General features: G+C 49.2%; 34 protein-coding genes and 1 pseudogene (1 of these 35 running past the window's edge). 21 read left to right on the top strand and 14 right to left on the bottom strand.

Annotated elements, in window-relative coordinates:
• From J7439_RS10470 to J7439_RS10435, 8 genes and pseudogenes are all read left to right on the top strand, one after another.
• A pseudogene (locus J7439_RS10470) lies at positions 1-125 on the top strand (IS1595-like element ISEnu2 family transposase); the annotation flags it as partial.
• A gap of 61 nt (positions 126-186) precedes the next feature.
• Entirely contained in the window at positions 187-336 is a 150-nt protein-coding gene (locus J7439_RS10465) for a hypothetical protein (protein ID WP_209201761.1), read from the top strand.
• 117 nt (positions 337-453) lie between these two features.
• The gene (locus tag J7439_RS10460; RefSeq protein ID WP_209201760.1) at positions 454-1,527 is read left to right on the top strand and encodes a hypothetical protein; all 1,074 of its coding nucleotides are present in this window, start codon (positions 454-456) and stop codon (positions 1,525-1,527) included.
• A gap of 229 nt (positions 1,528-1,756) precedes the next feature.
• The gene (locus tag J7439_RS10455) at positions 1,757-2,839 is read left to right on the top strand and encodes a hypothetical protein (protein WP_209201759.1); all 1,083 of its coding nucleotides are present in this window, start codon (positions 1,757-1,759) and stop codon (positions 2,837-2,839) included.
• A gap of 558 nt (positions 2,840-3,397) precedes the next feature.
• Positions 3,398-4,516: a hypothetical protein gene (locus J7439_RS10450; RefSeq protein ID WP_209201758.1), complete on the top strand. Its 1,119-nt coding sequence runs from the start codon at positions 3,398-3,400 to the stop codon at positions 4,514-4,516.
• 222 nt (positions 4,517-4,738) lie between these two features.
• A complete protein-coding gene (locus J7439_RS10445) occupies positions 4,739-5,800 on the top strand; it encodes a hypothetical protein (RefSeq protein ID WP_209201757.1) in 1,062 nt (353 codons plus the stop codon).
• 351 nt (positions 5,801-6,151) lie between these two features.
• On the top strand, positions 6,152-6,586 hold the full coding sequence (locus J7439_RS10440; RefSeq protein WP_209201756.1) for a hypothetical protein: 435 nt from the start codon (positions 6,152-6,154) through the stop codon (positions 6,584-6,586).
• A 122-nt stretch (positions 6,587-6,708) separates the two neighbouring features.
• A complete protein-coding gene (locus J7439_RS10435; protein WP_209201755.1) occupies positions 6,709-7,167 on the top strand; it encodes a hypothetical protein in 459 nt (152 codons plus the stop codon).
• 68 nt (positions 7,168-7,235) lie between these two features.
• Here the strand turns inward: J7439_RS10435 and J7439_RS10430 are convergent, their stop codons facing one another.
• From J7439_RS10430 to tkt, 5 genes are all read right to left on the bottom strand, one after another.
• Positions 7,236-8,471, bottom strand: coding sequence for a Bcr/CflA family multidrug efflux MFS transporter (locus J7439_RS10430; RefSeq protein ID WP_209201754.1), 1,236 nt, complete (start codon positions 8,469-8,471; stop codon positions 7,236-7,238).
• Between the two features lie 293 nt (positions 8,472-8,764).
• A complete protein-coding gene (locus tag J7439_RS10425) occupies positions 8,765-9,730 on the bottom strand; it encodes an adenosylmethionine decarboxylase (RefSeq protein WP_286198289.1) in 966 nt (321 codons plus the stop codon).
• Positions 9,730-11,817 (bottom strand): biosynthetic arginine decarboxylase, encoded by a 2,088-nt coding sequence (speA, locus tag J7439_RS10420; RefSeq protein WP_209201752.1) that lies wholly within the window; start codon positions 11,815-11,817, stop codon positions 9,730-9,732. The genes J7439_RS10425 and speA overlap by 1 nt, the downstream gene beginning before the upstream one ends.
• The gene (gene speE, locus J7439_RS10415; protein WP_209201751.1) at positions 11,786-12,661 is read right to left on the bottom strand and encodes a polyamine aminopropyltransferase; all 876 of its coding nucleotides are present in this window, start codon (positions 12,659-12,661) and stop codon (positions 11,786-11,788) included. The genes speA and speE overlap by 32 nt, the downstream gene beginning before the upstream one ends.
• 540 nt (positions 12,662-13,201) lie before the next feature.
• Positions 13,202-15,202, bottom strand: a complete 2,001-nt coding sequence (gene tkt / locus J7439_RS10410; protein ID WP_209201750.1) for a transketolase — start codon at positions 15,200-15,202, stop codon at positions 13,202-13,204.
• Between the two features lie 270 nt (positions 15,203-15,472).
• On the opposite strand from tkt, the gene J7439_RS10405 reads away from it, so the two are divergent.
• Positions 15,473-15,901 (top strand): hypothetical protein, encoded by a 429-nt coding sequence (locus J7439_RS10405; RefSeq protein WP_209201749.1) that lies wholly within the window; start codon positions 15,473-15,475, stop codon positions 15,899-15,901.
• A 37-nt stretch (positions 15,902-15,938) separates the two neighbouring features.
• Here J7439_RS10405 and J7439_RS10400 read toward each other — a convergent pair whose 3' ends face one another.
• A complete protein-coding gene (locus J7439_RS10400; protein ID WP_209201748.1) occupies positions 15,939-17,333 on the bottom strand; it encodes an Npt1/Npt2 family nucleotide transporter in 1,395 nt (464 codons plus the stop codon).
• A gap of 491 nt (positions 17,334-17,824) precedes the next feature.
• Between J7439_RS10400 and J7439_RS10395 the strand changes: the two genes are divergently transcribed.
• Both J7439_RS10395 and metK read left to right on the top strand, forming a co-directional pair.
• On the top strand, positions 17,825-18,787 hold the full coding sequence (locus J7439_RS10395) for an ArsR/SmtB family transcription factor (protein ID WP_353623038.1): 963 nt from the start codon (positions 17,825-17,827) through the stop codon (positions 18,785-18,787).
• Positions 18,788-18,888: 101 nt separating this feature from the next.
• Complete coding sequence (gene metK / locus J7439_RS10390) at positions 18,889-20,052, top strand: methionine adenosyltransferase (protein ID WP_209201746.1); 1,164 nt, start codon at positions 18,889-18,891, stop codon at positions 20,050-20,052.
• An 80-nt stretch (positions 20,053-20,132) separates the two neighbouring features.
• Here the strand turns inward: metK and J7439_RS10385 are convergent, their stop codons facing one another.
• Positions 20,133-21,011 carry a hypothetical protein gene (locus J7439_RS10385; RefSeq protein ID WP_209201745.1) on the bottom strand — a complete coding sequence of 293 codons (879 nt, stop codon included), beginning with the start codon at positions 21,009-21,011 and terminating at the stop codon, positions 20,133-20,135.
• 178 nt (positions 21,012-21,189) lie between these two features.
• On the opposite strand from J7439_RS10385, the gene ahcY reads away from it, so the two are divergent.
• The 8 genes from ahcY to J7439_RS10345 all read left to right on the top strand — a co-directional run bounded on the left by ahcY (position 21,190) and on the right by J7439_RS10345 (position 31,760).
• Positions 21,190-22,605: an adenosylhomocysteinase gene (gene ahcY, locus J7439_RS10380; protein ID WP_209201744.1), complete on the top strand. Its 1,416-nt coding sequence runs from the start codon at positions 21,190-21,192 to the stop codon at positions 22,603-22,605.
• Positions 22,606-22,758: 153 nt separating this feature from the next.
• On the top strand, positions 22,759-22,911 hold the full coding sequence (locus J7439_RS10375) for a hypothetical protein (RefSeq protein ID WP_209201743.1): 153 nt from the start codon (positions 22,759-22,761) through the stop codon (positions 22,909-22,911).
• Complete coding sequence (metF, locus tag J7439_RS10370) at positions 22,889-23,749, top strand: methylenetetrahydrofolate reductase [NAD(P)H] (RefSeq protein ID WP_209201742.1); 861 nt, start codon at positions 22,889-22,891, stop codon at positions 23,747-23,749. Before J7439_RS10375 ends, metF begins: the two co-directional genes overlap by 23 nt.
• 97 nt (positions 23,750-23,846) lie before the next feature.
• Positions 23,847-24,572 carry a 16S rRNA (uracil(1498)-N(3))-methyltransferase gene (locus J7439_RS10365; protein WP_209201741.1) on the top strand — a complete coding sequence of 242 codons (726 nt, stop codon included), beginning with the start codon at positions 23,847-23,849 and terminating at the stop codon, positions 24,570-24,572.
• A gap of 188 nt (positions 24,573-24,760) precedes the next feature.
• Positions 24,761-25,288, top strand: a complete 528-nt coding sequence (locus J7439_RS10360; protein ID WP_209276920.1) for a DUF3332 domain-containing protein — start codon at positions 24,761-24,763, stop codon at positions 25,286-25,288.
• Between the two features lie 114 nt (positions 25,289-25,402).
• Entirely contained in the window at positions 25,403-27,004 is a 1,602-nt protein-coding gene (locus tag J7439_RS10355; protein WP_209201739.1) for a YopJ family acetyltransferase, read from the top strand.
• A 729-nt stretch (positions 27,005-27,733) separates the two neighbouring features.
• Complete coding sequence (locus tag J7439_RS10350) at positions 27,734-30,748, top strand: NADH-dependent flavin oxidoreductase (RefSeq protein WP_209201738.1); 3,015 nt, start codon at positions 27,734-27,736, stop codon at positions 30,746-30,748.
• Positions 30,749-30,815: 67 nt separating this feature from the next.
• The gene (locus J7439_RS10345) at positions 30,816-31,760 is read left to right on the top strand and encodes an FAD:protein FMN transferase (protein WP_353623040.1); all 945 of its coding nucleotides are present in this window, start codon (positions 30,816-30,818) and stop codon (positions 31,758-31,760) included.
• Between the two features lie 180 nt (positions 31,761-31,940).
• Here J7439_RS10345 and J7439_RS10340 read toward each other — a convergent pair whose 3' ends face one another.
• From J7439_RS10340 to J7439_RS10330, 3 genes are all read right to left on the bottom strand, one after another.
• The gene (locus J7439_RS10340) at positions 31,941-32,291 is read right to left on the bottom strand and encodes a hypothetical protein (RefSeq protein WP_209201736.1); all 351 of its coding nucleotides are present in this window, start codon (positions 32,289-32,291) and stop codon (positions 31,941-31,943) included.
• 129 nt (positions 32,292-32,420) lie between these two features.
• Entirely contained in the window at positions 32,421-32,786 is a 366-nt protein-coding gene (locus J7439_RS10335) for a hypothetical protein (protein WP_209201735.1), read from the bottom strand.
• Between the two features lie 258 nt (positions 32,787-33,044).
• Positions 33,045-33,260, bottom strand: a complete 216-nt coding sequence (locus J7439_RS10330; protein ID WP_353623037.1) for a ChuX/HutX family heme-like substrate-binding protein — start codon at positions 33,258-33,260, stop codon at positions 33,045-33,047.
• 796 nt (positions 33,261-34,056) lie between these two features.
• Here J7439_RS10330 and J7439_RS10325 point away from each other — a divergent pair.
• Positions 34,057-34,878 (top strand): hypothetical protein, encoded by an 822-nt coding sequence (locus tag J7439_RS10325; RefSeq protein ID WP_209201733.1) that lies wholly within the window; start codon positions 34,057-34,059, stop codon positions 34,876-34,878.
• Positions 34,879-35,395: 517 nt separating this feature from the next.
• Here the strand turns inward: J7439_RS10325 and J7439_RS10320 are convergent.
• A complete protein-coding gene (locus J7439_RS10320) occupies positions 35,396-35,653 on the bottom strand; it encodes a hypothetical protein (protein WP_209201732.1) in 258 nt (85 codons plus the stop codon).
• A 21-nt stretch (positions 35,654-35,674) separates the two neighbouring features.
• Here J7439_RS10320 and J7439_RS10315 point away from each other — a divergent pair, with 21 nt between their 5' ends.
• The gene (locus tag J7439_RS10315) at positions 35,675-36,328 is read left to right on the top strand and encodes a hypothetical protein (protein WP_209201731.1); all 654 of its coding nucleotides are present in this window, start codon (positions 35,675-35,677) and stop codon (positions 36,326-36,328) included.
• 129 nt (positions 36,329-36,457) lie between these two features.
• Here the strand turns inward: J7439_RS10315 and J7439_RS10310 are convergent, their stop codons facing one another.
• From J7439_RS10310 to J7439_RS10300, 3 genes are all read right to left on the bottom strand, one after another.
• Positions 36,458-36,934 carry a chemotaxis protein CheW gene (locus J7439_RS10310; RefSeq protein WP_209201730.1) on the bottom strand — a complete coding sequence of 159 codons (477 nt, stop codon included), beginning with the start codon at positions 36,932-36,934 and terminating at the stop codon, positions 36,458-36,460.
• A gap of 76 nt (positions 36,935-37,010) precedes the next feature.
• Positions 37,011-43,352 carry a hybrid sensor histidine kinase/response regulator gene (locus J7439_RS10305; protein ID WP_209201729.1) on the bottom strand — a complete coding sequence of 2,114 codons (6,342 nt, stop codon included), beginning with the start codon at positions 43,350-43,352 and terminating at the stop codon, positions 37,011-37,013.
• A 127-nt stretch (positions 43,353-43,479) separates the two neighbouring features.
• A protein-coding gene (locus tag J7439_RS10300; RefSeq protein ID WP_209201728.1) for a methyl-accepting chemotaxis protein crosses the window boundary here: on the bottom strand, positions 43,480-45,112 show its 3' portion. Its footprint extends 437 nt past the window's final position; only the last 1,633 of its 2,070 coding nucleotides appear in the window; its start codon lies off the right edge, out of view — the gene reads right to left on this strand; its stop codon occupies positions 43,480-43,482.

Genomic DNA, 45,112 nt, shown 5'->3' with positions numbered 1-45,112 from the left:
CAAAATATCTGGCACATTACCTGGGCTGGCGAAGGGCTCTAACGAGCATTAATACTTTGACAGCTGATCGACTGGCCAACAAAATTTTGGAATTTATTCACTTTCAACCCTTAAAGGCAACATAGCCGGTTTTGTTGTTTACCTGATCCTGTTCCAGAGCATGAGGCAGCGCAAATGAAGGGTTATATGGATGCTTTGGATACGCTGTTATCCGACATTGACGAAAGTGCTCTTGGTCTATTGGTAAAAGACGATGTCTCACTGCAAGAAAAGCTGTCAAACGCGGCTGAAGCTGTTCAGACATGTAAATATATTTTCAACAGAACCAATCTGTAAATAAGGGGTGAAGTTTAAAACCAGTCGTTTAGGAATTATTCTTTATTCATAAATGAAACTTTTTAACATTCACTCAATCTAATGGAGCATTATTAATAGAATTAAGGAATATATCTTATGATCTCCGGTAACCCAATACCGGCTCAAAATGGCTTGGGCACTGCTCAAGATGATCCGGCATCTACTGGTTCTGGCATATGGCTTGGCCGCGCTATAAAGGCGCTTAAAGGGGTGACCTGTTTTGTCTCGGGAGTTGCCGCCATCGCTGCTCTGGCAGCAGGCTTTTATGTTGCGGCTGCGTTATGTGGAGCGGTTTTCGCTGTGTCCGGATTATCCCTGCTGTTTGGCAATAGTCATAATAACATTGAGCCATCAGGGGCAAGTCCACAGTCACCTTCAGATGATCCTGATGATACAGGCGCAGTGGAACTGTGTAGCACTGACCAGTCAGAACCGGTCAGTCATTTGGCCACCCACAATACGCATACTCCTGCCGATTATACGACAAGCACGGTATACAGGGGCGCGCCGACACCGGTTAAGACAATGAGTCCGCCGACGGTTAATGTCAGCACCAATAATGGCAGGGGCCTCCTGCCCAAGGCTGAACTGCTGAGGTGTCACAGTTCACTGGACGATGGGATAAGAAATGTCTATGTGGCTCTTGATGCCATGAGGCTGTACAGCTTATCAGCCGACAGCCCGTCATTTTACAGGAAGCACATAGGTACTCTTAGAAGCAGTGAACCATTTGATGAAGATTTATTTCTGCTTCTGGCAAAACGTTTAAAGGTGGATCAATCGGTTATTGATGGTCACCAGCAACTGGATAAGGCTGTCAAGATTGATTTGCTGGAGAAACTGGTTGAACAGCATAAGGATGTGCCCCAAGTGCAGTTGGGGCATGTTAAAACTCAAATGGTCAATCTGGAAAACCTTAAAGAAGACCTGCAGCGCCACTCCCCGTTACTCAACATTAGTTCAATACCTGATCCGGTACCAGAAAGTAACGTGTCACATATGAAGCGTCATGTGGATGCCCTGGATACAGTGTTGGCCAACATTAGAAAGCGCTCGCTTGCTGACCTTATCGACGCTGATGACTCATTGCATGAACGGTTGTCAGAAGCGGATGCAGCGATTAAAAAATGTCGAAATATTTTAAATGGGACTGATCGTAAATATTATTGAAGTGGGCCATTTCAGGGACCCTGAAATAGCCTGTTTGAACAAAAGTCACGGCTTTCATGGGCAAGGCCGTGCTACACCGAAAAATACACCAATGAGGTCAATCCCTTGGCATTCCTATTCCTCCAACCGGGGCGGTTCAGGCAAACAATTATTTTTTTTCATAAATGAAACTTTTTAACAGCTGCACACTCTAACTAGGTAATTCTAATGCAATAAAGGAATATAATTTATGATCTCCGGTAACCCTACAACCCCCCCCCCAAATAGCTTGGGAGCTGCTCAAAATGATCCGGTAACTTCTGATTCTGGCTCTTGGAAGGGGCGAGCGATCAAAGTACTTAAGGCAGTGGGTCTTTTTGTTTCGGGAGTAGTCGCTTTGCCTGTCGTGATTCTGGCTACAGGCGTTTATCTTGTGGCAACGTTATTGGGGGCAATTTTCGTTGTGCCAGCAACCTCGCTGTTTGACAACATTAATCAAGCTGAGGAAGCTTCAGAGTCCGATTCACAATCACCGACAGATGATTGTGATAAAGAAGAAGCTCTCGGCTATATAGGTACTTGTCCGATAACACGTAACTCTAATTTCGAAAGCATCTCTGGTCATTTTAGGGAGCAGATGTTTTACCAGAGCCCTTCGGATCCGGTTAATACAACGAGGTCAGAGAGGGGCAATGAAAGCCCTGCAGTAAGCCCCGGTGAAAGCCCCGGTAATGGCTTTAGACCTGATTTAGCTGGCTTGGAGATGTGTAAGATTGAATTGAGCTATGGGCAAGGAGAAGTTGGTATAGTTCTAAATCAAATAATGCTCCATTTCTTAACAGACTGTCGCGATCTGACTCATCCCAGGGAACAATTGGATATTCTAAAAACTAAAGAACCATTTGATGACAGGCTCTTTCTGGAATTGGCTCAACTTTTACGCGTAAACCAATCGATTATTAATGGTCACCAGAGTATTGATGAATCTGAAAAGATTGCGTTGTTAGAAAGGGAGTATAAAAAGCTGGAGGACAAGCATAAGGTGCAAAAGAATCATGCTGTTAAACTAAAGGCGGATCTCCAGAACATTAAACAGAACCTGAAAGCCTATGTTCTACCAGACAGGTTAATTGGCGAACCTGATCCGGTTTCAGACATTGTTATAGCAACAATGAAGGAGCATGTGGATGCTTTTGATTCGCTGTTATCCCGCATTAACAAAAGTGTCATTGCTGAACTGATCCTGGCGGATGAAAAACTGCAACGCGGGATGTCAAAAGCAGCGAAAGCTGTTCAGAAATATAGAAATATTTTTGCACAAACCACACCGTAAATGTGGGTGAGTGGGCTATTTCAGCGTCCCTGAACCAGATAAAGTTCAGGGACCAATTCTCGGTCAGCCTTAACCTACCGTTACAGTCGCTTCCATTTCTCCTTCTTTCTTTACCAGCATTGACAAAAGTGCTCTTGGTCTATTGATACAAACCGATGACTTACTGCAAGACAGAATGTCAAAAGCGGCTGAAGCTGTACAGAAATGTAAAGATATTTTGAACGGAACAAATCAGTAAATCAGGGGGGGGAGTTTACAACCACTCGTTTAAGAATCAATTGGGGTATCAAGAGATCCCATGAATTCACTGGAGCCAATTGATCAACGTAAAGAGCTCAAGGCTCTTAAATGAGTGGTATCAGGGTGAAGTGGGTTTCGACAACGCTGCCATGGGGATGGTTGTAATATACCGAAAAATAACAGAAGTGTGATCAACCCCGTGAGCATCCTGCCAACCAGGGTTCCGGTAAAGAATTATTCTTTCTTTTCATAAATGAAATTTTTTAACATTCGCATAATCTAAGTCAGCATTATCATTAGAATAAAAGGATATGACTCATGATCTCTGGTAACCCGATACCTGTCCAAAGTGGCTTGGGCGCTGCTCAAGATGATCCTGCACCTTCTGGTTCTGGCAGCTGGCTTGGTCGCACTATTAAGGTACTTAAAGGGGTGACTTGTTTTGTCTCGGGAGTTGCCGCTGTGGCTGCCCTGGCTACTGGCTTTTATGTTGCGGCTGCGGTATTTGGGGCGGTTTTCGCTGTGTCCGGGTTATCCCTGCTGTTTGGCAAAAGTCATAATGACGTGGAACCATCAGGGGCAAGCCCACAGTCACCGTCAGAAGATCCTGATGATTCAGCCGCGGTCGAACTGTGTAGCACTGATCAGTCAGAACCGGTCAGTCAGGTTGAACTGTGTAGCACTGACCAGTCAGAACCGGCCAGTCAGGTGGCCACCGACATGGCGCATACTCCTGCCGATCCTTTGACAAGCCCGGTTTACAGGGGCTCGTCGGCACCGTTGCAGGCAGTGAATCCGCCGACGGTTAATGTCAGCACCAATAATGGCATGGGCCTACTGCCCATAGCTGAACTGTTAAGGTGTGACAGTGAACTGGAGGATTTGATCCGTAATGTCGGTTTTGTTCTTAATGCCATGAGGATGAACAGCTTAGCAGGACTCGGTGAGTCTGTTTACAGGCAACCAATAGCTGCTCTTAGGGCTAATGAACCATTTGATGATAAATTATTTCTACTTCTGGCAAAAAATTTAAATGTAGAGAAATCGGTTATTGATGGTCACCAGCAAATGGATAAGGCTGTCAAGATTGAGTTGCTGGAGAAACAGGTTGAACAGCAGGAGGATGGATTAAAAGCGCAGCTGCAGCATGCTGAAACTCACATGGTCAATCTGGAAAACCTTGAAAAAGGCCTGAAATGCTATTCCCCGGTACGCAGGATTTGTTCCATACCCGATCCGGTACCAGAAAATGAAGTGGTACAAATGAATCGTCATGTGGATGCCCTGGAAACACTGTTGGCCGACATTAGAAAGTGCTCGCCGCCTGCTCGCTTTATCGACTCCGATGGTTTTTTGCAGAGACGGTTGTCAGAAGCGGATGCAGCGATTGAAAAATGTCGAAATATTTTAAATGGGACTGATCGTAAATTTTATTGAAGTGGGCCATTTCAGGAACCCGGAAATAGCCTGCTTGAACAAAAATCACGGCTTTCATGGAGAAGTCCGTGCTACACCGAGAAATACACCGATGTCGTCAATCCCTTGGCATCCCTCCAACCGGGGCGGTTCAGGTAAACAATTATTTTTTTCATAAATGAAAATTTTTAACAGCTGCACACTCCAATTGAGAAACTCTAATGCAATAAAGGAATATAATTTATGATCTCCGGAAACCCTACAACCCCCCCAAATAGCTTGAGAGCTCCTCAAAATGATCCGGTATCTTCTGATTCTGGCTCTTGGAAGGGGCGAGCGATCAAGGTACTTAAGGCAGTGGGCCTTTTTGTCTCGGGAGTAGTCGCTTTGCCTGTCGTGATTCTGGCAACAGGCGTTTATCTTGTGGCAACGTTATTGGGGGCAGTTTTCGTTGTGCCAGCAATACCCTCGCTGTTTGACAATATTAATCAAGCTGAGGATGCTTCAGAGTCCGATTCCCAATCACCGACAGATGATGGTGATAAAGAAGAAGTTCTCGGTTATATAGGTACTTGTCCGATAACACGTAACTCTACTTACGAAAGTATCTCTGCTCATTTCAGGGAGCATGATTATGTTATACCGAACTTCATTAATACAACGAGGTCAGAGAGGGGGAATGAAAGCCCCGGTAATCGCTATAAACCGGGTTTAGCTGACTTGGAGACGTGTAAGACTAAATTGTGCCGCGGGCAAGATGAAGTTGGTATAGTTTTTAATCACATATTACTCGATTGCTTAACAGACTTTCCCGATCTGACTCATCCCAGGGAACAATTGGATATTCTAAAAGCTAAAGAACCATTTGATGACAGGCTCTTTCTGGAATTGGCACAACTTTTACGCGTAGAGCAATCGATTATTAATGATCACCAGCGTATTGATAAATCTGAAAAGATTGCGTTGTTAGAAAGGGCGTATAAACAGTTGGAGGAAGTGCCTGAGTTGCAACGGAATAGTATTTGTAAACTAAAGACGGATTTCGGGAACATTTATCAGAACCTGCATGCCTTTGTTCTACCAGACAGGTTAATTAGCGAATCTGATTCAGTTTCAGATATTGATATAGCAACAATGAAGGAGCATGTGGATGCTTTTGATTCGCTATTATCCCGCATTAACAAAAGTGCCATTGCTGAACTGATCCAGGCTGATGAAGAACTGAAACGCAGGATGTCAGACGCAGCTGAAGCTGTCCAGAAATGTAGAAATATTTTGCACAAACCACTCCGTAAATGGTCGTGAGTGGTCTATTTCAGCGTCCCTGAACCAGAGAAAGTTCAGGGACCAATTCTCGGTCATCCTTAACCTACCGTTACAGGCGCTTCCATTTCTCCTTCTTTCTTTACCAGTAACAGTGAAGCAACATTTAGTAAATATAACCACTATTCACTAAAAATTTCCGACTTTTTATCCTCAATTTTCTGCCATCCCCGCTACGGGGTTGCCTAGACGGGCGCTATTCTCGGACAGCCTCCCAGGCATTCCTCCAGCCGGGGCTTGTTGCAGCAGCAATTATTTTTTTTCATAAATAAAACTTTTTAACAGCTGCACACTCTAATAAGGGCATTCTAAAGTAATAAAGGAATATAATTTATGATCTCTGAAGCCCCGATAACCCCCCCAAATAGCTTGGGAGCTGCTCAAGATGATCCGGCATCTACTGGTTCTGGCCGCTGGCTTGGTCGCGCTATTAAAGTACTTAAAGCAGTGCCCTGTTTTGTCTCGGGAGTAGCCGCTGTGGCTGCCCTGTCCACTGGCTTCTATGTTGTGGCTGCGGTATGTGGCGCGATTTTCGCGGTGTCCGGATTATCCCTGCTGTTTGGCAATAGTCACAATAACGTGGATCCATCAGGGGCAAGCCTGCAGTCATTGTCAGATGATCCTGATGATACAGGCGCAGTCGAACTGTGTAGCACAGATCAGTCAGAACCGCTCAGTCAGTTGGCCACCCACAAGACCCATACTCCTCCAATTATACGACAAGCCCGGTTTACAGGGGCGCGCCGACACCGGTTAGACCGGGTTTAGATGATCTGGAGACGTGTAAGCTCGAATTGCACCGCGGGCAAGGAGAAGTTGGTATAGTTCTTAATCACATATTTATCCATTGCTTAACAAACTGTCCCGATCTTTTTAATCCCAGGAAGCAATTGGATATTCTAAAAACTAAAGAACCATTTGATGACAAGCTCTTTCTGGAATTGGCACAACTTTTACGCGTAGACCAATTGATTATTAATGATCACCAGCGTATTGATAAATCTGAAAAGATTGCGTTGTTAGAAAGGGAGTATAAACAGCTGAAGGAAGTGTCTGAGGTGCAACAGAATCACACTCTTAAACTGATGGCGGATCTTGATAACATTAAAGATAACCTGAAATCCTTTGTTCTACCAGACAGGTCAATTCGCGTACCAGATCCGGTTTCAGATATTGAGAGAGCAATAATGAAGGAGCATCTGGATGCTTTTGATTCGCTGTTATCCCGCATTAACAAAAGTGTCATTGCTGAACTGATCCGGGCAGATGAAGAGCTGCAACGCAGTATGTCAAAAGCAGCTAAAGCTGTGCAGAAATGTAGAAATATTTTTGCACAAACCACACCGTAAATGTGAGTGAGTGGGCTATTTCAGTGTCCCTGAACCAGAGAAAGTTCAGGGGCAATTCTCGGTCAGCCTTAACCTACCGTTACAGTCGCTTCCATTTCTCCTTCTTTCTTTACCAGCAACAGTGAAGCAATAGAGAGTATTCCGCAACCAGCCATCACCGCTGCCATGGGAATGGCTGTTCCATCATGCAAGTAACCGACCAAAGCAGAGGCTACTCCCCCCATGGTAAAGCGCACTGCGCCTGCCAGGGCGTTTGCTGTTCCGGCTGATTTTGGAAAGTGGGCCAGGGCCAGAGCGTTGGAGTTAGGACCCGTAAAGCCAATACAGGCGATATAGCAGGCAATTGGGATCATCAGTCCGGGCAGGCTGCCAAAGCCAGTAACCGTGTTAAGCAGGAGCATAAGTGCAGAGACCGCTGCAATCAGGCTGCCTGAGCGCAGAATCGTAAACAGTTTGAACTGCTCAACCAGGCGGATATTCACCATATTGGTGATCCCCATGGCCAGGATGTTAATGGCAAAGAGCAGCCCATACTGTTCAGCGGGGATGCCAAACAGCTCAATGTAGACGAAGGGAGAGCCGGAAATAAACGCAAACATGCCACCAAAGAAAAAGGCATGGCAGAGAATACAGCCAATGGCTTCCCGGTTTTTCAGGATGTTGGCATAGTTCAGTGCCAGCTGTACTGGCGACACCATCAGCCGGTCTTCATCGGGCAATGTCTCCTTAACCCGGAAAAAGGCCAGAATGAATGACAGGCAGGCGGTTATCGCCAGAAAGATAAACAGGCTTTGCCAGCCAAAGAACTTGAGAATCTGCCCGCCCAGCAGTGGCGCAGCCAGTGGTGCCACGGTCATGACCATGAGAATGGATGACAGTGCTTTGGCTACCTGTTCCCTGGGGAACAGATCCCGGATCATGGCCGGAATCGTCACCATAATGGCCGCTCCGCCCATCGCCTGCAGTACCCGGACAATAATCAGCTGGGTGGCGCTGGTACACAGGGCGGCAAGGATATTGGTCAGGATATAGAAGATGATGCCCGGGAACATGACCGTTCTCCGGCCGAACCGGTCCGATAACGGTCCACAAACCAGCTGGCTTATGGCAAAGCCAATGGTATAGGCACTCAGTGTGTACTGTATCCGGCTTAATGGCTCCCCCATGCTTTTTGCGATGGCGGGCATGGCGGGCAGGTAAAGGTCAATGGCCAGCGGCCCAAGTGCTGTTAGCGCCCCCAGGGTCAGAATCAGGAATAAGCGCTCGCCCCTGTCCTCTGTTACCAGATGAGTTGACGTTGTCATTTTTCAGGCCCATATTTCCGGGCAGCCAGGAGTTTGGGTTGCAAAAGGTTTTTGTCCCGAAATGGCGGTGGCTGCATTTACATAAAAATTGTCTGGCTTAACAGCCGAACCGCTGTAGTGCCAAAGAAATGCACGACACTGGTTTGTTGTTTATGAGGGAACGTCTTGCCCGCTAAAGCAATGGTCGGTAACGGACAGCTAACGGCATCAATTTATAGTTTATACGGCTATAAATAATTCTTTCATAAAAGCATTAAGCGATAAATAGAAAAGTACACTTGTACAAATAGTACTTACCATGCATTTACTGCCGGTTGCTTCTCTGGTGATAATTTTTCTGCCGCCACTTTCCTGTGATCCGGGTGCTGGAAGTGATTGAAGCTCATACAATAGCCACAGCTTAATTGAATTTCACAGGTTGAAAGACATTGGTATGGCGTATTTTCCGCCAGCACCTCTTCTGGCCACCGGGCATTAAAACCGATCAGATCCCAGCAGCCGGGGTTCAGTTGTTTCAGCAGTATGGCGACAATCGGTGAGTTGGCCAGATCAAGGTTGGTGGCAAAACTGACGTATGAGCTGTTTTTATGCGGTGTGATATGGATGGTGGCATAGCGGTTGCCCCGAATAGCATTCAGGGAGTAACCACAGGGTGTAAACAGCCAGTCGCTCAGGGCAAAGCCCGGAAACAGCTTGTTCAGTTTAAGCAGGCGACGAATGTCTTTAATCCTCTGGTGCTCACAGCGCAGTTCGTCGGCATTTTTCCCCCGGATATGGTACATCAGCAGTTCGCTGGTGGTGTCATCAATCGCTGGTACATAGGGCTTGTCCAGATGGAATACATAGTTATGATGGCCATCCAGATAGCCCAGACGAAAAGCACAGCCGGGTACACGCTGGCTCAGTCGGTCAACGTCGTCTATAAAGGAAGTCTTCTGAAGATGGGGCTGGTACTCATTTTTACGCTGGAATCGGGCGCAGCGGATATGCTCCAGAGGGGTCTGTTCAAAGAAGTAGAGGGCTGCATCCACCAGGGTAGTGGTGCCACAGGTAAGCATCAGAAACCGGTCATGCCAGACAAACAGGCTGGACTCCGACAATAGATAAGCGTCACAGTGTTGGTTGCTGAGAATGGCCAGGATGTCGGCCCGGGCTCTGGCCACCATCTGTGCCCAGAAGCTTCTGCCCAGGGCCCTCAGGGAAATCCATTCCGGGCTGGTGACGATCTCTATTTTTTTTTCTGAGCCTTCAAAAAACATCACGGCAGGCTCCCTCCAATAAACTCCAGGTAGGTGTAGCCCCGGAGCCCTGATTCCAGTTCCGCCAGTATGGCACGCTGTTGTCCTGGTGGCAGGCTTTCCCTGACCAGCTGTCGGTAGGTGCGGAGAAAGCTTTCCGGCTGCAGGTTGACATAACGCATCACCTTTTCCACGGTGTCGCCCGCCTGGTACCCGGTGACTTCCACTTCTCCCTGCCCATTGATGTGGACCGAGGCCACATCGGTATCCCCGAACAGGTTGTGCATATTCCCAAGAATTTCCTGGTAGGCACCCACCATGAAAATACCGATCAGGAACGGTTCTTCCGGCTGCCATTGAGGCACTGGCAGGGTGGTTTCTATGCCCTGGCCGTCAACATATTGATTAATGACGCCATCGGAGTCACAGGTGATATCCAGCATCACCGCCCGGCGGCTTGGTGGGCGATTCAGGCCGGACAGGGGCATGACCGGAAAGATCTGATCAATACCCCAGGCATCGGGCAGGGATTGAAACAGGGAGAAGTTCACATAGAACTTGTCCGCCAGTTTGTCACTGAGTTCATCAATCAGCGGGCGATGGGCCCGGTTGTCGGGGGAGAGCCTTGCTTTCAGTTCGTGGCAGAGACGCAGGCTGGTGTTTTCTGCCCAGGCCCGGTGCTCAAGCCCCAACAGTCCCATGGCAAACTGGGCATGGACTTCTGCCAGGTCAGCCTGGCTGTCGTGATAAATCTCTGTCAGGGCGCGTTCACCCCGGCTATGACTCAGGTCTTGCCAGGAACTCCACATATTATGCAGCAGAAGGGGCGCATCCCCGGTGGGTGGCGTCAGTACTTCCGGTTCATAGCTTTCCACCCCCAGGATATCGGTAATCAGCACCGCGTGGTGTGCTACCAGATGTCGGCCCGACTCGGAAATAATACCCGGAACCGGCAGGTCGTACTGCTGGCAGATATCGCCCAGGGTGAAGACGATATTGTTGGCGTACTCCTGCAGGCTGTAGTTCATGGAGCAGGAACTCTGACTGCGAGTACCTTCGTAGTCCACCGCCAGGCCGCCGCCCACATCAACAAACCGGATCGGCAAGCCCATACAGTGCAACTGGGCATAAAGGCGGCCACATTCACTGACACCCTTGCGCACATCCTGGATATTGGCGATCTGGGAACCCAGGTGGAAGTGCAGGAGCTGCAGAGACTCCTGTTGCTGAGCCTGTTTTAACCGTTCCACCGCATGGAGCACCTGGCTGGCGCAAAGACCGAACTTGGATTTCTCCCCACCACTGGCCTGCCACTTGCCTTTACCCTGAAAAGCCAGACGTACCCGAAGACCCAGACGGGGCTGAACACCCAGACTGGCCGCTTCACTGAGCACCATGTCCAGTTCGGTGAGCTTTTCCAGAACAATAAAAACCTGATGACCCAGCTTTTCCCCGATCAGGGCCAGGCGAATATACTCCCGGTCTTTGTAGCCATTACAGATAATCACTGAGCTGGCCCGTTTGGCCAGGGCCAGAACCGCCAGCAGTTCCGGTTTGCTACCAGACTCCAGGCCCAGCTGTGGATGTTTGCTGGAGGACTGACTGTTCAAAATATCTTCCACCACCGTCCGCTGCTGGTTGACCTTGACCGGGTAAACGGCCAGGTATCGATGGTTGTAACCGTAATCACGGATGGCCCGGTTAAAGGCGTGGCACAGATTATCCAGACGCTGATGGATAATCTGCGGAAAACGCACCAGTACCGGCAGGGATACGCCCTGACGGTTCAGCTGACTGGCAATGGTACTCAGTTCAACCGGTGGCGTGCCTTTGATATTGACCGTGACATGACCCTGATCGTTCAAATCAAAATGATTCTGGCTCCAGAAACGGATGTTATAGGTGGAGCGTGCCTTATCAAGGTTCCACCCGTCGCGATCCTTATTGCCAGAATATTGCGGATCTCTGGCGGTTAACGCTTCAGTCTCATCGCTGCTCCCGGCTGGTGTTGTATTTGTTAACTCTGTTTTTTTCGCCATTACCTGCCTTAACCCCCGGGAGGCTGTCTTACTGTTTTTACGCCATTGCTTCTGATATAGCTGTTTCAATGTAACGGGGCAGGGCGAAAGCTGCCTGATGGACCGATGGAGTATAGTAGCGCGTGGTAATACCGCTGAGGGCAAACCTTGCTTCGAGTTCGACCAGGGGGGTATGACGGGCTTTGAGGTCATCGGTGCCCCAGGCAAAGGTCATAATGCCACAGGCGTAGGTGGGAACGGCGGCACTGTAAAAATGCAGGTCCGATACATAGCTGGCCAGACGATGAGCGGTGGTTGTTACCTCATTCAACTGCATAAACGGTACCCCGTTTTGGGCAACGAAAATGCCTTTATCAGTCAGAAGTCGTTTGCATCCCCGATAAAATTCAGAGGAGAACAAGACTTCCCCGGGACCGATAGGGTCGGTGCAGTCAGAGATAATCACATCGAAGCTATGGTCAGCGATTCCGTGATTGTTGACGAACCGGACGCCATCCTCAATCACCAGGTTAACCCTCGGGTCATCATAGGCCCCGGCACAATGATTCGGCAGCCACTGGCGGCAGAGATCGACCACAGCCCGGTCAATTTCCACCATGGTGACCTGTTCAACGGATTTATGCCGGAGTACTTCCCTGAGCATACCGCCATCACCACCGCCAATAATCAGTACACGCTTTACCTTGCCATGGGCCAGGATGGGCACATGGGTCAGCATTTCATGGTAGATAAACTCGTCTTTTTCGGTGGTTTGAATCACGCCGTCCAAGGCCATGATGCGGCCAAAGAACCGGTTCTCAAAGATGATCAGATGCTGGTGTTCGGTGTGATCTTCAAACAGCAGCCGGTCAATCGAAAAATTCTGTCCATAGCCTGAATACAGTGTTTCCTGATAGGTATCTTCGCAGTGCATTGTTGCCAATCCTGTAGATAAATAAAAAGAACCGCAAATACTCGTTGTATGCCGATGAATCTGTTGAATATTGGACCAATAGCCAAATGATTGGCAGCGGGCATGATGGGTAAACGGTTGTTCACGGGTATGAACTTTGGTTGTTCCGTTTTGCCGCAAGGCCCACCCGGGGGAAATAAGACGACATTGTCAGATTGAAATGTTTTATTTTAAAAGAGCTGAATTAAACCTGCATGGGTACCGGATGGCAAGTTGGGATAGTGAGGAAAAAAGGCCAATAGCGCAGATGGTCGTTTTCAACGATGAGAGGACAGCCATCCCTTTACCGGGATGGCTGAATGGATTTAACTTGGGAGGCTGTCCGAGAATAGGCTGCCCTACGCGGCAACTGCTCCTGCGTTGCTCTAGCTCCTGCATCCATGCAGTCGTGCGGTGGCAGCAAATTGGTCTAAAAATTTCCGACTTTTTATCCTCAATTTTCTGCCATCCTCGCTAAGGGCGCTATTCTCGGTCAGCCTCCTGGACGGGCGCTATTCTCGGTCAGCCTCCCAGCAGTTCTTCAGCGATTGCCACGATATTGTCAACAGTAAAGCCAAAGTATGGGAACAGGTCTTCTGCCGGAGCGGACTCACCGTAGGTAGTCATGCCGATGATGCGGCCATCCAGGCCAACGTACTTGTACCAGAAGTCAGCAGCAGCGGCTTCAATCGCAATACGTGCAGGCACTTCCAGGGGCAGGACGGACTGTTTGTACCCGGCATCCTGGGCATCAAATACATCCGTCGATGGCATGGAGACCACACGTACTTTGTGTCCCTGTGCAGAGAGAGCAGCCTCGGCGTTCATAGCCAGTTGTACTTCTGAGCCGGTAGCTATCAGAATCAGCTCAGGTGTACCTTCACACTCTTTCAGGATGTAACCACCCCGTTCAACCCGGGCAATCTGTTCATCGGTTCTGGCCATGCATGGCAGACCCTGACGGGAGAAGATCAGGGCACTTGGTCCATCAACACGTTCGATGGCATGTTTCCAGGCGACGGCAGATTCTACCGTGTCACACGGACGCCATGCATTCATGTTCGGTGTCATGCGCAGGCTGGCGATTTGTTCAATAGGCTGGTGGGTTGGACCATCTTCACCCAGGCCGATGGAGTCATGGGTGTAGACCAGGATTGAGCGCTGTTTCATCAGCGCGGCCATACGGACAGCGTTGCAGGCATATTCCATAAAGACCAGGAAGGTTGCGCCGTAAGGAATGAAACCACCGTGCAGGGCAATACCGCTCATCATGGCGGTCATGCCGAATTCACGGACGCCGTAAAACAGGTAGTTGCCATCAGCATCATCACGCTTGATGCCTTTGGAACCGCTCCACAGGGTCAGGTTGGAGCCCGCCAGGTCTGCGGAACCACCAAGCAGTTCCGGAAGGATCGGGCCATAAGCGTTCAGAGTGTTCTGGGAGGCCTTGCGACTGGCGATCTTTTCACCTTCCTGTTGGCAGGACTTGATATAAGCCGATGCCTTTTCGGCGAAGTCAGCGGGCAGGTCACCTTTCTGGCGACGGGTAAATTCTGCTGCAAGCTCCGGGTATTGGGCCTGATAGGCTGCGAACTTTTCATTCCAGGCGCTTTCTTTGATGGCACCGGCTGCTGTGGCATTCCACTGGTTGTAGATGTCAGCAGGCACTTCAAACGGTGCGTGTTGCCAGCCGAGACGCTCGCGGGTCAGCTTGATCTCGTCATCGCCTAACGGAGCGCCGTGGCACTCCTCTTTACCGGCTTTGTTGGGTGAACCAAAGCCGATAATGGTTTTACAGCAGATCAGCGTGGGTTTGTCCTGTTCGGCGCGGGCGGCTTCGATGGCGGCTTTGATCGCTTCAGGGTCGTGACCGTCAACCGCCGGAATGACATGCCAGTTGTAAGCTTCAAAGCGCTTGACGGTGTCGTCGGTGAACCAGCCTTCCACTTCACCATCAATGGAGATGCCGTTGTCATCGTAAAATGCCACCAGTTTGCCCAGGCCCAGGGTGCCCGCCAGGGAGCAAACTTCATGGGAGATACCCTCCATCATGCAGCCATCACCCATAAAGACGTAGGTATGGTGGTCAACAATATCGTGGCCAGGCTTGTTGAACTGAGCGGCCAGTGCCTTCTCGGCGGCGGCCATACCAACGGCATTGGCGATGCCCTGGCCCAGTGGACCGGTGGTGGTTTCAATGCCCGGAGCATAACCATACTCGGGATGGCCCGCCGTTTTGGAGTGCAGCTGACGGAAGTTTTTCAGGTCATCCATGCCCAGGTCATACCCGGTCAGGTGCAGCAGGGAATAGATCAGCATGGAACCATGGCCATTGGACAACACAAAACGGTCACGATCCACCCACTCTGGATTGGCGGGGTTGTGATTCATATAGTCGCGCCACAGCACTTCAGCAATATCAGCCATCCCCATGGGGGCACCGGGATGACCGGATTTGGCTTTTTGTACGGCGTCCATGCTGAGGGCGCGAATGGCATTGGCAAGCTCACGACGTGAGGACATGGGAATCTTTGCTCCTGAGAATCCAGTCTGGTTAAATTCGCGCGCTAGTTTAGCGAAACCGGCAGCATTCTTCATCCATATTGGTTTACTGAACAATTCATTTTAGATGCAGAGAAATAATCTGCTATTGCTGCCTGTGAGATTGAAAACAACTGGTGAGATGGCAAACAAGGCAGGCCTATTATTGAAGTGATTGAAACGCTGAACTATCACCGGTGCGTGGTGTCACATCTGCACATTTTTTTTTGGGCGTAAGATTCCGGAGGCTTTATGAGCCCCTTAGCTGGCAACCAACCGCTACCCAGGGATAGTTTTACCACGCCAGAATCAAAGAAGGAGAAAACTGTCCATAAGAGAGCCATGTCGATAGAGTCAAAGCAATCTTTGCCACAGAGTAACCAGAGAGCGCTGTCAGATTACAAGATCAAGGTTGACGGTAAAAAAAATGCCAAAACTGCTGGTGAAGAAGGAAAAATGCATGACGAATACTGTACAAAATGCCGGATGGCCGCTGGCCAGCAGAATGACTCCAATACCTATGTCAGTAATAAGGAAGTGATGCATGACTACCGCCAGGATGGCATCTGGTCCTGGGGTCTGAATGGCGTGAACATTTCAGGTTATCCTCAGTGTCCTGTGCCTGGTTGTGCAGGCCATATTCCGGAAGGAGCAATGCTGATCGATAAGCACTGGAAATAAAGACAGGCTTCACAATCCGGGCATCAGTTGGTCAGTTTTATGGTTCTGTTCGCTCATGGTAATGTCTGCCCAAATGCTTGATGGCGATTAGCCACAGGGCAATGGCCAGTATAAAAGCCCCTGCCAGCCAGGACATGGCAAGGCTGAGGGAGCCAAAAAGGGTAATTAAAATCTGTTGAAAGAAAGAGCTGCCTGATTTGCCAACCCGACTCACCACTAACTCAATAGCCGCTTTCCCCTTGTACTTTCGCTCAGCATCAAGAGGTACGAAAGAGATCTCCTTGGTGGCATCAAACAGCGTGTATTTTGCCGACTTGCCGAGGGCATGGCAGTACATGCCGATCTGCAAGCCGATCATGGTCAGATCCATATAACAGATACCGAACAAGCTGACCTGTGATTTCTGAAACATGGCCAGGAGAAAAAAAGGCAGGGCCGTGGCTGTCAGAATGATGGGGGTTGCAAAAGCCGCTGCCCACCAACTGATCTTCAGCAGGGTTGGCGTTAGCAGACCACAGATAAGACTGCCTATGCCGCTGATCATGGCCACCTTGCCCATAAACATCGAGTAGTCTGCCTCACAGGGGTACAGCTGCACCAGCTGGCTTTTCCAGGCCAGCTCAACCATGTTAATGGCGATGCAATAAGCCAGCATAACCAGCGCAATGCTGGCCAGGTACGGGCAGCGCAACAGGTATCGTGCGCTGGCCAGCAACGGCAGGTTGGTCGGGGTGTGTGTCTTCTGGCTGGTGGGATCTGTGAGGTTTTTCGAAGTTAAGTGGCAGCAGTATTCATTGAGCAGCAGAATCAACAGCCCGAAAAGCACGAACAGAAGTGATAAGATCTCCAGGCTCTCCTGCCAGCCTGAATCCGGGGCCATAACTCCCCTGGAAACGCAGTAGTAAAGCATTGGGCCGGAAATAATGGATGCGCTGCTGCCGATCATGGTGATCAGGGGATATTGCCGGGTGGCACTCTGGGCATTGTGGAAATCATTGACGGCTGTCCAGAAGAGGGTGCAGATCACCGCCGACCCCCAGAGTTCCGCCACGGCAAAGAACAGCGTCAGGGGCCAGTAATAGACCATGCCGACAATAAATTGCAGGTTTGCATGGATGAGTGGGGACAGGAGGGCAAGCGCTGCGGTGGGGGCGAAAGACTCCAGGTTTGGATAAATAACCATGGAAAACAATGGCATCCAGATCAGAAAAGGGATTAACGCAACGGCAAACAGGGTACGTTTACTGAGCCGGTTAGCCAGAAAGCTGTAGGTGATTAAAAAAATAAAAGCGACAGGCATGACAACGATCAACTTGATGAAGGGAATGGCTTCCGCACCAAGACGGGTAATGAGCAGCGACTCTTTCAGGTTCCAGAGTATGTCAAAGTTGAAGGTGCAACAGGACAGCATGGCAATTTGCAGATAAAGCATTGAATTTGAATTGCCAGCAACGTTTCTGGATGAATTTTTAGTCATATACAGCGTGTTTCCTACCTCCCGTTATTGCTTCCGGGAGGCTGTCCGAGAATAGCGCCCGTCTAGGCGACCCCGTAGTGAGGACGGCAGAAAATAGAGGATAAAAACTCAGTTTTGTGAGGTGAATAGCGGGGCTATTTGCCGAACAAAAGTGGATTTTTAGACCAATTTTCTGCCTCCGCAGTAGGGCAGTCTATTCTCGGACAGCCTCCTAATACTGATGCTCAGCAGTTGCCTTAATTCGGGCACAGAAAGTGCTGGATAAATATAGTGCAGAGATTGGATTTCTTGTGTCTATTGATTGTATATAAAAATATTTTGATATAGATTTTGGCTCTTGCTAAACTCCTCCCTTCGAATATCCCGGTAAATGAGTCAATGATTTACTGTGCTTAAGTGATTGGAAAGTAAGTGATTGGAAAGTAAGTGATTGGAAAGGATGACGTGTGTTGACGGATGCTTTTGAGCAGCTGGCCACGGTGAGCAAAGCCAGTGGTGATGTTCTGAGATTACAGATTCTCAGGGTCTTGAGCACAGAGTCTCTCGGTGTGCTGGAGCTGAGCGGTGTGTTTGCCATGCGTCAGCCAGCCATGAGCCATCATTTGAAGGTGTTGTCTCAGGCCGGGCTAGTCTCAACCCGTAAAGAAGGCAACACGGTTTTCTACCGTCGGGCCCTGCCCACATCGGCAGGTCATCTCGAAGGGGTTGTCCGCTCATTGTTTCAGGCGGTGGATGGTATACCGCTACCTCATGATCTTGCCGAACAGCTTCAGGCCATTCGCCTGCAGCGGGCGGAACTGTCCCAGGCATTTTTTGCCCGGAATAGCGAAGAATTCCGTCAGCACCAGGAGCTGATTGCCGAGCACCAGCTCTATGCTGAAACGGTGGCAGACCTTATTGAGACTACTGACTTTCCTGAACAGAGCCTGGCCCTTGAGCTTGGTCCCGGTGAGGGAAATTTTCTGCCAACACTCGCCTCTGTGTTCAAGCTGGTTTACGCACTGGATAACTCGGAAAAAATGCTGAGTTACTCCCGGGCGCTGGCCAAACAGCAAGGCATTGGCAATGTCACTTTTGTTCATGGCGAGATCCAGTCGCTGAGCAACATGACCAGCGCCTTTGACTGTATCGTCATCAATATGGTGCTGCATCATGTTCCCAGCCCGGCGGATATCTTTAACTGGTCTTCCCGACTATTGAAGCCCGGTGGGAGCCTGTTTATCAGTGAACTCAGCCATCATGACCAGGACTGGGTTCGGGAGTCCTGTGGTGATCTGTGGCTTGGTTTCAGTGCCGGCGAGTTGGCTCAATGGGCGGATAAAGCGGGATTAATCAGCGGTGAATCCCAGTATCTGGGGTTACGCAATGGTTTTCAGATCCAGGTCCGACGTTTCTTCCTTGCCGGATAAACGATGACCTGGTTAACGCCTCAATTGAACGTATTTTATGAACAGACGGTTTCATGGAATCAAAGAGGCGCACTCAATTTTTTCAAGAGGGTAAAACGGCTATGTCTGAGTATTCGCTATTCACATCGGAGTCGGTATCTGAAGGGCATCCAGACAAAATTGCTGACCAGATTTCTGATGCTATTCTGGACGCCATCATCAAGGATGACCCGGAAGCACGGGTTGCGGTAGAAACCATGGTGAAAACCGGCATGGTGATTGTTGCCGGTGAAGTGCGCACCACAACCTATGTTGATATTGAAGAGCTGGTTCGTAATGTCGTCACCAGCATTGGTTATAACCATGGAGACCTGGGCTTCGATGGTGAGTGCGTTGCGGTTCTGAATGCCATTGGCAAGCAGTCTCCGGACATTGCCGTTGGTGTTGATGAAACCGATGAGCGTGAACAGGGTGCTGGTGATCAGGGCCTGATGTTTGGTTATGCTACCAATGAAACACCGGTGCTGATGCCTGCTCCCATTTACTATGCCCATGAGCTGGTTAAGCGCCAGGCGCAGTTGCGCAAGAATGGTGTGTTACCCTGGTTGCGTCCTGACGCCAAGAGTCAGGTAACCATGCGTTACGACCAGAATGGCAAGGTGCAGAGTGTTGATGCCGTTGTGCTTTCTACCCAGCACTCTCCGGATGTCTCTCTGGATGAAATTCGTCGTGAAGTGCTGGAGCAGATTATCAAGCCTGTATTCCCGGAAGGCTGGCTCCATGAAGACACCAAATACCACATTAACCCGACGGGTATATTTGTGATTGGCGGGCCTGTTGGTGACTGTGGACTGACCGGACGCAAGATTATTGTTGATACCTACGGTGGCATGGCCCGTCATGGCGGTGGTGCATTCTCCGGTAAGGATCCATCCAAGGTTGACCGTTCTGCCGCCTACGCAGGCCGTTATGTCGCCAAGAACATTGTTGCCGCCGGTTTGGCGGATCGTTGTGAAATTCAGGTGTCCTACGCCATTGGTGTTTCTGAGCCTACCTCGATTTCCATTAACACATTTGGCACCGGTAAGGTGTCCGATGAGCGTATCGTTGAACTGGTTCGTGAATATTTTGATTTGCGTGCCGGTGGACTGGTGAAGATGCTGGATCTCAAGCGTCCAATCTATCAGTCCACGGCAGCCTATGGCCACTTTGGCCGGGAAGAGGCCGAATTCACCTGGGAGCGTACCGATAAAGCGGAACAGCTTCGCAAGGCAGCAGGCCTTTAATCACTGGAGTCAGGGCAGTGGTAATGCTGCCCATATAAGTAGTTGGTCAACTACTTACTGTTGTCTGTCTGGAGGAAAGACTAAATGTCATCGGTAAAGGCAGGATTGTCGATACCAGCTTTCTTTGAATCCAGAAGGGCTTTTTGTAACTTTTCCATTTCTTCCGATAAGTGTGTCACCTCATCAGTATGACTACTGCTGATGAGTGAGACATTCGTACGTTGATTTTCAATTTGTCGCTGTTTCGCCAGGTCCAGATATATGTTGAAAGCATGAGGCCCCATAGTTTTTAACTCTTGCTTAAGTCTTCTACTGTTTTTCCAACGTAGTGCTTTTTTGAGGGATTTATAGGTATTATCAAATTGCTCTTCCGATAGTTGTTCATTGATTTTCACTACGCAGGCTTCTAATGCGTTTATATCATCGTCTTCAGGTACTTCTTTCAAAAACAGTTCCATATGCCCTTTGCCAACTAAATGCTGGAACCATTTTTTTTCATGGAAGAAATGTTTTGCATTCACGTCGTGAGCGCAGCCAGGTAAGGCTGATGAGTCCACTGTAATTCCAACTAAAACAGCAGTTGCTGCAATGCCTCTAGTGGCAACAAGAATGGGCTGCAAACCAAGCAAAGCGCCACCAAGAACATTTGCACCTATTTCTGGTAACGCACCCTTGGCTACCAGTTTTCTTTTGGAAGCTTTCTCTGAGCCATGAAATTTCTGTTCCAGGGCTTTACTGACACGATCATAAAGTAAATTATGACTTTTCATTTGTTGTGTATTTGTTGTATCCAATAAATGACTCTGGCTATGTGAATCCGGTTCAAATTTTTCAACTCTGTGCCCACTAAAATTTCCTTCTGCCTGTTTTGTGTAGTTTCCGGAAGCTTCATTTTCGGGATTAGAAATGTTGTTTAAACGAATATATGGAATTGATGAATTAGAGTTTGAAGTCTGCATGATGGTTTACCGGTGATTAATAATTCGATTGTCAAGGCTCTTTGTAAGGGGAGCATTGGACTTGAAATTGCCAGTAATAGTTCAAGCAATAAGTCTATATCAAAATTTATTGATATAGATTGTTGCCGCTGCTAGAATCTATACCAATTCGGATAATACGCAGAACAGGATACGTTTTATGAGTGCTAACCCTGAGTTAACTGCTGATTTGCAAAGCTCCACCAAGGGCTCGGACTACCGGGTGGCTGATATTTCCCTGGCGGACTGGGGTAGGCGTGAGATTCAGATTGCCGAAGGTGAAATGCCGGCACTGATGGCGATCAGAGCCAAATACCGTGATTCTCAGCCACTGAAAGGCGCAAAGATCATGGGCTGCATTCATATGACCATCCAGACTGCAGTACTGATTGAAACGCTGGTAGTGCTAGGTGCTGAGGTACGCTGGTCTTCCTGTAATATCTTTTCTACTCAGGATCACGCCGCCGCCGCCATTGCAGCTGCGGGCATACCAGTATTTGCCTGGAAGGGTGAGACCGAAGAAGAGTTCTGGTGGTGCATCGAGCAGACGGTCCTCGATGGTGCCGGTAAGCCATGGCATGCCAACATGGTGCTGGATGACGGCGGTGACCTGACACTGCTGTTACACGACAAGTACCCTGCACTGCTGGACAACATTCACGGCATTTCTGAAGAGACCACCACCGGGGTTCACCGCCTGCTGGAAATGCTGGAAAAAGGCACCCTGAAAGTACCGGCAATCAACGTCAATGATGCGGTTACCAAAAGTAAAAACGACAACAAGTATGGCTGTCGCCACTCTCTGAATGATGCCATCAAGCGGGCCACCGACCATCTGCTGGCGGGCAAGAAAGCACTGGTGATTGGTTACGGTGATGTGGGTAAAGGTTCTGCCGCTTCGTTGCGTCAGGAAGGGATGATTGTCAAGGTAACGGAAGTGGATCCGATCTGTGCCATGCAGGCCTGTATGGATGGCTTTGAAGTGGTATCACCCTACATTGATGGTGTTAACGATGGCACCGAAGCTTCTATCAATCGGGAGCTGCTGGCCACTACTGACCTGCTGGTGACCACCACGGGTAACGTCCATGTCTGTGACCGCTACATGCTGAAAGCCCTGAAAAATGGCTGTGTGGTTTGTAATATTGGCCATTTTGATACCGAAATAGACACGCAGTTCATGCGGGACCACTGGACCTGGGAAGAGGTCAAGCCGCAGGTTCACAAGATTGTCCGGGATGACTCTTGCAATGATCACCTGATACTGCTGTCCGAAGGGCGACTGGTGAACCTGGGTAATGCTACCGGACACCCGTCGCGTATCATGGACGGTTCTTTTGCCAATCAGGTTCTGGCTCAGATTCATCTTTATGAAGCAGGATTTGCTGATCTGCCAGCCGATCAAAAATCAGACAAGCTGGCGGTGACCGTACTACCCAGGAAACTGGATGAAGAAGTCGCTGCCTATATGGTGGAAGGCTTTGGTGGTGTGATTACCCGGCTGACTCAAGGCCAGGCTGACTACATCAATGTACCTGTTGATGGCCCCTTCAAGAGCGACGATTACAAGTACTAGGAGGCTGACCGAGAATAGCGCCCGTCTAGGCGACCCCGTAGCGAGGATGGCAGAAAATTGAGGATAAAAATTCCGTTTTGTGAGGTGAATAGCGGGGCTATTTGCCGAGCAAAATGGAATTTTTAGACCGATTTGCTGCCTCCGCACGACTGCATGGATGCAGGAGCTAGAGCAACGCAGGAGCGGTTGCCGGTAGGGCAGTCTATTCTCGGACAGCCTCCTGGATGTCTTTTTCGCTGGCTGATGTCTCTTTACCAGCCAGCGACCTCTGCTGGTGAATACCATGGCAAATACAATAACCAATAATACTCCTGTCAGCTTTGAGTTCTTTCCCACTAAAACAGAAGAGGGTGCCCGAAAACTTGAGCAGAATGCCCTCAGTCTGGCCAGATACCAACCGGAATTTTTCTCGGTGACCTATGGAGCTGGTGGTTCAACACGGGACAGAACCCTTGAAACTGTGCTGTCAACTCAGAACCAGACACGTATAGCAACCGCTCCTCACCTTTCCTGCGTTGGTGACTCCCGGGAGCAGATCAAAGAGTTGCTGAACTTTTACCGTGACCAGGGCGTAGAGCGTATTGTTGCCCTGAGAGGTGATCTGCCTTCAGGAATGGGACGTGACAGTGGCGAACTCCGCTACGCCAATGAGCTGGTGGAGTTTATTCGTACTGAAACCGGGGATCATTTCCATATCGAGGTTGCCGCTTATCCGGAGGTCCATCCACAGGCACTCAATATGGAAAAGGATCTGGCAAACTTCAAGCGTAAGGTGGATGCCGGTGCGGACTCGGCGATTACCCAATATTTCTTTAATGCAGACAGTTATTTCTATTTCCTGGAGCGTACCCGGTCACTGGGTATTGATCTCCCGGTGGTTCCCGGAATCATGCCGATCACCAACTATAGCCGCCTGGCTCGTTTTTCCGATGCCTGTGGTGCCGAGATTCCAAGATGGATTCGTAAGCAACTGGAAGCCTATGGCGATGATATCAGCAGTATTAAACAGTTTGGTGAAGAGGTGGTGACCCGGCTCTGTGAGAGGTTACTGCAAGGTGGTGCTCCGGGTTTGCACTTTTATACGCTTAATCAGGCAGCCCCCTGCCAGGGTATCTGCGATAACCTGGGCATTTCTGCTGATTGATGGCGTGAGTTATGAGTTGTGAGGGAATTGTTAATGGTATTATTATCCTTGCTAACTATTCCCTCGTAACTCATAACTCTCAACCCAGTGCCCCTCCATGAGAAACCCCCGTATTTATTCAGCGCAGCCGCTTCAGGCTGACTGCTCTATCGAACTTTCCGAAAATGCCGCCAATCATGTCGGCCGTGTTTTGCGCATGAGACCCTCAGAGCCCCTGGTGCTGTTTAATGGTCAAGGGGGAGCCTGGCAGGGAACCGTAGAGAGCGTTAGCAAAAAGTCGGTTACCGTTTATCTTGAATCGTTTATCGAGGGTGATGCCCAGTCTCCCCTGACTATTGAGCTGGGTCAGACACTCAGCCGTGGTGAGCGTATGGATTATGCCATTCAGAAGGCAACGGAAGCGGGTGTTACCGCCATTACCCCATTATGGAGTGAGCGTTGTGAGGTGAAGCTGAATGCAGAACGTTTGGATAAACGGGTCAAACACTGGCAACAGGTGGCTATCAGTGCCTGTGAACAGTGTGGCCGTAATATCGTACCGACCATACATACGCCCGTTAAGCTGGAAGATTGGCTCACCACCCGGGGGACCGAGCTGAACTTTGTGCTGCATCATCGAACCAGAGAGAAACTCAGTGGTTTTGCACAGCCAGAATCGGTATCTCTGCTGATTGGCCCGGAGGGTGGTTTAACCGCTCAGGAAATTGAGTTGGCTGAGGGCCACCGTTTTAACCCACTGGCATTAGGCCCCCGTGTGCTTAGAACGGAAACTGCGCCAGTAGTGGCGATTACGCTGATGCAGTACCTCTGGGGAGATTACTGATAGTACCTACAGAATCAGTATAAGTGGCACAGTTCAATAGCTGGTCAGCCGAGGTAAAAATCCTATAATGCGTCATCCTTTTAGTGAGAGTCTTTGGTTATGAAAAAGGTCGCTTTTCAGGCTCTTTGATTATTTTGTCCCGGGCAAGCGGCTCATTCCGCCCTGGATGATGTTGGAGTAAATAATTCATGAAAAAGATGGCGATTAAAGCGCTGGCTATTGCTGTGTTTGCCGCATCAATGACTGGCTGTATGGGGCAGATGGGCACCTCGGCTATGGTGACCAAAGCTAACCTGTCGGTTGTCGATAACCGTTATGGTCGTGCCGGACTGTTCATGCTGCTCAGCCCGGTTTACGGTATTGCCGCTACTGCAGACTTTTTTATTTTCAATACCATCGAGTTCTGGACCGGCACCAACCCCATTACCGGCAAGTCTCCAGCGGTTGTTGATATGCCTGTTGATGCCATCTTCAAGGTCAACCACAAGCTGGACAAGTCCATGACTGATGTACCTCTGGACAGTATTACCTCTGCGTCTTTCAAACAGGTTGATGAGAATACCGTTGAAATGCACGTGACCTACACTGACGGTCAGCAGGCCATTATGCGTGGTGAAAAGTCCGGTGAGGAAGTCAGCTTCTTCATGGATGGAGAATTTGTTGCTACCGCTCAGGTTGCAGAACTGAATGATTATATCGCTGCCAGGCAGTCTTAACATAAGGGAGCCTTGAGCTCCCTTTTCGGGTTTGGTTGTGTCCGGATTTTCTAATCTGGAACTATAAAAAAAATAGTTAGTCTAAATGAGTTTTATACTTGATTTGGAACAGTAATGTTAGAAATAGGTAGTAGCTCATCAAAAAGTATATTATCTCCCCTGGAAAACGAGGTCCTGGACAGAATCAGGCCATATTCAGGTTCGAATGTATTTAATAGTAGGCGTTGTGTAATAGAAGGGCTTTCCAGAGGAGAAAGAAAAAAATATATTCCGGAATCTATTTTGGATGAATTCAAGTCTCTTCAGGAATACACAATACGAGTATTTGATTTTCATGGTTCTCCAGATCAAATCAATGCATATCAGTTTGTATTTGATCGGCCTTTTCAAGAGGTTGGATTGGAGAATGGAATTATTCTAAATAATAGCGATGAATGTGAGGCATTTTTTTTTAATGCCTCTAGCAAAGCGTTAACTATAGATTACTATTTAGATGTTTGCGACCGTGAAGTAGAAAAAGATGGAAAAGTTATGCTTATTACTAATGGCAGTCAAGTGAGCATTTCACCATTATCTGAAAACAAAACAATCAGATTTGAGAGTTACACAGGGGGAGATGTCTGGCTGAGGAACTCAGAGTCATCCTTATTTAAACTTGAATTTCAAAATGACAAGCGAGTATGGAAGGAAATAGGCCGCAGCGCATCTTACAAAACTACTTTTGACGCTAATCCACTAGTAAGACAGTCAGGCCCGGTATTTCTTCACGAAGACAATGGACAGGTACGAACCCTGGATCATCAAGTTGATGGTGAACTCTTTATTCCACTGCATGCCATTGAAGAGCTATTAAAAAGTAAGGTAGAGAAAAATATAAGACCATTTTTTGATTGGATTTGTTCGAGCTGTGATGCTGAAATAGCTATTTTCCTTAAAATTACGGAAAATATGGTTCTGATACAGAAAAAAAACCGTCTGATATGTTGGGTTTATGAAGACCGGCCATGGTATCATACGGTAGTTACATCAATGTATGTCCAGAAGGATAAAGTATATTGTCATATCCATGAGACTGTAGGCTGTGAAAGTGATCTGGCAAAGACAGTAAGAAAGAAGTTAATAAAAAGAATAAAATCCAACTTCGAAAATCACTCAGTTATTTTTTCAGTAACCCGGGAGGCTATACAAAAGGATTTTAGCTCTTGCGGTATTTTTGCTATAAAAACAGTGCAATATCTTTCTAAGAATCCTGAGCGATGGTGCTCAGTTCTTAATAATATGGCAGCCCTCGAACCTGAAGCCGGAGAAGAAAATATCAGGAAAATTTCCGTAAGTATGCTGCCTGCTGAACTCTTGAAGCTTTGCCAATATACAGCATGTGCGTCACCTGAGCAGAGGAATTCAATAATCGGGCATAAACAGGTCTGGGATTTAACCTTGGAACAATATTGGCGAGAGTATGGCTACAAGGGGCAAAGCCATCCTGAAAATCACGCTGCCCTGGCCAAGTTGTATAAATCTTATGCAGACTATGCGGCTCTCAAGGCAGGGGGGAATACACAAAATGTTGAGGTAGTTGATGATATCCGTGCATCTGATTCACGCACTGGTTCTAAACGGCAAACGGGAAACAGTCAGTATTTTCTGCGTCAATCGGATCCTAAAAAAAAAAGATCGATAAGTAGTTGGCCAAATGGAATCGTATTTTCTGGCTAAGTGGGCAGTTACTATGCAAGGCACAACGAAGCGAGTATAGCCTTAGCTATGTGACCGGAGTTGTGACGCCGCACGACTGCATGGATGCAGGAGCTAGAGCAACGCAGGAGCAGTTGCCGAGAGTGACTGCCCACTTGGTCAGAAAATACGATTCCATTTGGTTAACTACTTAATGCACTCTCTCCATAAAGTGTATTCGCAACAGTTGCAAAGAATAGTGGGAGGCCCATTGCCGGGTCCCCTGAAGCATGAATTGCCCGGGCTCCAGCTGAAGACTGGAAATTGCTGTCATAAGGCAGATGGACACCTCAGCTATGGTGACCAAAGCTAATCTGTCAGTTGATGAGAATACGGTTGAAATACGAAACTAACCTACTTCTCCCTGCTACTGACTTTCTTATTACCGAAAAAAATCAGTGCCCACCTTATCAGAAACCTCCAGCTATCCCCTGTTTTGGGTCCTGTTTCAGCAGCTGTCTTCGGCATCGCCTAAATTAGCTCCCCAAAACCATTTTTATAGAAAAACCTCACGTAACTCAGAGGGATATATGGGTGTTTATCACTATACATGCAAAGTTGATGGTGTGAAAAAATGCCGATGATTTTTCGCTGGGCTTAATTTTGAGCCCTTGTCTTGATACTGGTCTTAACAAAAGTATTTACTCCATAAACAGTCAGCCCAGTGAGCAAACGTTTGTACGGTCATTGGGGTGAAATAAGGAAGTCTTGATGGCTCATTTGATCGACGAAGTTCTGTTTCAATCAGGTAACAAGTTCAAGAATCGTATCGTGATGGCTCCGATGACGATTCAATCCGCCTTTTTTGATGGCGGCGTCACCCAGCAGATGATTACCTATTACGCCGCTCGCTCTGGCGATGCGGGTGCCGTAATTGTCGAAAGTGCTTTTGTGGAAAATTACGGCAGAGCTTTCCCCGGCGCACTGGGTATCGATACTGATGGCAAAATTGCTGGCCTGAAGCAACTGGCGGATGCCATCAAGGCCAAAGGCTCAAAAGCTATTCTGCAAATCTACCATGCCGGTCGTATGGCAACGCCCGAGTTTAATGGTGGCCATAAACCGATCTCGGCCAGCCCTGTCGCTGCTCTGCGTGATAATGCGGAAACCCCGCTGGAGATGACCGAAGAGCAAATCGAAGAGATGATCGAGTTGTTCGGCAATGCCGTGAACCGTGCCATTGTCGCCGGTTTTGATGGTGTTGAAATCCACGGTGCCAACACTTACCTGATCCAGCAGTTTTTCTCGCCACACTCCAACCGCAGAAATGACCGGTGGGGTGGCGATATTGAAAAACGCACCACATTCCCGCTGGCTGTTCTGGCCAAAACCAAGCAGGTGGCACAGTCTCATAACAAGGCTGATTTCATTGTCGGTTATCGCTTCTCACCTGAAGAGATTGAAGAGCCGGGTATCCGCTTTGAAGATACCATGTTCCTGTTGGATAAACTGGCGACAGAAGGCCTGGATTATTTCCACTTCTCTATGGGCAGCTGGGCACGTAACTCCATCGTAAACCCGGAAGACAAAGAGCCACTGATCAACAAGTATCGTCAAATGCAGTCTGAGGCGGTTGCCAGCGTGCCGGTTATCGGTGTGGGTGGTATTGCCCAGACTGCCGACGGGGAAAAAGCGCTGTCCCAGGGTTACGATATGGTGGCCGTAGGCAAGGGCTACCTGGTTGAACCTACCTGGGCAACCAAGGCTCTGAACAATGAGACCTGCGCCGAGTTCGCCGATATCGCTCAGCAGGAAGCCCTGCTGATCCCGACGCCATTGTGGGACATCATGGATTACATGATTGTCGACAGTGCCGCAGAAGCGGAAAAACATCAGCGCATCAAAGAGCTGCAAGGTATTGAGATCCGTTTCCAGCCTGGCACTTATACCGCTTACGGCCGTGGTCACAATGGTGACCTGCCGGTGACGGTAACCTTCTCTGAAGATGAGATTCTTGAGATTGTGGTGGACTCTTCCAGAGAGTCAGATGGTATTGCCAACCCGGCCTTTGAGCGTATTCCACAGCAGATCGTTGATGAGCAGACGCTCAATATTGACGTGATCTCCGGCGCAACCGTCAGCAGTCAGGCGGTGATTGACGGTGTTTCCAATGCGGTTGATCTTGCCGGTGGTCACTCCGAGGCTCTGCGTGTGAAAGCTCGCAAAGCGGTTGAGTGGACCGCGCAAACCATCGAAGAGAGCGCCGACGTGGTAGTGATCGGTGGTGGCGGTGCCGGTTTGAGTGCGGCACTGACAGCCCTGGATAAAGGCAAGTCGGTTATCCTGCTGGAGAAGTTCCCGGCTATCGGTGGTAATACGGTCCGTACTGGTGGTTGGGTTAATGCTGCTGAACCCGCGTGGCAGGGTGATTTCGCGGCACTGGCGGGTGAAAAAGAGACCCTGATGGCCCTGGCTCAGACACCAGAGTCTGAGTTCGTCGGTGAATATCTGGACGATTTCCGTACCCTGAAGTCACAGCTGGATGATTACTTCAACCAGCACGACCATGGCAAGAAATACCTGTTCGACTCGGTTGAACTGCACCGCATCCAGACCTACCTGGGCGGTAAGCGTACCGACCTGAATGGCGAAACCATCTATGGTCAATACGATCTGGTCAAGCAGCTGACTTCCCGCTCCATGGAGTCCATCGACTGGCTGAGCGAGAAAGGTATCGAGTTTGAGCGTGGCCTGGTGGATATCGCTGTTGGTGCCCTGTGGCGTCGTGCCCACAAGCCAAAGCGTCCAAAAGGCGTTGAGTTTGTTGATAAGCTGCAAAAGCGCATTCTGGAACAGAATGGTCGTATCATCACCGATACCCGGGCTACCGACCTGATCGTTGAAGATGGCAAGGTTGTGGGTGTCAAGGCGATCCAGGCCAACGGTAATGAGCTGATCGTAAAAGCGAGCCACGGTGTGGTCATGACTTCTGGCGGCTTTGGTGCCAATACCCAGATGATCAAGAAGTACAACACCTATTGGAAAAATATTGCTGACGATATCAAAACCACCAACTCCCCTGCGCTGGTGGGTGATGGTATCGAAATGGGCGAAAAAGTCGGTGCCGAGCTGGTGGGAATGGGCTTTGCCCAGCTGATGCCAATCGGTGATCCGAAGTCCGGTGCTCTGCTGACTGGCCTGATTGTACCACCGGAGAACTTTGTCTTCGTTAACCAGAAAGGCAAGCGTTTTGTCGATGAGTGCGGCAGCCGCGATAAGCTGGCAGACTCCTTCTTCGACAACGGCGGCACCGTTTACATGATTGCCGATGCCGAGATTCGCAAAACAGCAGCCAACACCTCCGATGAAACCATCGCCCGTGAAATCAGCGAGGGCATCATCGTGGAAGCGGATACGCTGGAAGAACTGGCTGACAAGATCGGTGTGCCACAGGCGGAATTTGTGCAAACCATCAAGCAGTACAACACGTGTGTTGAGCAGGGTCACGATCCTGAATTCAACAAGAGTGCGTTCGGCTTGAAGGTGGAGCAGGGACCGTTCTACGCCACACCACGTCAGCCTTCTATTCACCACACCATGGGTGGCTTGAAGATCGATACCAGCACGCGAGTGATTGGTAAGGACGGTAACATCATTCCTGGCCTGTACGCAGCGGGTGAAGTCACTGGCGGTATCCATGCCGGTAACCGTCTGGGTGGTAACGCCCTGATCGATATCTTCACGTTTGGCCGTATTGCCGGTGAAAGCGCGGCGGACCTTGTTTAAGGTATAGCGGCGACAACCAAAAGCCTGCCCTCGCGGAGTGGCGGGCTTTTTAGCAGCGAACTATTTCATGCACAAGTACCAGACCAGATTCCAGATGATGGGAACATTGATTGATCTGGTCGTTTATCATCAAAATGGTGAGCAGCTGCTCAAAGCGGCCTATCACCAACTTTCCCAATACGCCCAGCGGTTCACGGTCAATCAACCAGATGGGGAACTGATGCGCATCAACCAGAATGCAGGCATTGCACCAATCGCGGTTGCTTCCGATCTCTTTCACCTGATCAACGTCGCCAAGGCGGCAAGCCAGGACAGACACAACCCCTTCAATATTGCCATTGGCCCTCTGGTCAAGCTCTGGCGCATCGGCTTTCGGGATGCCAGACTGCCCTCAGCAGCGGAGATATCTGCACGGTTGGCGTTGGTCGATCCCGATAACATTGTCCTGAACGAACAGGAGAGAACGGTATTTTTGCGTCAATCCGGCATGGAGATCGACCTGGGAGCCATCGCTAAAGGCTATTTTGCCGATCAGGTCAAACAAGCGCTGGTCAACGCCGGTGTTGACTACGGCTTTATCAGTCTGGGGGGCAATGTGGTCACCATCGGTCACTCACCCACCAATGCCAACCGGGCCTGGAATGTAGGTATTCAAAACCCTCTGGCAGAGCGGGGCTCCATTATTCGTGCGCTGCCATTGAACGATGCCTCCATGGTCACCTCTGGCATTAACGAACGCTATTTTGATGTCAATGGTCAGCGTTACCACCACCTGTTGGATGCACAAACAGGTATGCCCATTGCCACGGATATTGCCAGTCTGACCATTATTTCCAAACACTCCGTTGATGGTGAAATCTGGAGTACTGCCGGCTTTTTATCCTCGGCGGATGATGCGTTGCACTATTTATGTCAACAGGCATTTATTGAAGCCGTTGTTGTGGCAAAGGATGGCACCGTTCAGGTGACCGATGGACTGGTTGACCATGGTCGTTATATTGCCTTGCGCTGAATAGAAACTGTCACCATCCAGGATGGCACCCATCTGCACCAGCCTGAGCGTCCCGCTGAACTTACAACGAAACGTCAACAGACTCCGGGGCTTTAGCCCGGATGTTTCATAAAATTCTTCTGTGGACTCATGAAATTAAAGATGACTATTTTTCTTTGTTCATTATCAGGAATAAGCCATTCAATTACATTTTTCCTGGTTTGTAACACTAGTGCTGGAAGGCACAGAATTGCTGCAGACCCTGTCGTAAAGAGATTTACCAGCTTTGTTCAAAGTGTCCAGAGGGTTAGCGAAAAAAACAAAAAATGACAATACCGCTGCTTCAGCAGCAAATATTAACGCATCTTGCCGGAGGTCCAGGTATTCATTGTATTTATCAGGCCCCAGACTCCTGGCAAGTGATTCTTGTGCCGGTACATCAAAAACAGTATCAATATGGTTACAGATAGCAACTGTCACCACGCCAATGGCAATTGAGAAGACACCGCTTGCGATATTTTTTTTAAATTCCGGGAATAACCCGGAGGGCATTTGACAATTGGCTGATGCTGAAGGATGAGAGATGGGCAACACGGGTAAACCCTCAATTGAAACTCACTGGTTTGTGACAGTCTTAACTTGACACGCTCTTTAAAGAGCGAGTTTGCACTTCAATTTTGATCATGAATGTGATGCAAGTCGGCTACATACTCTGTCGTATATCGATTTAGCCAGAGTGCTACAATCAGCCAGACCTCCCTGGGCAACAAATAGAATTAACGGATATACAAAAAGCTTGACTACTTTGATTTCACCATTTTGAAGACCATCATATTTAAATTTTTCATAACCAACCAAATTCTGCCGGGCATAATCCTCGGCAGGCCCGTTAAAATACCGATGAATGTCCAGAGATGCTGTGGAAGCAATTACTCCGCCTAGAAATGAATCGACGGCTTTTATGAGAATCTTTTCGGATTGTTCAAATAATGGCAGGGAATCCGGAGGATTTGTTGGATTATTATATCTTAAGAAGAGAGGTTGCATTGTAAACCACCTGAGTACTAAAAAGTGAAAGTGTTTGGCACTTTGACATTACCGACAATACCAACAGGTGCAAAGTTCAATTTGGATCCTTTTTTCCAAAACCCCATGACCGGCATAGCCGGTCATGGGGATTTTCAGGCTGACCTTTCGAGTAGACCACACCATAAAAATCGCACATGTTTCAGGCGGCGGAGAGTTTCTTCAGTGCCTCAAACTTTTCCAGCTGTTCAGGTAACAGATTCTTCTCTTTATCCCGACTCAGGTTTCTACACCGTGGAATGGCCTTCTGACCAGGGCGAACACCGTAACATTATCCACCTTCAGATGTCCTTTCAGCGGGGTACGGCGGTCGCTCAGGTTGAAATAGCCGAACTTCTCCCCACCTTTCGGGAAATGGCCGACCATTTCAAAAATAGAGCCATCCACATCGATAACCAGTGTCAGTTCGCCCAAGGTTTTGATATCCCGCAGCACCTCTTATAGTAGGTAGTAGGAGGCTGACCGAGAATAGGCGACCCCGTAGCGAGGATGGCAGAAAATTGAGGATAAAAAGTCGGAAATTTTTAGTGAATAGTGGTTTTATTTGCTAAAAATTCCTGCTCCAGTTCATGTCTGCGGTATGATGAAGCACTGCCTACGGGAATCCCGCCATCAACCATAACGGTTCAAACACTCGCGACCCTACAAAGCATCAGATTGTTAAACAGAAGGAATATTAACTGTACGTTCAATCAAAAACTAAGGTACCAATTGCTAAAGGAATTGTCTTACTACTGCATACCGCAGTTAAACTGGAAAAGTGCGTAATCGCTCTTGTTAAATTGAACCATTCAGAACAAAAAGAATCCAAAAAGTTTATCAGTTCTTGTTCCGGTAGATTTAAGGTTCCGACGTGGATATTGGCAAATTAACTTACAATAACTTGAACACTTATCAATCTGGCCTATAGAGCAGCCTGCCTACGATGGACGAAGTTGCCAGTTCTCTCAGCATGCTCTGCATACAGGGCTCAAAACCTGTTCATGTTGGTGGTGGAGAATGCACTTCATCGGACGGTTTCTATAAAAAAAAACGACTTGAAGACTTCAGGATAGCGCCTCACTGTGAGTTTGAGGGTAAATTGAGATCTTCCGCAGAAGTATCTCTGGATGAGAAGCCAGGTTATGCCAGTACTGCAGAACTGCCGTTAAATTTTATCTGGGTCGGGAGTCTTATTCCTGATAAATACGCTAAAAATATTTTTGACTGGGCCAATGCTTATCCACAGCGGATGACTGTTCTGTGGATTACATCAACTTTGTTAAGTGAGCAGGCCAGGGAGGATATGGTTCGTTTTGAAGAAGTTTGTCCGGAAAATGTCCGGGTTATGGATACTGTTATCAATCCACTATTAAATAACATAGGCTTTGCCGACATTGAGCGCTGGATGTTTAATGGATTTGAAACAATGTCCAAGGTTGAGATAACAAGAACAGCCTGTGCCTATAGCGATGTCTTAAGGGTGCTTCTGATGTTTTATGGCACTGAGCTGCTCGATGGTATTAATCAAGCTTCGAGTGAGACCAATAAAAGAACCAATCCGTGTGACGGGATGATTTATTTAGATACCGATATTTATTACAACTCCCTGCACAGAATGGATGATCTGTATTTTAAAGGGGTTTTATTCAAGTGGAGACTCCTGATCCAATTACTGACGTACACCTCAAATGATATTTTTGCCACTTCCCATGCCCGATCAGACTTTTTTGGTTGTTTAATGCACGAGGTGCTGACCAAAACCTTTGCATTAATGAGTCAATATTCCAGCTGTGCAGAGTATGTTCGTCCCGAGCCTGATGATATCAGGTCAAATGAATTGAATGTTACTGAGTTTTCCCTTGTGCCTGCTGATAAGATGGTGACCAGGCACTATGGAAGATTTGCGGAAAAATTAGAAGATGAAAACGGTGCCTTTTCTTTTCCCCTCAAAGAAACAGTGGGTCAAGATGCTTCCTGGATTGATGGTAGCGCTTTAAGCCTCCAGCGTTCGATGTTCAGACCAAAGAGCCTTATGCAGCGGTCCGTTGATTATTTTTGTTCAATTTCGTGATTTCCCAAAAACCTCATCGCGTACAAAAATTTTTTGGGATTATCGAATCGCTTGCGAAGGATAAATATTGCGACTATAAGAAGTTCTTGCACAGGATTGCAGGAAATCACCTAAATCACCATAACCAGCTAAAGGAACAATTCGTATGTTTGCAGTTAATATGGACAATAATTCCTGTGCAGGTAATTCCGTCCGTAATGATCTTGGTAACCTATGTCCGGATGATACATCTGCCAACCCTGTTTTCCAAGGTATGTATGAAGTAAAGCGTACCCAAATCGACAGAATTATCAGAGATTTTGATAGCCAAACTGAATCAGTCAAACGTCGGCTGGGTGAACTGGGCCTTACCCCGTTGGAATGGCAAAATGCCAGCAAATCCATTATCAACAAAGTGGCAATTGTGCTTGAAGGTACTGCACCTCAGATCGCGATAGCTGAAGTGAGTCCTTCAGCTAATGGTAGTATTACTTCGGTAAATGGCCCGTATGCAAATGCAGTGGCATTAACCAATCAGTCAGTTGGCAAGAATCAGTCTTTGCCCGTGCTCAACAATAGTGATTGTGAGGTTTCTTCCCGTCTGTTTGATGCTTTCCAGACGGGCAATGCTCAACTTGTCATCCAGTGTTGTCGGCAAATACTGGACAGCCCCCTGGATGAGTGGGCAAAGCAAACACAGCTGGAAGCCATAAACCCTGCTGGTATTCCCGGCCTCTACACAGCGCTCGAAAAAGGTCATACCGACTGCATCAGTGCCTTTTTCGATCAGGTACAATGCAGTAACCTGAACGTTGAAATGAAGCAGAAACTGTTGGCACCCCAAGTCCCTTCAAACAACACGCCAGGTCTTTTTCTGGCTATGAGAGATGGCCACGCTGACCTTACATGCGCCTATTGCGAATGGATACTATCAACAAATAACTCTGATTGCTGGAAAGAAAAACAGCTAATGGCTATCGATTTATCTTCTATTGAAGAGTTAGGCGGGCCAGAATATCGAGCGCCTGCTTTGCACAAAGCCATGGAAAATAATCACAGTGAGTGTGTTAACATTTTTTGTCAACTGGTTTTAGCAAGTAATCTCAGCGTTCTGATCAAAGAGAATCTGATAACAGCTAAACAGGATGAATGCCCATGGAGGTCGGGTCTCTACAGTGCTTTTTTTAAAGGCAAAGCTCACAGTGTGAAAGCTTTTTGCCAACAGGTTCTGGAAGCAAAACTTGACGTTAGTGTAAAGCACAGGTTGTTGGCACCAAAATGGCCTGGTACAAAAATCATACAGCGAGCCAATCCGAGAACTGAAGTATTTCAGATATACAAAACCACTATAAGAGATAGCAATTTGAATTTTATAGAAAAAGCATCACTAACATCTCGTATTGTAAATCGGTTTAAAAGTGCTTTTAATCCTACCCGCCTTTTTCTCAACGTCCGTGATGCAGTTCTGTAGATAAGTGACAGGACCAAGGAACTGATTATTAAACGAATGGTCTTACTATTAAATTGCGAACAGTTTTCACCACTACACTAATTGTGGATAAGTAATTGGCAAATACGTAACGGTTTGGCTTTATTCGCTTCATTGACAACCTCCCCCAGCTAAATGGCTGGAGGAGGCCAATTTCTGTTCCACAAGAGAAAGATCCGGAATTGAAGCAGGAACGTCTCTCATAATAATCCGATATTTTTCCATTGGGCCTTTTTCTTCTGCTGAATTACGCACTTCTTCCCGTACCAGTGTTAATGGTTGTGGAATTCCCTGAACCACCATGGCATAGAATGGCAGGCTATCGTTTTTACTGGTGCGATGCATTATGGCAATACGATTGGTGGCAGAGAACTCGGCAAATCGTCCATGGTTCAGTCGTTCAAAGGAAACCACCGGGATCTTTGTACCCCGCCAGTCAAGATCACCCAGCAGCCATTCGGTTTCCGGGTAATTGGCTTCCGGACGACTGTAGTCCTGAATACCGGCGATGCATACTGAAGGTATCAGCAGGGGGCGCTGCTGCATGGGTATCAGCACGGACGAAATGGGCTTATGGCTTCCGGACATGGTTTCCTCTTCTTTCTGCTACTGTGCGGTTGAGGCTGCTTTTGTGAAGGGCAGGGCTTCCTGAGAAGCCCTGTTATCACGCTGTCTCAACTTCAATCAGTTTTTCAATCGCTTCGAGTAATGGCCCTTCCTGGAAAGGTTTGCCTATATACTCATTGACACCCAGGCTTAAGGCCCGGTGGCGATGTTTCTCACCGGTTCTGGAGGTGATCATGATAATCGGCAGGTCCTGAAGTTCAGGATCATTCCTGACCGCGCTGGCCACCTCAAAACCATCCATACGGGGCATTTCGATATCCAGCAACATAATGTCTGGCTTCTGCTCAGCGAGACGGGTCATGGCTTCCACACCATCCCGTGCCGAGATCACCTCGTATCCCTGACGGCTTAGCAGACGACTGGTGACTTTTCTTACGGTCACCGAGTCATCCACCACCAGCACTCTGATAGCCTGATCACTACTGTCCGGTTCATGCCTTTCCACGGTGTCAGGTTTGGCTTCCTGAATGACCAGCTGATGTTTGCGGTAAAGTGCCGCCGGATCAAGGATGACCACAACTCGACCATCACCAAGAATGGTTGCACCGTTTACCCCGGCAAGACCGGAGAACTGAATGCCCAGACTCTTGGTAATGATTTCCCGGCTACCCACGATAGCATCAACCTGAACCGCTATATTCTCACTGCCTCTTTGCACCATGACGACCGGACACTGGCCATCACTTATTTTGGGGCTGCCAGCACCGAGAAGAGCGCCCATGTAGATCAGCTGGTGCTCGGTACCATTGCCATAGATGAGTGGCGCTCTGTTTTGGTAGCAATCGGCCAGCATTTTTGCTGACACCATGGAGATGCCATCAATGGCATGCATCGGCAGTGCGTACAGGCTGCTGCCTACTTCCACCATCAACGCCCGGTTAATGGACAGGGTAAATGGCAACCTGAGAGAGAATTGTGTACCCAGCCCGGCCTCAGACTTAACCTGTATGCTGCCGCCCATTTGGCGAACCGAGTTATTCACAACATCCATCCCGACACCGCGGCCAGAAAGGTGGGTCACCTCGCTTGCGGTACTGAATCCGGACTTCATGATCAGTTCGATGGCTTCCTGATCCGTTACCGGTTCGTCAGGACTGATCAGTTGCTGTTCAATCGCTTTGGCTTTCACGGCTTCAATATCGATACCGCGACCATCGTCGGACAACTCAACCACCACATCGGCACCATCGCGTCGGATCGATAAGGCAATCTGGCCCGCTTCAGGTTTGCCTGAATTCTGTCTTTCTGCCAATGAATCTTCGATGCCGTGACCAATGGCATTTCGGAGCATATGTCCCAGAGGAGCAAGCATGCGCTCAAGCATGGTTCGGTCCATCTCACCTTCGGCATTACTGACCACAAGCTCGACGGGCTTGTTCAGGTCATCAGACACCTGACGGACAATCTTGCGCAGTCTGGGAACCAGTCGGCTGAACGACACCATCCGGGCTTTCATCAGCTGCTCCTGGAGCTCAATCTGAGTTCTGGACTGTTGCTGGAGCAGCGTTTCTGTATCCCGGTTTTTTTCCTGCAGGGCCTCGCGCAAATCCATAAGGTCAGAGGCGGACTCCACCAGTGAGTGGGAGAGCTGTGACAGTTCTGAGTACTGGTCCATTTCCAGAGGGTCAAAATCAGGGTTATCACCAAGATCGCCCTGGTGCCGGGAGATGATCTGGCTCTGCGTTTCGATATCGAGTCGCCGCAACTGTTCCCGAACCCGCAGAATGGTTCGATTCATCTCTTCAAGGGTTCTGGAGGCATCTGTCGTCTGCTGCTCAATGCGGGAGCGGCTGATGCTGGTTTCCCCGGCAAGATTGATCAGGGTTTCCAGAAGTTCCGGGGGAATGCGGACCATTTCACTGAGTGATGACTGAAGCGTTGTCTCTTCCCCATCGGCAGAGGTCTGGGGCGCTACCCGGATGGTAGAAACGGGTTCCAGTACCTGACCGGGCATCGGCTGCGGTAGATCAGGTGCGGGCAGTTCTGACAGGTTATTGACCCATGTATCTTCATCAAAGGTCCTGGTGAGAGGTTTGGCTGGCGCAGCCTGCCCCAGGTAGTCCGGAAGAGTATCAGGCTCTTCAGCGGTTGAGTGGCTGGCGTTCAGTCTATGCTTCCATTGCCTGAGCTCTTCCAGCATGCGCTGTACGTCAGGGGATGGCTGCCCGTTGCCAGGGGTTTTCAGTGTTGTCTCTATGATGTCGTGAGTTTTCTGAATCAGCGCCAGAGGGGCGCTTTCAGGCTCACAGCTGCCATTGGCAATGGATTCATAGATATCTTCCAGCCCATGGGTCAGTTCTCCAAGCTCATGGAGTTCTGCCATCATTGCTCCCCCTTTCAGGGTGTGCAGGCATCGTTGAAGTTCATGAACCGGTTGTAAATCGCTGGTATTGCCCAGCCATGTTTCCAGAGACTGGGCTGAGTCTTCGAGCAGCTCATAAGCCTCCTCGATAAACAGCTTGTGCAGCTCCGGCTCGGGCTCTGACCCATTGCTGTACGGAGCAAAAGATGTGCCTTCTGCCGTGACTGAAGCACTCCAGGACGGCTGGGCTATCGGTTTGAAACGATTATCTTCAGTGAACGATAAGTCGATGTCTTCTGCTGCCTCTGTCTCTGCATCAAAATCAAGCAGGGCATCAAAGTCATGATCTTCGAGGTCTTCTTCGAACGTCAGGTCGGGATCTGCCTGACTCAATGCCTGCTCAAACAGCAAAGACTCCAGTGCTTCACGCAGAGCGCTGAAAATCGCGTGTGGCGGTTCCGGCGTTTGCTGAGAAGCCACCTGGTTCATCATTTCAACCAGGGCTTCGAAGCCGTCCGTAAATGGCGGCAGTAACAGTTGGGGAAGGCGGGTCTCATGGGTCTCCAGGTAAGTGCAGACATCATGTAACACATCACAGAGCTCTGTGATAGCCGACAAACCTGCTTCATTGGCATTCTCAGCAAGCACCTTCAGTTCAAACTTGAACCGGTCAAGCTCCTCGTGGGGCGTACCATTAACCCATGATTTCAGATGGCTGCTGGCATCCAGTAACAGGTCAAGGTCGCTGGCCAGGAACAGTGCTGCCTGCTGGCCTGTTGGCTGCTTTACTGGTGCAGGTTCCCGGGCAGACTCATCATGCAAACTGTTGCTGAGTAGTTGGTTATGAAGCGCATCAAGCCAGTTAAGAAAGCTATCAACTTTCAGCTCCAGAGGGTGGGAGTTGGTTTGCAGTTGTTGCAGTGCGTCTTCAATCAGGTCTACCCCCTGTTCCAGCATGCTGATGACCTGACTATCAGCAGGCACCAGGTGTGCCCGGAATTCCTTGATGGTCTTTTCAATAGCGGCAACCAGCTCGGCAAGGGGGGTAATGTCTGCCATAAAGGCACTGCCTTTCAGGGTGTGCAGTGCCCGCTGGACAGAATCCGTGATCTGGATATCGCCACCCATTTGATGGCTACTATCGATGAACTCTTTGACGACACTGAGATGACTTCTGGCTTCAGTGTCAAAAATTGCCATTAACTGTTGATCAAACCCGCTATCCAGCTCAACGGTTTGCTCTTCAGTTGTAACGTAACTGATTGCCTCGGTTTCCGGAGGTTCTGTCAGTTCATTATCCAGCTCATCAACGTCGCTATGCAGAGCTTCTCCGGCACTGTCCTCGATAATGTCGCCAAACATCATGGCCGGTTCTTGCTGCTCAGGCTCTACCAGCTCCTCACTATCAACGACAAAGTGGTTTCCTTTACCCAGGGCATCTGCTTTCTCCATGCAAAGCAGAACTTCCGGGGTTAGCTGTTGACTGTCCCCGGCAAAATCATTCACCAGTTCAGGCAGCATAGCGATGACTTCATGGAGTAGCTCAGCTATTGGCTCAGACGCTTTAATCGTGCCTTTGACCACGTTGTTCAGCATGTTTTCCAATGACCATGCCAGCTCACCGATAACGTCAGCACCGATCATGCGGCCGCTGCCCTTTAACATATGAAATGCTCTTCTGATCTCATTGGTGGTGGCTGCATCATGGATATTACTGTGCCATTGTGGCAATAGCGCTTTGAGCTGTTGCTGAACTTCTGTCGCTTCTTCGACGAAAACTTCATGGAGGTCGTCGTCGTCATCTTCATCCATGGACAGACTGAAGGTGTCTTCTTTAGAGAGAGAGTCCTCCGGGGAAGAGTGGTGTGACGGTGTTAGATCCCCAGCGATGTCATCGCTGTCCGGGGTGTTATGTATGGTTAGGGTATGATCTGATGAAGGGGGCGCAATCTCAGAAAGTGAGAATGTTTCTTCAGGAGAGTAGCTTTCCAGGTCCGGCAGATTTTCTTCATTCGCCGAAAAATCAACCGTCTGTGCCGGCTCATCACTCACTGTTAGCGGGTTTTCAATCGACGCCGCTGCCGGAATCAGGTTATCCCTGTGGACTATATCGATCGAGTGGGAGTAGGTCGTGTCCTGTTTCCCGGTAACTGCCTGAGAGGGGCTCAGGCTGTCGGTTGAGAACTCTATGGTTGGGCCGTAGTCTGCTTCTTTTTCACTGGCAGCAACCGCTCCGGTAGCTGACGACAGAGGCTTTTCGTAGTGAAACTCAATAACGTCATTGTCAGCCGCTTGTTCCTCCGGGGCCGCTCTCTCTTCATCGGAAAGCAGGTGGGCAGCGAACGGGTTAGCTTTGGCTTCAGGTTTCGGGGTGGATGAAATGGCTGGCGCGGCAGGTTCTGCTTTTGTGACGGTAACGGATGACTCAAGCCGATCAATACTTTTCCGGGTAATATCCAGCGTTTTTTCAACGTGGGCAGAAGCCCCGCCACTCAACTGTTCCAGATAGTATTCAATGCTGGACAAACTATCGGCCATTGCATCCAGCTCATCAAGACCGGGCTTGAGGTTTTTGTCCAGCCATTGCTGCTGAATATGCCTTGAACAGCGACTGATTAACTCAGCAACACGGTCCAGAGGAATCATGGCAAGACTGCCCTGGATGCTTTTTAACAGGGGTAACAACTTGACCAGGAACTCCTGATTATAATCACTGCCAAGGTAGCCCTCCAAAGCCCCTTTGGCCTCTTTCAGGTTTTTCCGGGCTTCATAAATCACTTTCTGGTGAATATCGTTTATCTGTGCTGATACAGAGCTCTGGCCGGTTACCGATCGGTTCAGGCCTATGAACTGGTTCAGTCCGGATTCCACTTCAAGCAACCGGGCAGCCGTATTGATCAGGGTATCGTTCACTTTTTCGGGCGAGCGGCTACCAGTAAGGATCATCTGCAGGTGTTGATGCTCTCTGTGCATGATTTTCTGCAACGATTCGAGGCCAAGCATGCCTAATGTGTCAGAGATTTGCTGGCAGGTGGCCAGTTGATCCCGAAGCCTGGATTGATTGCCCCCGGGGTTCAGCAGGTAGAGATCCAGGGCATCTTTGATATGAGTGAGCTCTTCCTTGATGGCTTTCACCACCGATGTCGCTGCATCAATGTTGAGCAGATTGGCATCCTGCGGCTCTGCCTCCAGGGCCTGGTCCAGAGAGTATCGTCGCTTCAGAGAGAGGATAAGCGCATGATCACTGTTTGCTTTGGCGATCCGATAAAGAATCCCTCTCAGAATCTCTTCCGAGGGCGGGGTGTTCAGGCGTTTGGCTTCCTCAGTGGCCAGACACTTGAACTCATTGTCCATTTCACGAAGGATTCTGATGGCGTGACTGTCTATGGCAATAGAGCCTTCCTTGAGGCCCTCGGAGAATGCGGTGCAGGCGTCCCATAGCGGTGAAATTGGCGAGTCCCAGCAAAGGTTTTGCAGCTTGGCAAATATTTTACTGATGACCGTCAGTTGCTGCTCCCGCTGGCTGTCCCTGAGAATGCCGGCAAGACACAGCTGATATTTCTGCCGTATTTTCCGTACCAGAACCGCAAAGCCGCTGGCCTGCAGTTTGTTCAGCTGTGCTTCAGGGATTGGTGCAATGGTGTGAACGATGACCGGTGCAAAAAAATCAATATCAGACAGAGCCCGCTGCCCGCGTAATTGGCGCATTTCATTGAGCAGGTGCTTCAGCAGGCTGGGGGTATCCTTGCCAGATCTGGAGGTATGGACAAGATAGCCTGGCAGCTGAAGCATTGCCTGAATCAGTACCACCAGCTGTTGCTGATTGTTATTCGCCGGAGTCTCATTCAGGCTATCTAATAACAGCAGAATTTCCCCGGTAAGTAACCGGGCTCCCTTCTGTTTCAATATCTTCAGCGTGCTGTGAATTTGCTGGATTTTGGTACGACAATTCTCCAGAAACACAGCCTCATCTGTGGAATCAGCATACTGTTCAAGGTCCTGACGGGCTTCAGTGAGGGTGCCTTCAATCTCTCCGATAACCCAGTCCAGTCCTATGTATTCACGCTGTTCGACCATGCCTGGCTCCCGTTTCCAGCTACCATTCCCGCTGTTGTATGCGCTCTTTTTAACGCTCTATTTATCAAGAGCACCCGAACGGCGGGCATTATGCTTGTTGTCATACTCGTCTCTTGCGGAGTCAGTGTCAGGACTCTGTAGTTTCAGGCAGTTTGAAACCTGTGACCGACTGACGCATCTCCATGGCCATACCGGCCAGATCACCGATAGATTGAGCGGTGGCCTTGGTTCCTGAGGAGGTTTGAATAGAAATATCCCGGATGGCCACCATGCGGCTGGAGATCTGTGAGGCTGACTGTGCCTGGACTTTTGCGGTTTCAGAGATGTTCCGGATCAGGCCTGACAGGCTGTTGGACACCTGCTCGATCTCTTCCAGTGCAACACCGGCATCCTGTGCCAGACGGGCTCCGTGTACCACTTCAGAGGTGGTTTGTTCCATGGAGATGACCGCTTCGTTGGTGTCAGTCTGGATGGTCGATACCAGCGCTTCGACCTGTTTGGTGGCTGCCGATACCCGTTCTGCCAGACGTTGAACCTCGTCGGCAACCACGGCAAAACCCCGGCCTGCTTCACCGGCCATGGAGGCCTGGATAGCGGCGTTCAGGGAGAGAATGTTGGTCTGGTCGGCGATCTCATTGATCAGCGAGATAATGTCACCGATTTCCTGAGAGGATTCACCCAGTCGTTTAATTCGCTTGGAGGTATCCTGAATCTGTTCACGGATAGTGGTCATGCCATCAATGGTGTTTCGTACCACCAACCCACCGTTAGCCGCGATCTGTACCGAGCGCTCGGCCACATCGGCGGAGTCGGAGGCTTCGCTGGAGACCTTGTCAATGGACTCGGCCATCTGGTTCACGGACTGGGTTGTAGCGCCAATTTCCTGGGCCTGATGGTCGGAAGCTTCCGCCAGCAGTCGGGCGGTTGCCTGTGTTTCCTGGGCGGCTGCGTCGACCTTGACGGCCGTCTGGTTGATGGTGTTAACCAGGGCGCGCAGTTGTTCAATGGAGAAGTTAATGGAGTCCGCAATGGCACCGGTAAAGTCTTCGGTAACACTGGCCTTAACCGTCAAGTCACCGTCTGCCAGGTCCGCCATTTCATCCAGAAGTCGCAGAATGGCCTTCTGGTTAGCAGCGTTCTGGGCTCTGGTCGCCTCGCTTTGGGTTTTGGTTTCTTCCAGACGACGGCGGGTATCCATAATGATGGACATGGCCGTGAACAGGACAAACAGAACGGAAAGGCCACCGGAGGCCATGATGATCAGCTCAAGTGTCTTCTGTTCAATGGTGGACGTGGACAGGGTGTCTGCCAGCACCGATGTTTGCTGCAGCAGTTGTTGTGAATCGGTGAATATGGTGTCGGAAGCGGCTCGTACCTGGAACAGTTCCGGAGAGGTTTCCAGAATCTCATCAACGCTGCCATCGACGAATTCAAACAGGTCGGAGATCTCCTTAAGGCGGTCAATGGCCTCATCATCAGTCACCTGACTGATGCGCATGGCAAGATTACCTTCCAGCATACCTTGCAGTACCCGCCCGAAGAGTTTGGCATCACGGCCAAAGCTGTCAGCCGCCATGATGGAGTCTTCGTCACCTTCCAGAACCTTGGCAACACTCCGGATAATACGCTCTGCCAGCCAGGGCTGGCGCTGAGCCATGGCAATCTGGTCCGAGGGCGCATTGTTATCCAGAAGGATTTCTACCACCTCGTCGTACTCAATTTGCAGTTGGGGAATGGTTTCACTCAGTGTGGTAGCAACA

This window comes from Salinisphaera sp. G21_0 (assembly GCF_017744115.1).
In the GTDB taxonomy this organism is placed as follows: Bacteria; Pseudomonadota; Gammaproteobacteria; order Pseudomonadales; family Endozoicomonadaceae; genus Endozoicomonas.
The sequence above is the reverse complement of the archived record's forward strand: the minus strand, read 5'-3'. Positions and strand labels throughout refer to the sequence as shown.

Bases quoted from the DNA above. Each gene is read 5' to 3' on its own strand.
- J7439_RS10465 (WP_209201761.1), top strand. From the start codon at position 187: ATGGATGCTTTGGATACGCTGTTATCCGACATTGACGAAAGTGCTCTT.
- J7439_RS10460 (WP_209201760.1), top strand. From the start codon at position 454: ATGATCTCCGGTAACCCAATACCGGCTCAAAATGGCTTGGGCACTGCT.
- J7439_RS10455 (WP_209201759.1), top strand. From the start codon at position 1,757: ATGATCTCCGGTAACCCTACAACCCCCCCCCCAAATAGCTTGGGAGCT.
- J7439_RS10450 (WP_209201758.1), top strand. From the start codon at position 3,398: ATGATCTCTGGTAACCCGATACCTGTCCAAAGTGGCTTGGGCGCTGCT.
- J7439_RS10445 (WP_209201757.1), top strand. From the start codon at position 4,739: ATGATCTCCGGAAACCCTACAACCCCCCCAAATAGCTTGAGAGCTCCT.
- J7439_RS10440 (WP_209201756.1), top strand. From the start codon at position 6,152: ATGATCTCTGAAGCCCCGATAACCCCCCCAAATAGCTTGGGAGCTGCT.
- J7439_RS10430 (WP_209201754.1), bottom strand. From the start codon at position 8,471: ATGACAACGTCAACTCATCTGGTAACAGAGGACAGGGGCGAGCGCTTA.
- J7439_RS10425 (WP_286198289.1), bottom strand. From the start codon at position 9,730: ATGTTTTTTGAAGGCTCAGAAAAAAAAATAGAGATCGTCACCAGCCCG.
- speE (WP_209201751.1), bottom strand. From the start codon at position 12,661: ATGCACTGCGAAGATACCTATCAGGAAACACTGTATTCAGGCTATGGA.
- tkt (WP_209201750.1), bottom strand. From the start codon at position 15,202: ATGTCCTCACGTCGTGAGCTTGCCAATGCCATTCGCGCCCTCAGCATG.
- J7439_RS10405 (WP_209201749.1), top strand. From the start codon at position 15,473: ATGAGCCCCTTAGCTGGCAACCAACCGCTACCCAGGGATAGTTTTACC.
- J7439_RS10400 (WP_209201748.1), bottom strand. From the start codon at position 17,333: ATGCTTTATCTGCAAATTGCCATGCTGTCCTGTTGCACCTTCAACTTT.
- metK (WP_209201746.1), top strand. From the start codon at position 18,889: ATGTCTGAGTATTCGCTATTCACATCGGAGTCGGTATCTGAAGGGCAT.
- J7439_RS10385 (WP_209201745.1), bottom strand. From the start codon at position 21,011: ATGCAGACTTCAAACTCTAATTCATCAATTCCATATATTCGTTTAAAC.
- ahcY (WP_209201744.1), top strand. From the start codon at position 21,190: ATGAGTGCTAACCCTGAGTTAACTGCTGATTTGCAAAGCTCCACCAAG.
- J7439_RS10375 (WP_209201743.1), top strand. From the start codon at position 22,759: ATGGATGCAGGAGCTAGAGCAACGCAGGAGCGGTTGCCGGTAGGGCAG.
- metF (WP_209201742.1), top strand. From the start codon at position 22,889: ATGGCAAATACAATAACCAATAATACTCCTGTCAGCTTTGAGTTCTTT.
- J7439_RS10365 (WP_209201741.1), top strand. From the start codon at position 23,847: ATGAGAAACCCCCGTATTTATTCAGCGCAGCCGCTTCAGGCTGACTGC.
- J7439_RS10360 (WP_209276920.1), top strand. From the start codon at position 24,761: ATGAAAAAGATGGCGATTAAAGCGCTGGCTATTGCTGTGTTTGCCGCA.
- J7439_RS10355 (WP_209201739.1), top strand. From the start codon at position 25,403: ATGTTAGAAATAGGTAGTAGCTCATCAAAAAGTATATTATCTCCCCTG.
- J7439_RS10350 (WP_209201738.1), top strand. From the start codon at position 27,734: ATGGCTCATTTGATCGACGAAGTTCTGTTTCAATCAGGTAACAAGTTC.
- J7439_RS10345 (WP_353623040.1), top strand. From the start codon at position 30,816: ATGCACAAGTACCAGACCAGATTCCAGATGATGGGAACATTGATTGAT.
- J7439_RS10340 (WP_209201736.1), bottom strand. From the start codon at position 32,291: ATGCCCTCCGGGTTATTCCCGGAATTTAAAAAAAATATCGCAAGCGGT.
- J7439_RS10335 (WP_209201735.1), bottom strand. From the start codon at position 32,786: ATGCAACCTCTCTTCTTAAGATATAATAATCCAACAAATCCTCCGGAT.
- J7439_RS10325 (WP_209201733.1), top strand. From the start codon at position 34,057: ATGACTGTTCTGTGGATTACATCAACTTTGTTAAGTGAGCAGGCCAGG.
- J7439_RS10315 (WP_209201731.1), top strand. From the start codon at position 35,675: ATGAAGCAGAAACTGTTGGCACCCCAAGTCCCTTCAAACAACACGCCA.
- J7439_RS10310 (WP_209201730.1), bottom strand. From the start codon at position 36,934: ATGTCCGGAAGCCATAAGCCCATTTCGTCCGTGCTGATACCCATGCAG.
- J7439_RS10305 (WP_209201729.1), bottom strand. From the start codon at position 43,352: ATGGTCGAACAGCGTGAATACATAGGACTGGACTGGGTTATCGGAGAG.